A 54,636-nucleotide genomic window follows, 5' to 3' on the forward strand; every position below is an offset into this window, starting at 1 on the left:
GCCCCTGCATCCCCCCTCTCCTCCCCGGCCCCCCCCGCCCACCCCCCCCCGCCCCCCCCGCCCCCCCCCCCCCGCCCAGGCGGCCCCACCACAAACCCCCCCCCGCCGCCCCCCAAGCGCGCGCCGGGGCGCGGTGCCCCGGATTGTCGCAGTACTTGTGGCGTTCGATGCCCGGCGTTCACCCGGCTGACGTAGCGTGAAAAGCATGGCTCCGACACCCTTGCTCGGTTCCCGCACGCTCGACCGTCAGACCGCCCGGACGCTGCCGCCCGGCCCGAAGCTGCCGACGCTCGCCCAGACCGTGCTGTTCGCGAGTCACCGACGCACGTTCTTCCCACGGATGCGGGACAAGTACGGCGACGTGTTCACGATCCGCCTGGTGCCGTCGAGCCGCGTCTGCGTCGTGCTGAGCCGCCCGGAGCACATCCGGGAGGTGTTCGGCAGCCCGCCGTCAGTGATGCACGCCGGCGAGGGCAACACCGTGCTCGAACCGATCATGGGCTCGCACTCCCTGCTGCTGCTCGACGACGAGGACCACGTGCGGATGCGGAAGCAACTGATGCCGGCGTTCTCCGGCGCCGCGCTGCGCGGGTACGCCGCCATGGTGCTCGACCTGGCCCGCGCCGAGGTGGCGAAATGGCCGGTCGGTGAGCCGTTCAGGATGCACCAGCGGATGCGGAACCTGACGCTGGAGATCATCCTGCAGGTGATCTTCGGCGTCACCGACCTCGACCGGCTGAACACGCTGCGCCCGCTGCTGGACAAGATCGTGTCGGTGTCGCCAGTGATCATGCTCGGCGGCTTCTACCCGCAACTGCTCCGCGTCCGGCCGTGGAAGACGTACCTGGACACCCAGCGGCAGGTCGACGAGATCCTGTACGACGAGATCGCCGCGCGCCGCGAGACGTTCGCCGGGCGCACCGACGTCCTCTCGCGGTTGCTTGCTGCCGGCAACTGGTCGGACGTGGAGCTGCGCGACCAGCTGGTGACATTGCTGCTGGCCGGGCACGAGACGACGGCGACCGCACTGGCCTGGACGTTCCACGAGCTGGCCCGGCGGCCGGCCGAGCTGGCGTTCGGGCAGCGCGCCGCCGACGCCGGGGCCGACGACGAGCTGGAGGCAATCGTCAAGGAGGCGATGCGGCTGCACCCGGTCGTCTACCAGGTCGGCCGGCGGCTGACCGAGACCGCGGACATCGCCGGCTACCGGCTGCCGCGCGGGACGACGATCATGGCTGCGATCGGCCTGGTGCACCGCGACGGCGAGCACTTCCCGATGCCGCAGGACTTCCGCCCGCAGCGCTTCCTGTCCGACGATCCGCCCGCGCCCGGCACCTGGATCCCGTTCGGCGGCGGCGCCCGGCGCTGCATCGGCGCCGGCTTCTCGCTGATGGAAGGCACCGAGATCCTCCGCGCCGCCCTGGCCGCCTACGACTTCCACGCGCCACACCCCAGGCCGGAGCCGCCTCAGGCCAAGAACGTCACCCTCGTCCCGCGCCACGGCGCCGAGGTCTCGGTCACTCGCCGCTGACCCGCGGCGGTCAGTCCTCCAGGTCGCCGACGTCGCCCAGGTCGACGTCGCGGTAGCTGCCGCGGTCCTGGTCGTCGTCGTCCTCGAGCTCGAAGTCGTCCTCGTCGTCGACGACGTGCACGGCCGCCTCCTCCGCGCCGGCCGCGGCGCCGTCGATGCCGACGTCCTCGGCGTACAGCTCGCTGTCGTCGTCACTGTGCGCGCCCTCGTCGGAGGCGACCAGGCGGCCCGAGCGTTCCGTGCCGACCTGCGGGCCGCCGACGTCCTCGCCGTCCTCGGCGTACGGGTCGACGTCCGGGACCTCCTGCGCGATCCGCTGGTCCAGGGACTCGCCCTGCAGCGCCTCGTCCGCGGTCGTCCCGAAGCCTTCGCCCGCGGACCACTTCTCCGGCGGCGAGTAGCCCTCGTCGAGCAGATCCGCCACGCCCCGGTCGTCGAGCGTGTCCTCCGCCTGCAGCTGGTCCTCGTCGTCGACGGAATAGCTGCCGTAGTCCTCACGGTTGTTCTCGGTCATGGAGCAACACTGAACCGAGACCGGCACGGGAATCAAGCTGGCGCACCCATCGCGCAGAATGGGGCGCGTGGATCCGGTCAGGCTGACGTTGGACCAGTTGCGGGAGCTGCGCGACGACATCGCGCCCCACGCCGCGCGGCGGTCCCGCGCCTCGATCGACCGCCGGATCGAACGCTGGCGCAGCCGGGTGTTCTTCATCGCCCAGTGCGCGCTCGCGGCCGGCGTCGCGTGGACCCTCGCGCGCTATGTCATGGGTCACAAGCAACCGTTCTTCGCGCCGGTCGCCGCGATGGTCTGCCTCGGTTTCAGCTTCGGTCAGCGGCTGCGCCGGGTCGCCGAGGTGATGGTCGGCGTGGCGGTCGGCGTCGGCGTCGGCGACCTGTTCGTCAAGGTCTTCGGGACCGGCATCCTGCAACTGGTGTTCGTGATCGCGCTGGCGATGAGCGTCGCCGTCCTGCTCGGCGCCGGCAACCTGATGACCACCCAGGCGGGCGTCCAGGCCGCGATCGTCACAACGTTGCTGCCCAATCCCGGCGCCGGCTTCAGCCGCTGGCAGGACGCGGCGCTCGGCGGACTGGTCGCGCTGGCCGCGGCCACCATCGCACCCGCGGCGGCGATCCGGCGCCCGCGGCAACAGGCGTCCGGGGTGCTGAACGAGCTGGCCGAGATTCTGGTCGAGACCGCCGACGGTCTGCGGACCCGCGACGAGGAGGCGATCACCGACGCGCTCCGCCGCGCCCGGGCCAGCGAGTCACGGCTCGACGACCTGCGCAGCGCCGCCGACGAGGGGGTCGCGGTCGTACGGCTGTCCCCGTTTCGCCGCCGGCACCGCGGGCGGGTGCAGGAGATCGCCGATCTCGTCGTACCGCTGGACCGTGCGATCCGGAACACCCGGGTGCTGGTCCGCCGGTGCGCGGTGTCGGTGTGGCGCGACGAGGCCATGCCCGCGGAGTACCCGATGCTGCTCGACCGCCTCGCCGACGGCACCCGCCTGATCGGCGAGTCCCTGTTCGAACCGGCCGCCGACGTGGCCGCGCACCGCGTTCTGGGCGAGCTGGGCCGGCGGACGGCGGACCTGCCGCAGCCGGCCGGACTGTCCGCGGTCGTGGTCCTCGGTCAGCTCCGCTCGACGATCATCGACCTGCTCGAGCTGACCGGTACGTCGTACGACGAGGCCCGCAAGCTGGTCCCGCTGCGCCCGGACGGGCTCGACGAGAAGTAGTGACTCAGGTCACAGACCGGATTCCCGTCATACCTTCGGGAGCGCGGCGTCTCACCGGCATGACGATCCACCGACTGATGACCACGATGGCCACCGAGCAGGTCCGTGAGCTCGAGGACCTCCTGGCCCGGACCACCGACGACCGGACCGACGCCGCCGCCGAGCAGTAAGGCGCCAGCCGGACGAACGGACCCGGGCGGCGCACCCGGACGGTCTTGCCCACCGAGCCAGACCGCACGGAAGTCGCACGCAAACGCAGAGGCGCCCCAGTGCGAAGCGCCCCCGGATCCGTGACCGGTGCACCGCCACAGAGGTGCACCCCACCACCCGCCGACCATCCTGACGCCGTTTGCGCGAGGCTCAGGCCGGTCGGCGGGTGTTTTATTTGCCAAACAGAAGTAGCTGAGTGAAGAAGGAAGATGCTCGTCACCCGGTGCGAACCGGACAACCCAGCGGCGTGCAGCGACAACTGTCAGTCGCGCCCCGGCGACGCGACCGCGAGCGCGTTCCGGCGGCAGGCGTCGGCCAGGCGGTCGTCGTACGTGACCACCAGGTCGGCGTCGATCAGCACCGCGGTCGCGAGATGCAGTGCGTCGGGACTGCGCAGGATCAACGGCTCGATCCGCCGGGCGACGCTGACGACCTCACCCGTCATCGGGCGTTCGTCGATGCCGGACATCGCGCCCTCGATGAGGTCGCCGGCATCGGCAGGCTTTCTGACTCGGGCCAGGACGACGCGAGAGACCTCGACCCAGGCAAGTGAGGACGACGCCAGTACGTCGCCCTGCTCGTACCGGCTGTCCAGGAACTCCACCAGGTCGTCGGATTCGTCCTCGGCGACGACTCGCTTGATCAGCGCGCTGCTGTCGAAGTAGATCCGCATCAGAAGCGGTCGTCGCGGTCGAGCAGATCGAGGCTGGTGGTGCCCTTCGGCAGCCGCAGGCGTGGTGTCACCTTGCGGTACGGCACTCTGGCCGGCTGGACGGCATGCTCGGCCCGGGCACGCTCGCGCTCACCAGCCGGGTCCGCCGTATCGATCAGGTGCAGCCGCCGGCCGAGCGCGTCCCGGACGATCTCTTGCTGCGACAGGCCAGTCCGTGCCGACTCCGCCTGAAGCGCGGTCGTCACGTCAGGTGGGAGTCGCAGGTTCATGGCCATGGACGATGGTACCACGCATGGCACCATGCATGGTACCGCTCAGCTGAGGGACCCGACCGCCGAGTGACGCCGGCCCACCGAAGCCGCCACGCACCGAACAAATACTTCTTCTCTTCTTCTTTGATCCGTCAGCCGGCAACTGTGATCTCGGTGGTGACCGAGTTCGCGATGAAGCACTCGCGGTGCGCCACTTCGTGGATCCGCTTGATCGTGGCGGCGTCCGGCTCGGGGCCGTTCCAGACGATCGTCGGGTGCAGGGTCACCTGCGTGATCGCCAGCCGCCCGGCGGGTCCGGGCGCCATCACCCCGACCGCGTGATCGTCGTACGCGTCGACGACCAGCCGCTTCCGGGCCGCGATCGCCAGAAAGGTGAGCATGTGGCAGGACGAGATCGCCGCCACGAACGCCTCCTCCGGGTCGACCGGGCCCGGGTTCCCCAGGTACTTCGGGTTCGCCGAGCCCGGCACCGTGACACCGCCGTCGAAGCGCCACTCGTGGTCGCGGTCGTAGGTGTCGTAGGTGAACTCGTTCGCACCACGGCTCCAGCTGATATCGACCACGTGCTCCGACATGCTCAGGTCACCTTCCCGCGACGTCTCCGTGGCACCAGGTCGGCGCCGTCACCGGATTGCATCGTACGGCGGTGTGCCCGGGCAGCTTGGCGACGAAGTCGCTGTCGTACCGCGCGGCCATCCCGGCCACCGGCCAGTCGGTCGTCACCACTTGCGCGCCGCTGGCCAGGGCGATCCCGAGCCGGCTGTAGTCCTTGTCCCGGATCGTCGCCATCGGCTCGTCGGACCGGGTCCGGATCAGGTACCCCTTCGCGACCAGCCGCTGGATCTCGGCCTGGTTCGCGCCCCGCGGGTCGTTCACCTGCGTGATCGCCGCGTCCGGCTCACCTTCGGGGCCACGGGTGAAGACCGCACGGCCCTCGAGGTTCTGGTGACCGGTCCGGTAGAGGTCGCGGATCGCGCCCGGGCCGCCGTTGTCGAAGTAGAACAGCACCTGGCCGCGGACGTCGTCGAGCTTCGGCCAGCCCTTGGTCAGCACCGACTGCTCCAGGGTCAGGCCGGGCTTGCGGACGTCGTCCGGCGTCAGCAGGTCCTGCTCGGAGAACACCGACCGGATCTCGCGGTCGACGCCTTCCAGGGTGGCCGCGTCCCACGGCGGGGACTGCACGCCGCCGGCCGCGACCACCTTCGGGTCGGACTGCTTCAGCTCGAGGTTGATCGTGATCGGCACGTGGTTCGGGTGCTGGTCCGACCACGACTTCACCTGCTGCAGGCACAGCACGAAGGTGTCGCAGGTGGTGTTGTAGTCGAAGTCCGGGATGTGCATGACCTTGATGCCCGGCTGCACCATCGCCGGGTCGGTGAGCGGCCCCTGCCCGGTCAGTTTCCGGATCAGCGGATACGTGTACAGACCGCCGTCCGGGTCCGGCAGCAGGTCGAGCTCGAGCGTGCGGACGTTCTGGTCCTCGAGCTGCTGGGTGATCGGCGCGTGCGAGTACCAGAGGTCGACTGATCCCGGGTTCTGCGCCTGCTGGACCTTCTGCTCGGCCGGGCTGAGCTCACGGTGGTACGAGTTGTGCGAGCCGATCATCTGCACCTGGTTGAAGCGCAGACCGCCGCCGTTCCCGCCCGAGTGATCCCGGCCGAGCGCCGTACCGGCGACCCCGGACGCGGCCAATGCGACGGATGCAAGGCCCGCAACAGCTGTCTTGTTGATGCGCATACGAGTTACCCCTCCTCATGACCAACTGTCGGCAATCTGTCACAAAGAGGTGGCAACGTTGTCCCCCCGAGCGTGGACAATAAGTGAATGTTGACGTCCTCCCCATCCGGAGTGGATAGGGATTTCAACTGCTCCGCGGAGGTAGCGAGTTGAGGTTCACGCGTCGGCGAGATCCGGGGTGGCATCTCTCGGCGTGCGCTGACGGCCCGTCCGGCCGCGATGTTGACTGCCGCATTCACGTCCGCGTTCGCCTGATGTCCGCAGGCCACACATCGGAAGATCGCTTGACTCTTGCGGTTCTCCGGTGCGCGATGCCCGCAGACGCCACCTGCGCGGTCCCGGGTGATGCGGTACGACTTCGCAGCGGGTATCTGGCGCGACAGCCGGAAGCGCACCCAGCCCACCTTGGGCACGTTGACTTCTGCCCACTTCCGGTTGAGCTTGACGATCCGAGATGCTTGAGCCCCGACGATTCGGAACCCCTCGTGCAGTCCGGCCTTACGCCAACTTGGCCGTCGGTGGGTGCCGGCGAAGAAGTTCCGGACAGCCTGCTGGAGGTCTCGCAGCGCCTGCTGCTGCACGGTCTGCGACCCCGCCCGCAGCCACGGGAAGGTGGCTCGCGCCTCGGTCAGTTGCCGGCACTGCCCCGCAAAGCTGGGCACCGGACCCTTGTCCCGAGTCCACATCCGCCACTGCTCGAGCCCCAGGTTCCACATGTACCGAGCGTGCATGCATTGACCCAGCAGTGGGGCTTGCTGCGCGGGGTTCGGGTACAGCCGGAACCGGGACATGACATTCAGCCAATCACTCGGGACCGACAGTCCCCGGCTTCCGAAGGGAGGGAGTCGCGGGTCGCCGCGTGTGCGCAGCACACGCTCACTCGCGACGATCCAGGTGAGTAAGTCGGCCGATATCAACCCAGGTACGGCGTACCCGCTGCGCCGGACGCCGACCCAGGACCGGGCCAGCCGGCAGGTCGAGCGGATTCTGGACGCGGCGTGTGCCGAGGTGGTCGAGCGCGGGTACGACGCGGCGTCGACGAGCGGGATCGCGAAGCGTGCCGAGATCGCGGTCGGCAGCGTGTACCGGTACTTCCCGGACAAGCGCAGCCTGATCCAGGCCATCGAGCGGCGGAACCAGGCGCGCTACACCGACGCGGTCGGGGAGCGGCTGGCGGACGTGACGAGCTGGCGCGCGGCGGTCGACGTCACGCTGGAGACGTTCCGGGAGATGCACCGGACCGACCCGGGCTTCAAGGCGGTCGTGCTGAGCGGGCTCGGCGACCCGGAGCTGGAGGCGAAGCCGGGCGAGTTCGACGACCAGCACGCCGGCGAGTTCGCGGAACTGCTGGCGGCGCGGTTCGGCGCCCGCGACTCACAGGACTTCCGGCTGGCGGTGACGCTGAGCATCACGATGGGCGAGGCGCTCGCTCACCTGGCGGACCGGTTGTCCGCGGACGAGGCGGAGTACGTCCTGGATCAGGGCCGGCCGGTGCTGTACAACCTGCTCGCCCCCCACCTTCCTGCTTGAGCCGGAGAGGAGGCTCAAGCAGGTGTTCCGTCAGGCCGCGGACGGCAGGCCCAGGGCCGGCCAGTGGCTGACCCGGCCCGCCAGGCGCGCCCGGCGCGGGTTCCGGACGTCGTACGCGACGATCACCCGGTCACCCTTGGCGTAAGTAATCCTGCTCCCGACCGGGAACTTGCGAGCGACCTCGTACGGCCCCTCACCCCGGCGGGTGTAGTACTCGACGATGACCTCGGTGTAGACCGCCGGGGCACCGCTCTGCAGTTGGCCGCGGACCGGGCCACGCACCCGGATCACTCGTCCCGCGGTCTTCTCTTCCGTGCCGGTGGGGATCTGGGACGGCCGAAGACCGGCCAGAACTTCGGTCACGATGAAGGCCGCGACCACCAGCACCAGGCCGAACCCACCGAGTACAACGATCGTCAACATGGCACTCACCCCCGACGCGCCACCCGCGAGCGACGCGGTCGTTGTCGAAACTGCCTTGCGCGGCCCTTGCCGCACACCGGTGGGACGCCACCGGACTCCACTTGGTTCCAGGTAAGTACAAAAACTTTTCTACAGGACCATAGTAGAGTCCGGTGGAGTGGTGTTTCTAGAGGTAGAGTTGACCTGAAGTTGTCAGTTTCCGCCCATTCCGAACTGGTACTGCGGCGGTACTGGCCGGTGCGTGCCAAGTGCCTCCTCGGCGGCCAGCCAGTAGTCGGTCAGCGGGTTCGCACCCTCCCGGACCGTGGCCAGCTGGATCCCGGCAGCCAGCAGGTCGTGTGCCGTCGCCGGGTCCCCGGTCTCCAGCGCGTGCCGGACCCGCAGCAGCTGGATCCGCGGGTCGTCGGGGGCCTGCGCCAGCATCCGCTCCGCCCGCGGTACGTCGGTGTCGAGCGCGGCCGCGACCGCCTCCACGACAAGCGGCACCAGGTCGGGCCGGAAGGCGACAGCGCGCTCGTAGTACTCCAGCTCCCCCGTGACGAGCCCGAGGTTGCGGAGTGCACACACGTTGTCCCCTGACTGCCGCCACGCTTCGACCGCACCGTCGACATCACCGTCGTAGTGCCGCGCCACACCCCGGTGGTACCAGACGAGCCAGTTGTCCTCGGCCGCTTCCAGCAGGTCCCGCCACGCCACCAGAGTCCCGTCCGGTACGTCGTCCACGGCAGGCAACTGCCCGTCGAGCAGCGGCAGCCATGCCTGCTCGCGCGACGTCAACGTGTCCGCGCTGAACGGCGTACCGTCCGACACCGTCCAGCCGGTCCGCCGCAGCTCCAGCGCACCCCACCCGGACCCGACGGCAAGCCGTTCCGCCGGGGCAGCGTCAACAACCCCCAACCACGCCTCCTCACGAGCCGGCAGCTCGGCGAGCAACGGCTGCAACGCCTCGGCACCCGCGGCCCGAGCTGTCGTCCAGTCCTGGGAGTGCGCACGTCCGGCGTCCATCGACAGCCGTCCGTACGCCTCCAACCAGTGCCAGGAAGTCTCACCAGGCAGCCTCAGATGCTCCATCTGGGTCCGCGCGAGCCCTGCCTGGATCTCGGCGTACCCATCCCCTTCCAGCCCCGGCGACAACCACTCCTGCCACCGTCGCCCGCCGTCTCCTTGCCCCCACACGAAGAGCTTCCGGCCACGCAGCCGCCCGGTCGACGCCTGCACGAGCCCGTCACCGGCCCCGTCGACGGACGCGATCCACGACCGCTCCCCGGCCAGCGGCTCGAAGAAGTAGTCGATGGCGCGCGGATGCCGCATCGGATAGGTCAGGTCCGTCGTCACGTCGACGAGGTCGAGGCGGCTGCCGTAGCCGAACTGCCAGGCCTGGTCGGCCGGCACCAGCACGCGGTGGTCCGGGGACTGCGGGACCGCGATGTTCGACCACCAGTACGCGGGGACGTCGGCGTCGGACGGGTTCTGCAGCCGGACCCCGACGTACAGGAACTCCGAGTCCTCCGGCAGCCAGAAGTCGAGCTGGGTGACCAGATTCCGGGTGCGTTCGAGCTCCCACAGCCGCAGGACCGGCGTACCGTCCGGGCCCTCGATGCGGGCGGCGTGCATCGGCGCGCAGGTGCCGGTCCAGTGGCCGGTGCTGCCGACGTTCCACTCGACGCCGCCGGCGAACCAGGCGTTGCGCAGGGCGAGGTTCGCGGGCTGGAAGACCGGGTTGCGGTAGAGCAGCTCCTGCCCGTGGTGGACGAGCGAGTAGAGCCGGCCCCCGAGGCTCGGCAGGATCGTCGCGCGCACGTGGTCGTTCTCCAGCACGAGCGCCGGAAGCTCCGTCTCGACCAGGGTGCGGTCGTACCCGTCCTGGTTCAGGCACGGCAGCGGGCTGTGCAGGCGCCCGTACTCGACGTTCGCCCGCAGGTCCGCGGGAAGCTCGGCGATGTTCTCGACGAGGTGCGGCTCGCGCTGGGTGCGGAGCGGCGCCAGCGGGTTCTCCGAACCGAGCGAAGCTGCGGGAAGTACGACGTTTTGAACAGAAAAGATCGTCACTGCTACATCTTCCCAAGTGCGCTATACATGGTCGACATGGACGCTGATGTGATCGTCGTCGGGGCGGGACTGGCCGGCCTGGCCGCGACCGCCGAGCTGGCCGACGCGGGCCGGAAGGTGCTGCTGCTCGACCAGGAACCCGAGGCGTCGCTCGGCGGACAGGCGTTCTGGTCGTTCGGCGGGCTGCTGTTCGTGAACTCCCCGGAGCAGCGCCGGATGGGGATCAAGGACTCCCGCGACCTCGCGCTGCAGGACTGGCTCGGCTCGGCCGGGTTCGACCGGCTGGACGACGAGGACAAGTGGGCCCGGCAGTGGGCCGAGGCGTACGTCGATTGGGCGGCCGGCGAGAAGCGCCCGTGGCTGCACGCGCAGGGCGTGCGGTTCTTCCCGGTCGTCGGCTGGGCCGAGCGCGGCGGGTACAACGCCGACGGCCACGGGAACTCGGTGCCGCGGTTCCACATCACGTGGGGCACCGGGCCGGGGCTGGTCGCGCCGTTCGAGCGCCGGGTCCGGGAGGCACACGCGTTGGGGCTGGTCGAGTTCCGGTTCCGGCACCGGGTGGACGAGCTGACGGTGACCGGCGGCGTCGTCGACGGTGTCGCGGGCAAGGTGCTGGAGCCCAGCGACGTACAGCGGGGGATGCCGAGCTCGCGCGTCGAGGCCGGCGACTTCCAGCTGACCGCGCAGGCCGTGATCGTCACGTCCGGCGGGATCGGCGGCAACCACGACCTGGTGCGCGCGCAGTGGCCGCAGCGGATGGGGCAGCCGCCGCAGCGGATGATCAGCGGCGTACCGGCGCATGTGGACGGCCGGATGCTCGCGATCACCGAGCAGGCCGGCGGCCGGTACGTGAACCGGGACCGGATGTGGCACTACACCGAAGGCATCCAGAACTGGGACCCGATCTGGCCGATGCACGGCATCCGGATCCTGCCCGGGCCGTCGTCGCTGTGGTTCGACGCGACCGGGAAGCGGCTGCCGGTGCCGCTGTTCCCGGGGTTCGACACGCTGGGCACGCTCGAGCACATCATGCGGACCGGGTACGACTACACGTGGTTCGTGCTGACCCAGAAGATCATCGAGAAGGAGTTCGCGCTCTCCGGCCAGGAGCAGAACCCGGACCTCACCGGCAAGGACATCCGCGGCGTGCTCGGCCGAGCCCGCGGCGGCCCGACGGCGCCGGTGCAGGCGTTCATGGACAAGGGCGCGGACTTCGTTGTCCGCGGCAACCTTCCGGACCTGGTCCGGGGGATGAACGACCTGACCGGCGAGGGGCTGATCGACCTCGACGACCTCGAGCGGCAGATCGTCGCGCGGGACCGGGAGCTGACCAACACGTTCACCAAGGACCTGCAGGTGACCGCGCTGCGCGGCGCCCGCAACTACCGCGGCGACAAGCTGATCCGGGTGGCGTCGCCGCACCGGATCCTGGACCCGAAGGCCGGTCCGCTGATCGCCGTCCGGCTGAACATCCTGACCCGCAAGTCGCTCGGCGGCCTGCAGACCGACCTGGAGTCCCGCGTCCTGCGGGCCGACGGCAGCCCGCTCCCCGGTGTCTACGCGGCCGGCGAGGTGGCGGGCTTCGGCGGCGGCGGTGTCCACGGCTACCGCTCACTCGAGGGCACCTTCGTCGGCGGCTGCCTCTTCACCGGCCGTACGGCGGGACGCGCAGCGGCCAAGGCAGTGTCCTGACGGACCACCGCGGACACCGTCGTTGTGTGCCGCGATCCGATGTCCGGGCGGAAGGACGGCTTCTAGCGTGACGCCATGCGCCGCCTTCTCGCCTTGTCCTCCGCCGTTCTGCTGCTGGCCGGTGTGACCGTGCCCGCCAGCGCCCATCGACAGCTCCACGTCCCGGGTGCCGAGTATCAGGAACTCGCGCACCTGGACGATCTCACCACCGCCGGTACGGTCGCGTCCGGTCATACGAATCCCGCCGACTACGCGGGCCTCACCCACTCCGGGTTGCCGCAGCAGTCCGGCGTGCCTGGCGTGCAGATCGACGGGTACTTCCCGGACACCTCGCACACCAACACCAACCACGGCTGGAACCACGACGCGCAGTTCGTGATCCGGCTACCGCAACGCTGGAACGGCGGGCTGGTCGTCTCCGGTTCACCCGGCGTGCGAGCGCAGTACGCCAACGACAAGTCGATCTCGGACTACGTGCTGTCGCTGGGCTACGCCTACGCCGCGACCGACAAGGGCAACACCGGCGCCGCGTTCTCCACCGACGGCATCCGTCCCGGCGACGCGATCGTCGAGTGGAACGTCCGTACGACGCAACTCGCCCGCGCCGCACGCGCCACCGTCGCGCAGCACTACGGCCGCCCGGCGCGCGAGGTGATCGCGGCGGGCATCTCGAACGGCGGCTACCTGGTCCGCTGGCAACTCGAGAACCACCCCGAGCTCTACACCCGCGGCGTCGACCTGGAAGGCACGCTGTGGACGGTCGACGGACCGAACCTGTTCACGTACTTGCCCCAGGCAATCACAGGCTACGAGCAGCACGACACTGCCAAGATCGTGGCAGCCGGATTCAACCCGAAGTCCGGCTTCCTGTGGGACTACCACTACACGGTCTACTGGAAGCTGACCCAACGCATCTACGCGGCGGAGCTCGACCCCACCTACACCGGCGCCGAGGCCGACTACGACTACGCGCAGCGCCCCGAAGCTCGCAGGGCCATCGCGCGGATCGCTCTGACCGGAAACATCCGCCGGCCGCTGACCACGATCCACGGCACGTACGACAGCCTGCTCCCGATCACCCAGGATTCCGACGTGTACGCCGAACTGGCGAAGCACACCGGTCTGCACACGTACCAGCGGGTCGAGGCAGGCAACCACGTCGACGGTCTCGTCGACACCTACCCCGACCAGCTGGTACCGCTCGTCCCGTACCTGCAGCGGGCGATCAGAACACCATTGTGAGCAGATCGGCGAACAGTTCCTGATCGTCGATCTCCAGGCCGCGGTTCGTGAACCAGGTGGCCATGTTGTGGCAGTCGCGCAGCAGGAAGTCCATGCCCTTCGGGTTGCCGACGATGTCGATCACCTGCGGGAGATCGATCATCACGATCCGGTCGTGCTGCGCGAGCACGTTGTACGGCGAGAGGTCGCCGTGCGCCAGGCCCGCGCGGGCCAGCTCGCGCATCCCGTCACGGAGCTGCTCGAAGTACAGGTCGAGCAGCTCCTTCGACGGCCGGACCTGGGCGAGCCGCGGCGCGGCGCCGCCCTCGCCGTCGTCGATGAACTCCATCAGCAACTCGGTGCCGTCGACCTGGACCGGGTACGGCACCGGGACGCCGGCCTTCCACAGCCGGTTGAGGGCGTCCCATTCGGCGTACGCCCACTGCCCGGCCGCGACGGACCGGCCGTGCGAGGTCTTCTTCGCCATCGCCCGGGTGTCGCGGCTGTTGCGGGTCCGGCGCCCCTCGACGTACGCCGTGCTGCGGTGGAAGGACCGGTGCTCCTCGGTGCGGTACCGCTTCGCGGCCAGCAGCGAGGACTTCGCCGGGTTGTCGCCGATGACTTCGACGGCCCGTTCGAGCAGGAAGACGTCGGCTTCCTTACCGGTTTTGAGGACGCCGAGCTCGGTATCGATCGCGGCCTGTTCCGTCACCACCCAGTCCGGGCGGGGATCAGGCCCGCGAGAGCCGCGCTCGACGTCCAGCCAGGTGGACCACCGCTGATCCGGCCCCAGCTCCTCGTCGACCGTGTGGAACTTGAAGACGAAGGCGTCGGCCGGGTCGGTGTCTGAGTAGTTATCGGTGAGTTCGTACTCGGGAAAAGACAACGGAGATGCTCCTGAACCGTGAAGTGGGACTGATGCGGACATGCCGCAGCACAGTGATGGCCATCCGTCAGCCCTCCTTAGGTCCAGGCAGCGCGCGTCGCCGCTCGGGTCAAACCAGGATGCCGGGCGCTCCCGCCGCCCGCAACGCATTTACCGGAACTGCGATCCCGCGGTCGGCCGCAGCCGCAGCTCCTGGGCCGGTTTCGCCGACCGGCAGACCAGCTCGGGCTGCACCTGCCGCTGCCACACGGGCGACGCGGCCAGCTGCCGCCGGTGCTCGTCGTACGCCGTGTCGTCGGCGAACCGTGCGAACCAGGCGAGCACCACCTCGTCCCGCAACGGCAGCTGCGGGAAGTTGTTCTCGGCAACCAGGCTCTCGAACACCGCGACCGGCTCGGCGCCGGTCGCGGTGAGCACCGGGGCGACGTGGTCGGTGAAGAACTCGACGAACTCGTCGTCCTCGCCGGCGCGGTGGTAGACGGCACCGGCGATCACCGAACCCGTCGCCTCGCCCGTCCTGGGCGTTTCCAGGGCCGGGTAGCCGGCGCCGAGCCGGACAGGCCGCAGCAGCAGGGCGTTGTCGGAGTCGATCATCGTCACGTTGGCCGCCGCCGCGTGCGCGCGCCAGTCCGGCCCGAAGTAGAACGCGTTCAGCGCGTCCGCGCGCGCCGGCAGGTCCCGGAAACCGCGGATCCAGACGAACCGGTCGGGGTCGTCCAGATCGCGGAACTGACCGACGATGTGCATCCCGGTCCGCTCCTGGCCATCGACCAGGTGGGTGTCGAAGACGTCGATCAGATCGTCCCGCTTTCCGGGGTGCAGGGTGTACTGGCGCAGGTCGACCACGGCGCAACACTCGTTCATGAGTGCGAGCAAACCATTGAAACCTGACAGTTACTGTCAGGCTACAAGCGTTTCAAACAGCCGTAACAGGCGGGCACTTGAAAGGTCCGGCCGAGTTTGATCTGGTGGAGACAGGTGGTTCAGCCCCCAAGCCACCCGACCTGCACGACGACACGACGAGGTATCTCCCGTGACGATCGCAGCTGCCGAAGTCTCCAAGCAGAGAATTGCCGATGCCACCCACGAGCTGCTGCTCGAGGCCGACACTGTTCCCGATCCCCGCCACCAGGAGTGCCTCGACGAGGTCATCCTGCTGAACGCGCCGGTGGCCAGATCGATCGCCTCGCGCTACCGCAGCAAGGGCGTCGACGCCGACGACCTCGAACAGGTCGCGTACCTCGGGCTGGTGAAAGCCGCGAACGGGTACCGGCTGGACGCGTCGACGGCCTTCCTGTCGTACGCCGTACCGACGATCCGCGGCGAGCTGAAGCGGTACTTCCGGGACTGCGCCTGGACCATCCGGCCGCCGCGCCGGGTGCAGGAGATGCAGGGCAGCATCGCCGCGGCGGAGCCCGAACTGACCCAGCGGCTCGGTCATGTGCCGACCGACCAGGAGACCGCCGAGGCGCTCGGCACGCACCCGTCCGAGGTCGCCGAGGCCACCTCGGTCCGGGGCTGTTTCAGCACCCTCTCGCTGGACGCACCCGGCCCGACGGACGGCGCGACGAGCCTGATGGAGACGGTCGCCGACGCCGAGGACGGCTACGACCTGGTCGAGAACGTGCACACCCTCACGCCGGCGGTCGCGAATCTCGGCGACCGGGACAAGCGGATCCTCCAGCTGCGGTTCTGCAACGGCTTCACCCAGGAGGAGATCGGCAACGAGCTCGGCGTCAGCCAGATGCAGGTCTCCCGGCTGCTGCGCGGCATCCTGGAGACGCTGCGCACCGAACTGGCTGTGCAGCCACCTCCCCCGGCCGGCTGATTCGGGTACCGTCGCCTGGTGGACTTCGAGGAGGCGGCGGATGCGGTGTACGCGGCGCCGGCGGCCGACTTCATTGCTACTCGCAACGAGCTGGCCAAGCAGCTGAAGGCCGACGGCGACGCGCTCGCGTCGACCCGGCTGAAGGCGCTGCGCAAGCCGACGGTCGCGGCCTGGATCGCGAACCTGGTGGCCCGCAGGCTGCCCGACGAGCTGGACGACCTGCTCGCGCTCGGCGACGAGTTCCGGGAGGCGACGGCCGACCTGGACGGCGAGCGGCTGCGGGAGCTGACGCCGAAGCGCCACCAGCTCCTGGACAAGCTGTCCAAGGAGGCCGCCCGGCTCGCGGACGAGGAGGGCCAGAAGGTCAGCGCGGACGTCGGCCAGAAGCTCCGCGAGACCCTCGACGCGGCGCTGGTCGATCCGGCCGCGGGTGACGCCGTCCGCGAAGGACGACTGAGCAGCGCGCTGCGGCACGTCGGTTTCGGCGTCGTCGACGAGACCGGCGAACCGTCCAACGTCACCCCACTCACCGACGAGCGTCGCAAGGCGGCCCGGGACCGGCGGAAAGCACAACAGGCCGAGACCGACAAAAAGGCAACGGCCGAGCAGCAGCGCGAGGCCGCCCAGCGCGAGCAGGACGAGCGGGAGGCCGCCGAGAAGGCCAAGGCGAAACAGGCCTTCGAGGACGCCGTCGCCGCGGCGCAGCAGGCCGAGGCCGAGGTCGAGGATCTGGACACCCAGCTCGACAACGCCCGCGAGGCGCTCGCCGAGGCCCAGGCCCTGGTACACCGCTTGGGCGGTGAGCTCGACGAGGCACGTCGTACCGCCCGGGAGGCGCAGAAGGAGAGCCGCGAGGCCCGCAAGCGCTACAACCGGCTCTGAACTGGGTACCGGCCGGGGCGGCGAGAGGAGCCGACCATGGCGCGGGCGATCTGGAGCGGGTACATCAACTTCGGGCTGGTCTCGGTGCCGGTCGGCCTGTACAGCGCAACCCAGGAACACGAGATCGACTTCCACCAGTTCCAGAAGGGGACGTCGGACCGGATCCGGTACAAGCGGGTGAACGAGCGCACCGGCCGCGAAGTCCCGTACGACAAGATCGTCAAGGGCCACGACGTCGGCGGCGGCGAGTACGTGATCGTCGAGCCGGACGAGCTGGACGACATCGCGCCGGGCAAGTCCCGGTCGCTGGAGATCGACACGTTCGTCGACCTCGACGACATCGACCCGATGCACTTCCAGAAGAGCTACTACCTCGGCCCGTCGGACTCCGGGAACGCCTCGTCGTACGCGCTGCTGCGGGACGCGCTGGCGAAGACGAACCGGGCCGGGATCGCGAAGTTCGTGATGCGCGGCAAGGAGTACCTGGCGACGATCCGGGCCGACGACAAGGTGCTCGTGCTGGAGACGATGTTCTTCGCCGACGAGATCCGCGACCCGGACGAGGAGCTCGGCACGCTGCCGCGGAAGTCCGGCGCCGGCAAGCAGCTGTCGATGGCGGTCGACCTGATCGAGGCGATGAGCGGCCAGTGGAAGCCGGCCGCGTACGAGGACACCTACACCGAGCGGGTCAAGGAGCTGGTGAAGTCCAAGCACCAGGGCAAGGAGATCGTGTACTCCGAGGAAGAGCCGCAGGCCACGAACCCGACCGACCTGGTCGCCGCCCTCCGCGCCAGCGTCGAGGAGGCTCGCAAGTCCCGCGGCGCCCGCAAGAAGACCGGTCCGGCGAAGAAGACCACCGCGAAAAAGACCACCGCGAAAAAGACTGCAGCCAAGAAGAGCACGGCCAAGAAGTCGGCCCAGGGCAAGAAGAAGGCGGCCTGACAGCACCCGCTAAAGTCGGCGGGCGTGGGTGGGCTTGTGCTGGGTGGCGTCGTACTGCTGGGAGCGTCGGTCCAGTGGATGACCGGGATGGGGTTCGCGCTGGTGGCGGTCCCGGCGCTGGTCCTGGTTCTCGGACCGCACGACGGGGTGTCGCTGGCCAACTGCGGTGCCGGGCTGATCTGCCTGGCGGGACTGGCCGAGGGCTGGCGGCAGGTCCGGCTGCGTTCGATGGTGCCGCTGATCGTCGCGGCGGCCTGCACGGTCCCGCTCGGTGCCTGGTTTGCCCGCCGCCTGCCCGAGCCCGTCCTTCTCGTCACCATGGGCGCCCTGGTGACGATCGCCGTACTCCTGCTGCTCCGCGGTTTCCGCCTGCGCGCTCTGACCGGTCTCGGCGGGGCGGTCGGCGCCGGCGCGGTCGGCGGTTTCATGAACGCGTCGGCCGGCCTCGGCGGACCGCCGATGTCGCTGTACGCCGTCAACGCGGGCTGGACGATCCGCGAATTCGTCCCGAACGCGCTCTTCTACGGCGCCGTCGTCAACGTGTTCTCGGTCGCGACGAGCGGACTCCCCGACCTCGACGCGGGTCGTTGGGCCACCGCCGGCGCGGGGCTGGTGGCCGGAGCGGTCGTCGGGCGGACGCTCGCCGGGCGGGTGTCCGAGCCGCGGGCCCGGCTGCTCGTGCTCATGCTGGCGCTGATCGGCGGCGCGACGACACTCCTCAAAGGGGCGTGGGGCCTTCTCCCGGCGTAGGGAGCAGGTAGCGGCTCGGGTTCGCCGGAGCGCCGGCGTCCAGCCAGCGGTGGAAACCGTCGGGGTTGCGGCGCTCGAACTCGTCGAGGCAGATCCGGCGCACCTCGGCGACGGCCTGGCGATCGCGCAGACCGGCGCCGTGCGCGAGCTGCGTCGCGGTCTCGGACCACACCCCGCACAGCTCCTGGATGCTGAGCGGGCACTGCAGCGACGCGATCAGCCGCTCGTCCTCCGCGAACTGCGTCTCGGACAGACGCTTCAGCTTGCGCTGTCGGCGGGAGGGTCGCGGGCCGCGGTCAGGGACGGCGAGATCGATCAGCACGAACACCGCGGCGAGGATCAGCGCCGCCGTCACCCCGAGGGCGCCCCACGCCAGCAGCCGGACCATGCCCGGCAGGCACAAAACGCCGGCCGCCGCCGTCGCGGCGACCAGGACCGCCGAACCGTACGGCGCGTCGTCGGTCACGTGCCGGACCACCGCCGCCAGCGGCCAGACGAGCACGAACACCACGACCAGGAGGAGCGACGCCGCGAGCGGACCGAGCAACAGGACACCGGCCAGCGCGCCGGCTGTCCCGACCCCGAGACCGGCCGCGAATCCCGCCCGCCGGACGACGCCTGGAAGGTGCATCACCACAGCTCACTCACCGTCACCACACCCCACAGAGTTCCCCTCGCTGCCCCAACGAACAAGCCCTTCGTACCGTTCCCCGGCCGGCGCGGCGGCAACCAGGTGACCTGTTCAACCCGTGGTCGGAGCTGTGCTCGGCCGGGCGATCCCGGATCATGGATGAAATGAGGACCTTCGCCGACCGCGTCCGCGGCCTCGCCCCGGCCCCGTGGGAGCACGACGCGGAACTGCTCCGCGGCCTGTTCGACGCTCAGCTCGGCAGCCGGCATGCGGACCTCGCGGCCCGCTGGATGCAGTCCCAGGGCACCGGCTTCTACACGATCGGATCCGCCGGGCACGAGGGCAACGCCGCCGTCGCCGCCGCGCTCCAGCCGACCGACCCGGCCCTGCTGCACTACCGCTCCGGCGCCTTCTACCTGACCCGGGCCGCCCAGTGCGGCTCCAAGGAGGGCCTGCGCGACATCCTGCTCGGCGTCGCCGCGGCCACCAGCGAGCCGATCGCGGGCGGCCGGCACAAGGTGTTCGGGCGGCACGAACTGTCGGTCATCCCGCAGACCTCGACGATCGCCTCGCACCTGCCGCGCGCGATGGGCGTCGCGTTCTCGATGAACCGGTCGGCCAAGCTCGGCGTACCGTCCCCGTGGCCGGCCGACGCGATCGTGGTGACCAGTTTCGGCGATGCGTCCGCGAACCACTCGACCGCGACCGGCGCGATCAACGCGGCGCTGCACGCGTCGTACCAGGGGCTGCCGATGCCGTTGCTGCTGGTCTGCGAGGACAACGGCATCGGGATCAGCGTGCGCACCCCGGACGGCTGGATCCGGCAGGCGTACGGCTCCCGCCCCGGTCTGCGGTACTTCGACGCGGACGGCACCGACCTCGACGCGGCGCTGTCGATGGCTCGTGAAGCGGCGACCTTCGTACGGCGGAACCGCCGGCCCGCGTTCCTGCGACTGCGTACCGTCCGCCTGCTCGGCCACGCGGGCTCCGACGTGGAGACGGCGTACCGGTCCCCCGCGGAGCTGGCCGCGGACGAGGAGCTCGACCCGCTGCTCGGTACGGCGCGCTACCTGCTCGGCGCCGGCTGCACCGCCGACGAGATCATCGAGCTGTACGAGGAGAAGCAGGCCGAGGCGCTCCGGATCGCGGCCGAGGTCGCCGGCCTCCCGCAGCTCACCTCGCCCGAGGCCGTCGCCGCGCCGTTGCGCTTCCCCGAGCCGGCCGCGGTGGCCGACGCGTTGCCGCGTCCGGTCACGACCACGGAGCCGCTGACGCTCAGCCAGTCCATCAACCGGGCGCTGAGCGACGTGCTGGCGTCGTACCCGGAGGCGATGGTCTTCGGCGAGGACGTCGGCCGCAAGGGCGGCGTGTACGGCGTGACGCGCGGACTGCAGAAGGTCTTCGGACCGGCCCGTGTGTTCGACACGCTGCTCGACGAGCAGTCGATCCTCGGCCTCGCGCTCGGCGCCGGCATCTCGGGTCTGCTGCCGATCCCCGAGATCCAGTACCTCGCCTATCTGCACAACGCCGAGGACCAGTTGCGCGGCGAGGCGGCGTCGCTGAAGTTCTTCTCGCAGGAGCAGTACGCGAACCCGATGGTGCTGCGGATCGCCGGCTACGGCTACCAGAAGGGCTTCGGCGGCCACTTCCACAACGACGACGCGATCGGCGTCCTGCGGGACATCCCGGGCGTCGTGATCGCGTCCCCGTCCCGGCCGGACGACGCGGCGTCCATGCTGCACGCGTGTGCGGCGGCGGCCCGGTCGTCGGGCAGCGTCAGCGTGTACCTCGAGCCGATCGCCCTCTACCACCGGCGTGACCTGTACGCCGACGGCGACGAGCAGTGGCTGGCGCCGTACGGCGGCGAACCCGTGGAGATCGGGCGCGGCCGGACGTACGGCGACGGCACCTGGCTGACCATCGTCACGTTCGGCAACGGCGTCCCGATGAGCCTGCGGGTGGCGGCGCGAGTGCCGGGAATCCGGGTGCTCGACCTGCGCTGGCTGGCGCCGCTGCCGGTCGAGGATCTGTTGCGCGAGGCAAACATCACCGGGCGGGTGCTGGTCGCCGACGAGACCCGGCGCTCCGGCGGGGTGTCCGAGGGCGTGCTGGCCACGCTGATCGACCACGGGTACGCCGGGCGGCTGGCCCGGGTGACGAGCTACGACTCCTACGTCCCGCTCGGCGCGGCCGCGCACGAAGTCCTGCTCAGCGAACAGACGATCGAGGACGCCGCCCGCGAACTGCTCAGCTGAACAGGCGCTGCCAGAAGGACTTCTTCCGGGGCGTCGACGCCTCGGCGGGTTGCGGGACCGGCGTGCGGGACGGGCGATCCATCCGCCACTGGGCGACCACCGCGTCCTCGTTCACCGGGCCCGTCGGCACGACCGGTCCGGTGGTGTCGCGGATGGCGAGCCGGATCCGCTTGTTCAGGTCGGCGAGATACTCGCGGACCTCGGACTCGCGCCGCATCCCGCGAACCTTCTCGTGGACCTGCTGCTTCTCCTTGCGGAGTTGCATCGCGGACGGCAGCAACGCCTCGGTCTCGACGTCCTCGCGGCGGAGGAAGTCCTTGACCCACCAGTCGGGGTCGTGCTGCTCGGCGAGCTTCAGCGGTTTGCCGGCGCCGGGGAGGTCGTCGAACTCGCCCTGGTTCTGGGCCAGCTTGATCTGGGACTCGACCCATTCCTGGTTGCTCATGCCCGGCGGTCTGCGCTTCGTCATGGCCCCACCTCGTCTGTCGTCGTCGACAGTTGCTCCGAGACCTCACCCTACCGGCTTGTGATTGCATTCACAAGGCATACTCGATACGTGCAGCTGACCGACGAAGAGATCGCGGCGATGACGCCGCAGGAGCGGCGGGCGCTGATCCTGCGGCTCGCACCGCGGCCTGCCGGGCTGCCGTCGCGGCGGACGATCGACCGGATCCGCAAATGGCGGACGGTCCTGATGCTGGTCTGCGCGGCCGCCCTGATCCCGTGGACCGTGTACCTGGCCATCACCCTGCCCAGCCACTACGTCGCGCGGAACTGGGTCGCGACCTGGGTCGGGTTCGACATCCTGCTGCTGACGACGCTGGTGCTGACCGCGCTGGCCGGCTGGAAGCGCAAGCAGTTCGTGTTCCCGACCGCGTTCGCGTCCGGCGTGCTGCTGATCTGCGACGCCTGGTTCGACGTGATGACCAGCCAGCGCGGCGGCGACCTCACCCAGGCCCTGCTCAGCGCGTTCCTGGTCGAGCTCCCGCTGGCCGTCGTCCTGATCGCCGGCCCACTTCGCCTGCTCCGGTACGTCGCGATCCGGCACGGCATGATCCATCCCGACTCCCACCTGTGGCGGATGCCGATCCCGATCCCGGACCTCTACCCCGGCCAGAAGGTGCCGCCGGCGTCATAAGGTGGTGGCCCAGCGTCGGGAGAGGGGTGGCGGATGTCCGAGGTGCTGTCCGTTGTCGGTGGCGAACGCGTGGCGGAAGCGGTACGGCGTACTCCGTCGACCAACCCCGCGCGGCTGAGTGAGGTCGTCGGGACTGTCGGCAGTGCGGGGCCGGAGGTGTTCGTGCGGGCGGCTTCCGCGGCGCGGGCCGCGCAGCCGGGGTGGGCCGGGACGCCGGCGCCGCAGCGGGGTCAGGTGATCTCGAACGTGGGCCGGCTGATGACTCTGAACAAGGATCGGCTGGCCGCGCTCGTCACCCGGGAGATCGGGAAACCGCTGGCCGAGGCGCTCGGCGAGGTGCAGGAGATCATCGACACCTGCGACTTCTTCCTCGGGGAGGGTCGCCGGCTCTACGGGCAGACGGTGCCGTCGGAGATGCCGGACAAGCAGCTGTTCACGTTCCGGCGGCCGGTCGGAACAGTTGCCGTGATCACAGCCGGAAACTTTCCGGTCGCCGTTCCGTCCTGGTACATCGTCCCGGCACTGCTCTGCGGAAACACCGTGCTGTGGAAACCGGCGGAATATTCCGCGGTCGTTTCCGACGCGTTCTACGAGATCTTCGCGCACTCCGGCGTACCGGCCGGGGTGTTCAACGTCGTCTACGCCGACGGCCCGGACACGTTTTCCGGTCTCGAGCAGGCGTTGCAGGCGGGGCTGATCAACAAGGTCGGGTTCACCGGGTCGAGCGCGGTCGGCACGCAGATCGGCGAGCTGTGCGGGCGCCACCTGCAGACACCGTGCCTGGAGCTCGGCGGGAAGAACCCGATGGTGATCACCGAGGACGCGGACCTCGACCTGGCCGTCGAGGGCGCACTGTTCTCCGGTTTCGGCACGGCGGGACAGCGGTGCACCTCCTTGGGCACGGCGATCGTGCAGCGGTCCGTGTACGACGAGTTCCTGGACCGCTTCGCCCGGGCGACCGCCGAGGCGGCGATGGGCGATCCGACGCAGGACGTGCTGTTCGGGCCGTTGCTGGACGCGAAGTTCGCGGCCGGGTTCGAGAAGTCGCTGGGCTGGATCGCGGCGCACCATCGGGTGATCGGCCGGGTCGGCCGGGTGACCGCGGAGAACCCGCGGGCCGGGTTCGTCGGCGATCCCGGCGCCGGGTTGTTCTACCACCCGACGATCGTGGCCGGGGTGCGGGCGGACGACGAGCTGTTCCTGAACGAGACGTTCGGCCCGGTGGTCGGCGTCACGCCGTACGGCACGCTCGACGAGGCGATTGCGTTGGGCAACAAGTCCGGGTACGGATTGTCCAGCTCGATCTACACGACCGACCCGAACAAGGCGTTCCGGTTCGCGCAGGGCATCTCGGCGGGCATGGTGAGCGTCAACAACTCGACGTCCGGCGCCGAGGCGCATCTGCCGTTCGGCGGGAACGGGAAGTCGGGCAACGGGTCGCGGCAGAGCGGCGTGTGGGTGCTCGACCAGTTCACCCGGTGGCAGTCGATGAACTGGGACTACTCGGGCAAGCTCCAGAAGGCCCAGATGGACACCGAGACGGTCGAGGCCGACCTCACCTTCCAGCTCCCGTGATCGACTTGGGCCTGCCGGAGTCCGCCGAGGTGGTGATCGTCGGCGGCGGCGTGATGGGCACGAGTATCGCGTTCCACCTGGCCGAGGCCGGCGTGCGGAACGTGTTGTTGCTCGAGAAGGACCAGCTCGGCTCGGGCTCCACCTGCAAGGCGGCCGGCGGCGTCCGGGCGAACTTCTCCGACGAGGTGAACATCGCGCTCGGCGCGCGCAGCCTGGAGGCGTTCGCGCGGTTCGGCGACCGCCCCGGGCAGGAGATCGACCTGCACCGGGTCGGCTACCTCTTCCTCCTGGAAACCGCCGAGCAGGTCGAGCATTTCCGCGAGAGCACCGACCTGCAGAACAGGCTGCCGGAAACCGCTGGATTACCGACCCGAATGGTGTCGGTGGACGAGGCGGTTTCCTTGGCGCCGATCGTCGCGCCGGACGGGCTCGTCGGCGCCTGCTTCTCGCCCACTGCCGGACACTGCACGCCGGAGTCCGTCGTGCTCGGGTACGCCTCGGCCGCCCGGCGGCTGGGCGCACGACTGGTGACCGGCTGCGAAGTGCTGGGAATCGATGCTGTGGGCAACCACATCTCCGTGGTGCGGACGAGCGGCGGCGCGGTCCGGACCGGGACGGTGATCTGCGCCGCGGGCGCCTGGTCGGCGCGGATCGGCGAGATGGCCGGCGTCGGACTGCCGGTGGTCCCGCTGCGGCGCCAGATCGTCGTCACGGAGGCGATCCCGGGCCTGCCGGACGGCTTGCCGATGACGATCGACTTCGGCACGACGTTCTACTTCCACCGCGAAGGCCCCGGTCTGCTGGTCGGGATGTCCGATCCCGACGAGGAGCCCGGATTCCACCTGAACCGGACCGACACCTGGATTCCCCGCCTGACCGAGGCGATGGCCCGGCGGGCGCCTTCGCTGCTGGACGTCGGGCTGAGCGGTGGATGGGCAGGCCTGTACGAGGTGACGCCCGATCACAACGCGCTGATCGGCGAGGCCGGCACGGTGTCCCGTTTCCTCTATGCCACAGGCTTTTCCGGCCACGGATTCCTGCAGGGCCCTGCTGTCGGCGAGGTGATCCGGGATCTCTACCTCGGCCGCGAACCGATCGTCGACGTCGGCCCGCTGAACGCGCAGCGGTTCGAGCGGTCCGGGGCGCGCGCCGAGCGGAACGTCGTCTGATGACGCTGCTGTTCACCCACTCGGACATCCTGCGATCACTCGAGATCCCTGCCGTTCTCGAAGCGTTGCGAGCCGGCTTCCGCGCGCCCGCCGACATCGAGCCGCTGCGCATCCGCACAGACCTCCCCGGTCCCGGTACGGCGACCGCTTTGCTGCCAGGGCTCATCCCGGGGATCCCGGCGTACACGGTGAAGGTCAACGCCAAGTTCCCGGATGCCACGCCGGCGCTGCGCGGGGTCGTCTGCCTCCACGATCTGACGGACGGCTCGCTCCTCGCCCTCCTCGACAGCTCGACCGTCACCGCCTGGCGTACGGGCCTCGCGGCCGCTCTCGCCACGGATGTCCTGGCCTCAGCAGGAACGCCCGAGGGCACGGGCGCTGTGGGTCGAGGCGATCGCACGGCAGTACGCGCTGAGCAGCCCGATCAACGCCGTACGCGTGGTGTCGCCGTCGGGGTGGTCGGGGCCGGGGCGCAGGCCACCATGGTGCTTGCCGGTCTGACCGCCCTCCGGCGGGTCGATCGCCTCGTCGTGCAGGACGTCGCACCAGCGCGGGCGGCAGAATTCCTCGTCGGCCAAGGGATCCCAGGTGTTGTGGTGAATGACCCGAGAGCGGTCGCCGCGGCGGCGGATGTCGTTGTCCTCGCCACCTGGTCGCGCGAGCCGCTGCTCACGGCGGCCGACGCTCGGCCCGGCCTTCACCTCACCACGTTGGGCGCCGACGAGCCCGGCAAGGTCGAGCTCGGCGCCGACCTGTTGTCGACCGCACGCGTGGTGGTCGACGACCGCGCACTCGCCGTACGAATGGGTGCCCTGGGCAACGTCGACCTCGGCGCCGAAGCCGCCGTGACGCTGACTGAAGTGCTGACCGGCGCGGCCGTGGGACGGCAATCGGCAGCGGAGATCACCGTCTACGCACCGGTGGGCCTCCCCTGGCAGGACCTCGCGATCGCATGGCCTGTATACCAAGCCGCATCCGGCCACGGCCGCACCATCGACTTCCTCAGCTGAGCCTCGCCAAGGCAGGTTCGGGTCCCAACTCGCCCGGCCCAGCGCTCGAGCTGAGCCAGCCATCTGAGGGGTTGACCCCTGAGCTTGCCGGTTGTCCCTGCGGCAGGCGAGCGGTCAACCGGCCAACTGAGGGGTCAACCCCTCAGCCGTTCAACCCCGATGCCGTGCAGTGGCGGGGTCGCCGCGCCGTCGGCTCGCCGGCTCGTTCTGGTCGCGGTGCGGGTCAGGCGCGGCGCGACGGGACACACCAAACCCGGCCTGAGACAGGCAACGGTGACCCGAGATTAGCAATATCAGGTCCCCAGACACCACGGCTTGTCTCAGCCCACCGCGACGTGGCGACACCGTCCCGCGCGCGTCAGCGAAACGGGCAGTGGGAGCGGCTCCCCAGTTGACTCGCGCCACGAGCTCGGCGCCGCGTAACAACCTGAACCTCTCTGGCGACGGCACTAGTTGACCACCGCGCCGGCGGTGATGTTCAAGGCGGTGCCGGTGATGGAGCGGGCGAGGTCGGAGGCCGCGAACACGGCGGCGGCACCGACGTCGGAAAGGGTGGCGGCGCGCTTCAGCATCGTTTGGGCGGCGGTGTGCTCCGCGACCTCGCGCCGGAAGTCCTCCGGGTAGGTGTCCGGGTTCGACTCCGGGATGCCGTTGGTCTGCAGCGTGAGCACCCGGATGCCGTGCGGGCCGAGCTCGGCGGCCAGCGTCCGCCGCAGCGCCTCGACGGCGCCGAATCCGGCCTGGAAGGCACCGAGGTTCGGCGCCGGGTCGCCGTACCCGCCGAAGGTCAGGATCACGCCGGAGCCCTGCTCGATCATCCGCCGGGCGGCCGCGCGGGACGTGAGGTAGTACGTGCGCAGCATGTTCCGGACCGGTTCCTCGACCTCGGCGAGCGACAGGTCGATCAGCGGCTTCCCGAAGTACTGCCGGTGGCCGATCAGGTTGAACGAGATGTCGATCCGGTCGAGGGTGGCGGCGTGTTCGTCGACGGAGGCTTCGTCGAGGGCGTCGACGACCGCGATCTCGGCCTTGCCGTCGTTCGCGCGGATCTCGGCGGCGACCCGTTCCAGGCGATCCGCCGTCCGTCCGGCGAGGTGGACGGTCGCGCCCGCGGCGGCGAACGCCTTCGCGACCGCGCCGCCGATCGGTCCGGCCGCGCCGTACACGACCGCGGACTTGTTCTCGAGCATCATGAGTGGGCCTCCTCGGCCAGTTCGGTGACGAGGGCGTCGAGGTTCCGCATCGAGGCGCGGAGACCGCGCTCCATCCCGCCGTCGACGTACAGGTCCCGGTCCTCGACGGCGAAGAACACGGTGTTCTGCGTCAAGGTGGTGACCCCGTCGGCCTCGTCGAAGGTGATCAGATTCAGGTAGACGATGCCGGGCGCCTGATCGAACTCGTACGTCTGCACGATCCGCTCCGGCGTCGGCGACCCGTGGTACAGCCCGTGGAAGGCGTAGCCCTTGCCGTCGCTGTCGTAGTGCGTCCACCGCCAGCGCCCGCCGTGCCGCGGGTCGAGCTGGTTCACGACCAGCTCGAGCCCGGCCGGCCCGAGCCAGCGCTTCACCAGATCGGGCTCGGTGTACGCGCGGAACAACAGGTCCCGCGGCGCACGGAACTCCCGGACGACGACGACCTGCGGCACGCCCGGCTCGACGACGATCTTCACGACTCCCCCTGCAGGTCGTCGAGCAGGTCGTCCAGACGGTCGAAGCTCTCCGTCCAGTAGCCGCGGTAGTCCATCAACCAGCCGACGGCCGCCCGGAGCGGCTCCGCCTCGAGGTGGCTGAGCCGGGCAGTCGCGCGTTGCGAACGGCTGATCAGACCGGCCTGCTCGAGCACCTTCAGGTGCTTGGAGACGGCCGGCTGCGACATGCTGAACGGCGCCGCGAGCTCCGCGACCGTCGCGTCGCCGCCCTTCAGCCGGGTCAGGATCGCCCGGCGGGTCGGGTCGGCGAGCGCCGCGAAGACACCGGTCAACCCATCTTCATAACCAACTGGTTTCAGAACCATGTGGTTAAGAATGCGCACCGACCCCGGCCGGCGTCAAGGGCGCCGGTGCTCCCAGTTGGCCGGCTCGCACCAGGACGGGTCGATGCCACGGTCGATGCAGTACTGCCGGAGGATCTGCTCCCGGGTCGACGGGCGGCTGGTCGGACGCGACGGCGTGACCGGCGTACTGACGGTCGCGCGGGTCGGCGTCGGCGCGCTCCGCTCGGGAGTCATGGTGGTCGACGTCCGGGTCGGGCGCGGGGTCGGCCGCTTGGCCGGCCGGGACGTCGCGGCCTTCTCCGGCACCACGATCGTCCGCGGTGGCGTTTGCTGTACGACGGGAGGCGTCGAACTGGCCGGCGGACCGGCGGACGGGCTTTCCGCCACGAACGTGACGGCCGCCGGGTCGTCCGATCCGCCGCCGAACAGGCCGATCACGGACACCGCCCAGATGTTCACCGCGAGGAAGACGAGCAGCGCCGCGGCCCCGGCGTACGCGGCCCGGCGGGACGGAGCGCCGTACCGGCCGATCGGGCCGAGCACCGCCCTGCCGTTGCCGTCACGCCAGAAGTGCCAGCCCGGCGGCGCCGGCGGCCAGGACGGATCCGGACGCCAGCTTTCCGGCGGGATCCAGTGGCGCCGGGGCGGAATCGGCCAGTGCGGCGGTGCCACGAACCGCTTCAAGAGAACTCCTCCACTCCACCGACACGACCCTCGCACCATGCCAACGACACAGACCCCACGCGAGCTACTTGCAGCTTCACCACGAAGTGCGTGTCGACTGGCTTTTCCGATCAACCCGCACCGAGCGGAGCGAGGAGGGGCCTGTCACGCGGACTGGCAGATGCAGAGCTGAAGCGACGCACCGGCGGCGAACGGACTGCCGGACCAGTCGCCGAGGCGGTCGACGAGTTGGAGGCCGCCACCCGGAAACATCAGGTCGTACAACCGCGCGTGAGAGTAGAACTCTCGACTCACCAGGCACCCCTCCTCAGTTGAAGTGAATGACGTTGGTCAGCAGGCTGGTCAGGTCTTCGCCGAAGGGGCGGTCGGTGGTGATTGGGCGGATGGCGGCGTCGACCGAGTGCATCAGGTTCTGGAGGCCTGGCGGGATTTGGCGGGTGGACAGGGCGAAGGCTTGGCGTACGGCGAGGAGTTCGCAGGCGAGGGTGGTGCGGGTCAGGCGGACTGCTTCGAGGAGGTTGCCGGCGGCTTCCCAGGAGAAGGTCTGGACGTCCTCTTGGCCGTTGGACGTCTCCGCCGTACTGATTGCCGTCGGCAACGTCAGGCGGCGGAGCTGGTGGGTGGTGGCGACGGCGCGTTTGTGGACGGCGACCAGGCCCGCCTGCGGACCGGGATCGTGGGCGAGCTGCGCGGGCAGGCCTGTGACCGCCGGGTCGAGCAGCCGGTGCAGCCGCGCGGCCGAGACCTCCGCGGCGTGCGCCAACGCAGCAGTCAGGTGATCGCAGTACGCCGCCAGCTCGATCCCGTGGAAACCGGCGGTGCTCACGAACTCGCCGTCGAGGTACGCCGGGGAGTCCGTCACGCCGCTGAACGCTCGCTCGATCGCGCCGTCCAACTGCTCCACCGTGCGCCGCGCATGCGCCACCACGTGTCCCGCCACGCGGAACGAGACCGGCGCCTGGAGACTCCGCGGCTCCGCCTCGGGACCCGCGAGCTCCCGCAGCCGCGCCAACTCCGCCGCCAGTATGTCGTCCCCACGCCCCGCGGCCCGGCGGTACGGATCCCGGCCGGCCCCGACCACCGCGATCGCCCCCGCCCCCACGGCCGTGAGCTGATCAGCAAGCTTCCGCGCACGATCCGCGGCCAGAGCCGCGCGCCCGGTCGCACCGGGGATACCCGCCAGCAAGGCGATCCCCTCCTTCGCCCCCAGCTCGAGCCCCGGCAACACCCCGGCCGCGGACCGCACGCCCGGGCCGTCGTGAACCCATCCGAGGCCGACCAAGGGGCCCGCGGCGTGGGCCAGCGGGATGATCTCGCCGGCGGACCCGGCGCCCTCGGCGGGGATCGCCGGCGTGAAGCCGCTGTTGATCAGGGCCACCAACTGATGGATCAGGTCGACAGAGACCGCAGCGTCGCCGGTGAGGAAGGTGCGGAGGCGGGCGATCAGGACAGCGCGGGCCTCGTCGGGCGGGAGCCAGGGCGGGCCGCCGACCGCACGGCCGAGCAGCAGGTTGTGTTGGTGGACGCGCTGTTCGGTCTCGGTCAGGCGGATCTTGCTGAGGTTCCCCATGCCGGTGTTCACGCCGTACACAGGCTCGCCGGACCGGAGCGTTTCCAGCGCGGCGCCGCGGATCGCGGCCAGGCGCTCGAGGAGGGCCGGCGCCAACTCGATCGGTTCCGGGCTCGCCGGGTCCAGGTCGGCGGGATCGTCGACGATCATCAGTGGAACCGCAGCATCGTGCCGGCGTCGGCGGCTTCGGCGCGGCGCAGGATCAGGTGGGCGATCGCGACGTCCAGCAAGGACAGGCCGCGATGCCAGAAGAGGTTGCGCTCGGCATCGTTCTCGCGACCGGGTCTGCGGCCCGCCACGATCTCCCCGATCTCGGCGTACAGCGTCTCCGGCGACAGCCGCCCGCTGTCCACGTGCCGGCGCAGCGACCCGAACCGCCCGGACTGCGCCTCGCGCCAGTCGTCCACCACGACCTTGTCGATGACGTCGAGCAGGTCGAGCTCAACGGCCGACACGGTCCCGTACGGTACGACGAACGCGCCCGGCCGCACCGCCGCCGTACGCAGCAGCGGCTCGGGCTCGGTGAGCCGCGTCGCCTCGACCAGGACGTCGGCGCCGTCGAAAGCCTCCGCCGCGGTCGCACACACCCGTACCGGCGTGGTCAGCTCCGCGGACAGGTCCGCCGCGAACTTCTCCCGCGACTCCGGCCGCCGCGACGTCACCCGGATCTCGTCGAGATCGAAGAGGTCGTCGAGCATGGTCACGTTCCACCAGGCCGTGCCGCGGGCGCCGGCGTGCGCGAGGATCTTGCTGTCCCGCCGGGCCAGGTGGCGGGCGCCGACGGTCGTCATCGCACCGGTCCGGGCCGCGGTGATCATGGTCGCGTCGAGAACGGCCAGCGGTACGCCGGTGGTCGGGTCGAACAGGGTCGCCATCGCGAGCTCGCTCGGCAGGCCCTTGCGGTAGTTCGGCACGAAGTCGCCGACCACCTTCACGCCGGAGATCCCGTGCTCGCCGAGGCCGTCGAGGTGCCCGCGGAGGATGTTGAAGTGCCCGATCCCGCCGTTGTCCGGGGTGAGGTGCACGCGCGGCTCGAAACTGGTCCGCCCCTCGCCGTGCTCGCGGACCGCGTCCTCCACGGCGTCGACGATCTCCCGCCGAGTCAGCCCCAGCCCGTCGATGTCCGGACCGCTGAGGAACCGCAGCCAGATCCCGTTCGTCACGTGGCTCCTTCGGTTGCCGTCGGTCGATACTTTAGTTTCACGCCGTCACGTTACGTTCGTGCCATGGGGTCGACGACTGCGGATCGCACGGTGATCGGGCACTCCGCCGGGGACAAGGCATTGCTGTTCGGCGGGCTGCCGCTGGCAGGGCTGGCGCTCGGGTTGTTCCTGCCGCGGATCGCCGAGTGGGCGGAGGGTCGCGAGTGGGTGCCGTTCCAGGGACCGTTGCGGTTGATCGCGGCCTGGGACGGCTGGTGGGTCGTGGTGATCTGCGTGGCCGTCGGGCTCGTGGGCGGTGTCCTGCTCGCCGGGATGGCGCTGGACGACACGTTGAAGGTCACGATCACCGGCCAGTCGGTGGAGTTCCTGAAGAACCAGACCACCGTCACCGTGCCGCGGGTGAAGGTCGCGGTGGCGTTCCTGGACGGCAAGGAGATCGTCCTGCAGGACGCGTCGTCGAAGGAACTGGCCCGCGAGAAGCACGACCAGTTCACGTCCGAGAGTCCGAAGATCGCCGCCGCGTTCCGCGCGCACGGCTACCCGTGGTCGGAGGCCGGCGACCCGCACGCGTCCGAGTTCCGCCGCTGGGTCGAGGCAGACCCGGATCTCTCCCCAGCGGCCAACGCGCTGCTCAGGGCCCGTTCCAAGGCGTTCGACCAGGGCGACAAGGGCAAGGCCGACCTGCGAGAGCTCCGCGGAGAGCTCGCGGGCCTCGGCTACAGCGTCAAGGACAAGGACAAGAAGCAGTACTGGCGCGCCACCGGCTAGGCATCCAGCAGCTCGAGGACCGCTTCGGCGTAGGCCTGCTCGGCGTCGTCCGCAGTGCAGGAACCGCTGGTCAGATTGACCCGGTAGCCGTCAGGCGTGGCTTCGAGGGACCGGAAGTGCGGGCCGAGGAGGGCGCGCAGCTGCTCCTCGCGCGGAAGCCAGATGACTTCGCGCTGCTCGATGCTGTCCAGGGCCCACTCGGTGGTGCCGTTGAAGCCGATCACCTTGCTGCCCTGGTAGTCGTGCACCTCGACGGTCATGTCGCTCACCACGAACACGTCCTCGTCCATGTCGCGGTCCGGTACGACGAAACGATCCCCGGCCGAGGGCGTCCACAGCACCCCGGCCTTGCGCAGTCGTCCGGCCTGCTCGATCGTGATCACCCCTCCATCCTCCCCACAGCGGGCAAACCGCGCAGGTCCACGCGAGCCGCCACCACCGAGACGCGGCTCGCGCGGAGGACGCGGGTCAGCGCTCGAGGGCGGTGCGGAGCTCCTCGGCACGGTGGGCGATGCGGTCGCGGCACTCGGTGGTGAGCGGCAGGTCGATCAGCGCGGTCGCCTGCAGATGGCTGAGCCCGAACTCGTCACGCAGGCGACGTACGGCGGTCGCGCGGTCGGCGGCGGCCCGCAGCACAGCGGCCACCTCGTCGCGACGCTCGAACGCGGCCAGGATGCCGTCGTAGATCTCCAGCTGGGTGTACGCGGAACGATCCGGCTCCGGCATCGTGTGCTCCGTCTTGTCACCGGTCCGGATCACCTGGCGCCACAGGGCGGGTACGGCGAGCCGGGCGCGCGTGTAGCGCCGGGTCAAGGGCTGGGCGTAGGTCATGGTCATTCGAAGTTCCCCCTAGTAATCAATCTGCCTTGGCCACCGCGTGCGGTTCGCGCGGCGGGCACTTCGTGCCGGGCGTTGTGAGCGCCTCGAAGTGCCAGGGTTCGTTGTCGTACCGGCGGCACACGCCGTACCGCCAGCCGTTCTTGTTCAGCCAGGTCATGGCGGCCGTCGGACCGATGTCCACGGCCTTGCCCTGCACATGGGCGGAGTACTTCGGCGGCAGCACCCAGCGCGTCGCCGCCTTGTACGAGCCGTACTTCTCGATCGCCTCGTTCAGCAGCCGCTGCTGTTTCGCCGCGCTGCGCCGGCCGGAGGTGATCCGGATCGTGACGCCGTCGGCCTTCGCGGCCGCGATCGCCTTCGTCAGCCGCTTCTTCAGCGTCGGCGAGAGGCCGTCGATGCTTTCCTCACGGGAGATCTTCGCGGGCTTCTTGGTGGGCTTCTGTGTCGGCTTCTTGGTGGGAGTCGTCGCGGTCCTGGGCGGAGTCGTCGGGGTCGCCGGCGTCTCCGTCGTACGGCGCGACGGCGTCGGAGTGACGAGCGTCGTCGGCGGTTCACCGATCGCGGGTGCGCCGACTGTCGACACCACGGGCGTCTTGTCCGCACCGAGGCCCAGCACGTCGGTGACCTGCCCGTGCCACAGCAGCAACGATCCGGCGACCGCACCGACCCCGACCACACCGATCACGGACAGCAACCGGGTCCGCGCCGCACCGTCCCGGCGCGGCGGCAGGTCGTCACTCATGGGGTACAGCCTTTCGGATCGGGGCGGCGGGCACATCGGTCCCAGGGACCGTTCTGATGCCCCATCTGTAGCCCCTGAGTATCAGTTCGGACGCCGAGCCTCCTCCAAAAGTTGGAGCGCGCGCCCGTCCGGGCAGATGAAGCTTTGGCGAACACAGGCTGACTACCCTGGGCGACGTGAAGAGTATCTGGCGCCGATTGTCGCAGGGGCAGCAGGATGTGCTGCTCGCTGCGGTCATCGGGCTGGTCTGGTTCGTCACGCTGAACCTCGTCAACGGCACCGGTCTGCGCCCGCACAACCCGGCGGTGTCGGTGGTGACGGGCGTGTTCCTGGTCGCCACCGTCGCGTTCGTCCGCCGGGTCCCGCGCACGATGCTCGTCACGGTCTCGTTCCTCTACCCGTTCCTGTATGCCGCGGTCGGCACCGGCCTGGCGGCGCAGCTCGGCCTGGCGATGTTCGGCCAGCCCGAGATCAGCGACGCGGCGCTGCAGTCCGAGATCCACCTGGTGCCGCTGCTCGTCGTCGGGTACCTGGCGGCGTCGGCGGGCGTCCGGCGGTTCACGTGTCTGTTCTTCACGATGGGCAGCCTGGCCGGCTTGATGATCGGGCTGCCGACCGTGGTCGCGATCGTCCTCAGCCGCGTCAACCGGGCGATCCTGTACGGCGACCGGTACCGGAGCCTCCCGCGGGACGTGCCGAGCCTGTACTCGTACATCGACGTGTCATTGTTCGTGTTCGCTGAGGCACTGATCTGCGGGATGGTGCTGCTGGGTGCGGACGCGCGCCGGCGCCGCAAGTCCGTCGCACTGCTCGAGCAGCGCAACGCCGAGCTGGTCCGGCTGCGCGCGGTCGAGGCGGAGCGGGCCGCGGTGGCCGAGCGGACCCGGATCGCCCGCGACCTGCACGACGTGATCTCGCACCACGTGAGCGCGGTCGTGATCCGGGCGCAGGCCGCGGACCGGGTGGCCGACGAGCGACCCGAGGTCCTGCGGGAGGCGATCCGCTGGATCATTGCCAGCGGCAAGGAGGCGCTGACCGCGATGCGCGAGACCGTCCGGGTGCTGAACACGGCCTCGCCGCAGATCGCCGGCGACACCGGCTCGGGCGGCGGGACCGCGCCGGTGCCGGACCTGGCCGATGTGGCGCGGATGGGTGAACGGCTGAAGGCGGTCGGGATCGACGTCACGATGGACCTTCCGCCGCGGCAGCGGCAGCTGACGTCGGCCACCGACCTGACCGCGGTGCGGATCATCCAGGAAGCACTGACCAACGTGATGGTGCACGCCAAGGCGACCGCGGCGAAGGTGACCTGGCAGAGTGGTCCGCAGGGCGAGCTGCTGACCATCGACGACAACGGGAACGGCGGGCCGCCGCCGGTGAACGTGCTGGAGACCGCGCGCCGCAACGAGAGCGGCCGCGGCAACGGACTGATCGGGATGCGGGAACGGGCCACAGCGGTCGGCGGCACGCTCGCCGTCGCGGCCGGCCCCCTGGGTGGATGGAGAGTGCAGGCATGGCTGCCGCCGCAGAAGTGAGCGAGCCGATCCGGATCCTGGTGGCCGACGACCAGGGCGTGATCCGGATGGGCCTGGCGATGATCCTGGACCACGAGCCGGACCTGACCACGGTCGCGCAGGCCGAGAACGGCGAGGAGGCGCTCCGGCTGATCGAGCAGCACGACCCGGACGTTGTCCTGATGGACATCCGGATGCCGGTGATGGACGGTCTGGTCGCCACCGAGCAGATCACCAGCGCCAACCGGGAGACCGGGCGCGCGCGGCCCGCCGTCCTGGTGCTGACGACGTTCGACGACGAGGCGTACGTGCTGGCCGCGGTCCGCGCGGGAGCGTCCGGGTTCCTGCTGAAGGACACCGACCCGGATCTTCTGGTGTCTGCCGTCCGGGCGGTGCACCGCGGCGACTCGCTCGTCGACCCGGCTTCGACCCGGGTGCTGCTGGAGCGCTGCATGGAGCTGGAGCGCCAAGTCGACGGCGGTACGGCGGTCAGCGCGCCATCGCGACCGGACGCCCGCTGGGCCGGACTGCTGTCCCAGCTGAGCGAACGGGAACGCGAGATCCTGGTCTGGATGGCCCGCGGTCTGTCGAACCGCGACCTCGCGACCAAGCTGTTCGTCAGCGAGACCACGGTCAAGACCCACGTGAGCTCGGTGCTGTCGAAGCTCGGCCTGTCCAGCCGGGTCCAGGCCGTCGTCGTCGCCTATGAAGCGGGCGTGGTCCGGCCCGGCGAGGCCGACGTGCGCTGGGACACCTAGGCGAACAGCCAGAGGCCGACCGCGGCGGCGGCGAGCAGGATCACGACGGTCACGGCTTGGCTGAGCACCGACGCCTTGCGGCGTTGCGGCAGGAAGTCCCCGGTCATGATTCCAGGGTGCGTCGCGCAGACGCCGTACCCATCGGCCGTCAGGATGGTTCCGGACTACTACCAGAGGATGACCGGTCGTTGCCAGGGGCACCCGAAAGAGCCGCCCGGCGAAGACGATCGGACAGCGCGAGGAGCGCGGCCGAGAGCTCGGGCGCGTCGAGGACCTCGAAGTCGACGTCCAGCAGCCCCAGATAGAGCGTCAGCATCTGCGGAGTGTCGGAGCCGAGCCGGATCAGACAACGGTCCGGGCCGAGCTCCTCGATCTCCACCGGCAACGGCAGCTTGGCGCGGATCTCGGCGGCCGGCCCGTGCAGCAGCACGCGGGCGACGTACCGCCAGGTCGCCGTGCCGACGCCGCGCTGCAACCTCGCGGTGACCTCGGCCTCCGGCAGCTCCCGGGGCGTGAACCGCGGACCGCCGGGGATCTTCGGCGTGATCCGGTCGGCGCGGAACGTCCGCCAGTCGTCGCGGTCCGGGTCCCAGGCGATCAGGTACCAACGGCGTCCCATGACGACCAGCCGGTGCGGCTCGACCTCGCGGCTGCTCGCGCTCCCGTCGTGGCTCGCGTAGTCGAAGCGCAGCCGGTGCTCGGAGCGGATCGCGGCCGCGATCGCGATCATCACGTCGGCGTCCACCTTCGGCCCGGTCGCCGGTACGGCGAGCGTCGCCGACTGCATCGCGCTCACCCGATGGCGCAGCCGTGGCGGCAGCACCTGCTCCAGTTTGGCCAGGGCCCGGATCGAGGTCTCGCCGATGCCCTCCACGCCTCCGTTGGCGGCCGTCCGCAGCCCGATCGCGACCGCCACCGCTTCGTCGTCGTCCAGCAGCAGCGGTGGCAGCGCGCCGCCGGCGCCCAGCCGATAGCCACCGGTGAGACCGGGCGCGGCCTCCACCGGATAGCCGAGCTGCCGCAGCCGGTCGATGTCGGTGCGGATCGTCCTGGTGCTGACGTCCAGCCGCTCGGCCAGCTCGGGACCGGTCCACAGCGCGCGGGTCTGGAGCAGGGACAGCAACCGGAGCAGACGAGCGGACGTGTTCAGCATTTCTCCAGAATGACGCACATTGCGGAAGGAAGTCTTCCGCAGTGGCTTCTACGGTCGAATCATGACGAACACACCGGAGATCCACCCGTTCCTGATCGACATCGACGACGCCGAGCTGGCCGACCTGACGTTCCGGCTCGAGCACACCCGCCGGCCGCGTCCGGTCCCGGGCGACAGCGACGACTGGAGCCGCGGTATCCCCGGCGGCTACCTGTACGACCTGGCCGAGTACTGGCGGACGTCGTACGACTGGCGGAAGGCGGAGCAGGAGCTCAACAGCTATCCGCAGTACACGACCGAGATCGACGGTCAGGTGATCCACTTCTTCCACGTCCGCTCCCCCGAGGTGGATGCGACGCCGTTGCTGATCACCCACGGCTACCCGGGGTCGGCGGTCGAGTTCCTGCGGCTGCTCGGGCCGCTGTCGGATCCGGTCGCGTACGGCGGCGACGCTGCCGACGCCTTCCACGTGGTCGTGCCGTCGCTGCCGGGGTTCGGGTTCTCGACCCCGTTGTCCGGCGGCGGCTGGGAGCTGGGGCGGACCACGGCCGCGTTCGCCGAGCTGATGACCCGGCTCGGGTACGAGCGGTTCGGCGCTCAGGGCGGCGACATCGGCGCCGGCATCACCGGGCATCTGGGCGCCACCGTGCCCGACCGGGTGATCGGCACGCACGTGAACAGCGACCGGGGGACACTCAGCCTGGCCGGCGAGTTCGTCCCGCTGCCGGACGATCTCGACGAGCAGGACCTGGCGGTCGTCCAGGAGGCCAAGGCAGTCTGGCAGGCGGGACGTGGCTACCTGGATCTGCAGAACCACACGCCGGACACGATCGCTGCCGGGCTGACCGATTCACCCGTCGCCCAGCTGGCGTGGATCGCGGAGAAGTTCCAGCTGTGGACGGATCCGGCGAAGTCGCCCGAGGAGTCGGTGGATCGGGACCAGCTGCTGACGCTGGTGAGCATCTACTGGTTCTGCCGTGCGGGTGCGAGCGCTGCCCGGTTCCTCTACGAGGCGGCGCACTCCGATCTCGGCTGGGGTGCGCAGTCGACGGTGCCGTCCGGCTGGGCGGTCTTCAACAGCAGCCCGGTGGTTCGCCGGATCGCCGATCCGGAGCGTCGCGTCGCACACTGGTCGGACTTCACCGTCGGCGGGCATTTCCCGGCGATGGAGTGCGGCGACTTGCTCGTCGAGGACGTGCGCGCCTTCTTCCGTACGCTTGCCCGATGAACGCATCGATCCGCGTGCTGAGCCGGCGGGACCTGAACCGCGCGACCCTCGAGCGTCAGCAGCTGCTGCGCCGCGAGAGCGGACCGGTCGCCGAACTGATCGAGCGGCTGGTGGGGATGCAGGCGCAGGCCCCGCTGGCCGCGTACGTCGCGCTGTGGTCGAGGCTCGAGGGCTTCGACCCGGCCGAGCTGTCCACGCTGATGACCTCACGGCAGGCCGTTCGTGCCTCGCTGTTGCGGTCCACGATCCACCTCGTCACCGCCGAGGACTGCCTGATGATGTGGCGCCTCGTGCATCCGGTCGCGGACCGCGGCCTGCGCGGCGCGTTCGGCAAGCAGCTGGCCGGCGCCGACATCGACGCGGTCGTTGCGTTCGGCACGGATCTGATGAGCCGGGAGCCGTACAGCCGCAGCCAGCTCCGGGAGGTGCTCGGCGAGCGCTGGCCGGACTGGGACGCGAACGCGATGGCGTACGCCGTCAGCTATCTGGCCGGCACCGTCCAGGTGACACCCCGCGGTGTCTGGGGTGAGACCGGTCCGGCGGCGCTGCAGACGATCGAGAGCTGGCTCGGCCGGGCGCCGATCACGAATCCGTCGATCGACGACCTGGTGCTGCGGTACCTGGCGGCGTTCGGTCCGGCGAGTGTCGCCGACGTCCAGATGTGGTCGGGGCTGACGAAGTTGCGTGAGGTCGTGGACCGGCTCCGGCCCGGGTTGCGCCTGTACGCCGACGAGGACGGGCGGGAACTGTTCGACGTACCCGACGGGCCGCTGCCGGCGGCGGACACGCCCGCGCCGATCCGGTTCCTGCCGGAGTTCGACAACCTGCTGCTGTCGCACGCGGACCGGCGGCGGGTGAATCCGTTCAAGCGGGCGGTGCCACTGCCGCCCGGCAACGGCGCCGCGATGGGCACGGTCCTGATCGACGGCGACTACGCGGCCGACTGGCGTCACCACCGCGGCGCCGACGCGACCCTGCGGGTCACCACGCACGCGCCGGTCACCCCCGCCGTACGAGACGCGATCGAGGCCGAAGCCATCGCGCTGCTCGGCCTGATCGGCAGCAAGGACACGCCGGTGGTGGTGACGTCCTAGGTCTACGTGGTGCCGAAGAACTCGGCGCGGACCTTCTTCGGGACGCACAGCGCCCAGGCGTCGATGATCAGCTCGCGGAGCTCCTCGCGGTCGAGTGCCGCGAGGCGGACCTGGATCCACTGGTAGCGCTCGTCGGAGGGGCGCGGCGGGAAGAACTTGTCGGGCTCGGCGGCGAGCGCGGCGGCCCGCTCCTCGCGGGGGAAGCCGATGCCGATCGTCTGCTCGTCGCGAGAGACCGCGAGATAGACGATCTGGCCGACGCGGAACTTGATCTGGTCGCGGACCAGCACCTCGTAGCTGCGCGGGAGGTCGGCGGTGATGTCGCGGATATCGGTGAGATCGACCACCTTCCTACGATAGAACCTCATTGCTGACAGCTGTTGTCAGTGTTTCCGTGGGTACGGTGGTCGGATGGTCGTGAGCGCAGTCGAAGGTGCCGAGGTGGTTTTCCGCCTCGGCGACACCGCGCATGCGTTCACGGGCGTCCGTCTGTGGCAGGAGCTGGGGCTCGCGGCGGAGTTGCTCGAGTTCAAACCCGTCGACTACGGCTGGGAGTTGCGGCTGCCGCGCCCCTCGGTGCACCGGATGGAGTACCTGTTCGACATCGCCGACCTCGGCATGCGGACGGACCCGACCAACCCGCGGGTGGTCGGCGGCGCGTTCGGCGACCACTCGTGGCTGCCGCTGCCCGGATACGTCGAGCCGGCCTGGATCGCCGTACCGCCGCTTCCGTCGACGCTGACGCCGCTCGCCGTCGACTCGCCGGTCGGCCCGGTCGATGTCCAGGTGTGGGCGCCGGACGGGATCGCGCCGACGTTCGAGCTGCCGCTGCTGCTGTCCCACGACGGGCCCGAGTTCGCGTCGTACGCCGGTCTGACGCACTACGCCGGCGCGATGGTCGCCTCCGGTGCGCTGCCGCCGTTCCGGCTGGCGTTGCTCCGGCCGACGTCCCGCAACCTCTGGTACGCCGCGAACCCGCAGTACGCGGAGGCGCTGACTCAGCACGTCGTACCGGCCGTGCGGGAGCAGTACGAGAGCCGGCGGCCCGTGATGATGGGCGCGAGCCTCGGGGCGCTCGCGGCGCTGCACGCGGAATGGCAGTTTCCGAACACGTTTTCCGCGTTGTTCCTGCAGTCGGGGTCGTTCTTCACGCCGCAGACCGACCCGCAGGAGTCCGGGTTCGAGTTCTACGCCGAGGTGACCGGGTTCGTCGAGCAGGTGCTGACGGCAACCACGGCGCCGAGCACCCCCAGGATCGCGATGACCGCGGGGACCACCGAGGAGAACGTGCACAACAACCGGGTGATGGCCGCCCGGCTGGCCGGACTCGGACTGGACGCGACGCTCGACGAAACTCCCGACATGCACAACTTCACAGCGTGGCGGGATGTGCTGGATCCTGATCTGACGGAGCTACTGCGACAGACCTGGGGTGGGGCTGATGGAACGGGAACAGGTCGAGCTGGAGGCGCCGGGGCTTGACCGCCGCGGCACCGTGATCCGGTACGGCCACTACGGCCGGCCGGTCCTGGTCTTCCCGAGCGAGCAGGGACGCGCCTGGGACTACGAGAACAACGGCATGGTCGACGCGGTCGCCCCGCTGATCGAGGCGGGCCGGGTGAAGCTGTACTGCGTCGACTCCTACGACCACGTGAGCTGGTCGGACCGCAGCATCCAGCTCGAGGACCGGGCCCGCCGGCACGAGCTGTACGAGTCCTGGATCGTCGACCAGGTGGTGCCGACGATCGGATCGGACTCACCGGGCGTCAGCGACATCATCACCACCGGCTGCAGCCTGGGCGCGTTCCACGCCCTGAACTTCGCGTTCAAGCGCGCCGACCTGTTCCCGATCGCGATCTGCCAGTCGGGCAACTACGACGCGGCCAGTTGGCACGCGTGGGGCGAGCGCGGCGACGCGACGTACTTCAACAACCCGGCCGACTACCTGCCCAACCTGTCCGGCGACCACCTGGAGTGGCTGCGGAGCCGGCTGTTCATCCTGCTCACCGTCGGCCAGGGCGACTGGGAGACGCACCCGACCGGCTCCCTGCCGTCGGCCCGCGCCACGGCCGCCGTACTGAAGGACAAAGGCATCCCGCATGAGCTGGACCTGTGGGGGTACGACGTAGCACACGACTGGCCCTGGTGGCGGCAGCAGATCGCCCACCATCTGCCCCGATTCTGCTGAGGAGACTCACGTGAGTGATCGTTCGCGTCATCTGATCGGGTTGTTGCTCGGGGCCGAGGAGGACTGGCCGCAGGCGTTCGAGGCGCTGCTGCAGCGGGTCGGGCCGGTGACGATCGACGGGCGCGAGCACGAGTTCGGGTCCCGCCGGCTGACCATCGAGCCGTTCGACCTGAACGACCCGGTCCGGGTCGGGCTGGTGATCGACCGGCTCGCGTACTGGTACTACCACCCGCGCGAGTGGCTGAAGAAGGCCGCGCTGATGAACGGCACCTACCTGCTGAACTCGCCGTTCACGTTCCAGTCGATGGAGAAGCACTCGGCGTACTGCGCGATGCTCCGGCTCGGGCTGAAGATCCCGCGGACCGTGCTGGTGCCGTACAAGAACCCGGTCGACAACGTGCGCTGGGCGTACACGTCGGCGACGTACAACCGGCCCTTCGACCTGGACGCGATCGCCGAGGACCTCGGGTACCCGCTGTACATGAAGCCGTTCGACGGCGGCGGCTGGCGCGGCGTGTCCCGGATCAACAACAAGGTCGACCTGCACCAGGCCTACGACCAGTCCGGCGAGATGCTGATGCACCTGCAGGCCACCATCGAGTACGACAAGTTCGCGCGGGCGCTGTCGATCGGCGCCGAGACGATGGTGATGGACTTCCGGCCGGACGAGCCGATGCACAACCGGTACGCCGTCTCGCACGACTTCCTCAGCCCGTCCGCCGGCCACGAGGCGGTCGCGATCAGCCGGATCGTGAACGCGTTCTTCGGCTGGGAGTTCAACTCCTGCGAGATGCTCGTCAAGGGCGACGCCGTGCACCCGATCGACTATGCCAACGCCTGCCCCGACGTCGCGGTCACGTCCCTGCATTACTACTTCCCGTGGGCGCTGAGCGCGCTGGTGAAGTGGTCGGTCTTCTGCCTGGCGACCGGTCGCCGCTCGTCGGTGGACCTGCACACCGAGCGGTACTTCGAGATCGCGGACGACGAGTCGCTCGACTACGAGGCCAAGCTGAACGGGTACCTCGCACTCGCCGACGAGCACTTCGAAACCGCGAAGTACCACGAATGGTGCGCCTCGCACCTGGGCGACTTCGACCTGCGGGTCCGGGACTGGGTGGCCGGCCCGGACTTCGACCGCCTGCTCCGCGAGACCGTCACCGCGACCTACCCGACCCACGAACACGAGAAGTTCTTCGCCCACTTCAAGGGCCTCACCAACCTCTGGCTGGCCGACCAGAACGGCTGACGGCAACTCTCCTGAGGGCCGCTGATCACCCCGCGGTCCTCCAGCCGCTTCACCCGGCGCAGGCTCAGCGTCGGCAAACACAGAGCGCCGCTGAAGGCGGTGAGCTGGAAGAGCATCCAGGTCGGCCCGGTCGCGATCACCGCGTCGTTCCTGCTCGCCGCCATGGGCTGTTCAGTTGCGGAGCCGACTCAGGTGCCGGAGCCGACGATCGCGGTGACTCGGATCTCCACGCGCATCTCGGCGAGGCCCAGGACGGTGACGCCGGTCTCGGTCCAGATCGGTGCGCGTCCGCCGAGACGCCGGCGGAACTGTTCGGCCATCACCTTGTTGTGGTCGTCACCGATGACGTCCTCTCCGGGCGCCACCTTGTGGTACGAGTTGACGTGGATGACGTCCTTCCAGGTCGCGCCGACCGTCGCGAGCGTGCGCTCCACGTTGTCGAACGCCTGGACGATCTCGTCCTCCAGAGAATCCGGGACGACCAGGTCGTCGTTGACCCCGGCCTGACCGGAGATCTCGACGCGGTCGCCGACGCGGACGGCGCTGCTGTAGCCGAGGGCCTGGTTGAGCTTCTCGCCGTACCCCGGGGTGACACCGAATGTGACAGTGCTCATGCTGCTTCTGCTTCCTGTTCAGAGGGCCGTGTTGTGCGCTTGAATGAGTTCACGCCTGAACTTCGATAACTTCACACTTGAAGCGATCCTAGCGTTGGTTACTTCAAGCATGAAGTGATCGATGGTATTCCCGGAGGTGGCAACAGGTCATGAGCAGTACGGCAGCATCCGTGAAGGGCACCTGCGGACACGATGACGACCGGGAGCTGCGGTGGCTCGACGTGCAGGAGAAGGCGGCCTGGACAGGGCTGATCTCCATCGTCCTGCTGCTGCCCGGCAAGCTGGAGTCACCGCTGCGGCAGGAGCACGGACTCACGCTCTTCGAGTACCTCGTACTCAGCCACCTCTCGGAGGCCTCGGATCGCAAACTGCGGATGGGCGAGCTCGCCTTCCTCGCCAGCGGGTCACTCTCCCGCCTGTCCAACGTCGTTAAACGCTGTGAACAGCGCGGCTGGATCATCCGCACCCCCGACCCCACCGACGGTCGCTACACCCTCGCCGAAGTCACCGACGCCGGCTTCGCACTCGTCCAGGCAGCAGCGCCGACGCATCTGCGGTCGGTACGGCGTACTGTCCTCGACTCGCTGAGCGCGACCGACCAGAAGGCGCTCACCCGGATCGCGGAGAAGCTCCGGATCGTCCCGGCCGACTTCGGGTGATCCGGTGCGCGGGGCGCGCCGTACGGGATGTCTAGGCTGGGCTCGTGCGAGATGCGGAGGTACCGGCGTGGTGGCGGCGGCTCGGGCTGGACGGGCTGGTGGACGTGCATGTGCACTTCCTGCCGGACCGGGTGCTGAACGCGGTCTGGGCGTACTTCGACCAGGCGTCGTCGCACTACGGGTCGGAGTGGCCGATCACCTACCGGACCTCGGTGGAGGAGCGGCTGAAAACACTGGATTCGCTGGGGGTGCGCGCGTTTCCGGCGCTCGTCTATCCGCACAAGCCCGGAATGGCGGCCTCGTTGAACGCGTGGGCGCGGGACTTCGCGGCCGTGACACCTGGCTGTGTGCCGAGCGGGACGTTCTTCCCTGAGCCCTCCGCGGCCGACTATGTGCGCACGGCTCTGGAGTCGGGGACGCGGATCTTCAAGGTCCACGTCCAGGTCGGCGACTACGACCCGCGCTCCGGCGAACTCGACGACGTGTGGGGCCAACTGGCCGAGGCCGGCGTACCCGTCGTCGTCCACTGCGGCTCCGGTCCGATCCCGGGCCGGCACACCGGCCCGGGGCCGATGGGCGAGGTCCTGCGGCGGCACCCAAGGCTGACCGCGGTCATCGCCCACCTCGGCATGCCGGAGTACGCCGAGCACCTGGCGCTCACGTCGTACCCGAACGTCCACCTGGACACCACCATGGCCCTGACCCCCTTCACCGAAGCGATGATGCCCTTCCCCCGCGACCTGATCCCCCGCCTGGCCGACCTCCAGGACCGCATCGTCCTCGGCTCCGACTTCCCCAACATCCCCTACGAGTACGCCGTCCAACTCGCCTCACTCGAGGCTCTCGCATTGGGCGACGACTGGCTGCGCGCGGTTTGCTACGAGAACGGGGCCCGCCTCCTGGGTTGCCAATAGGAACTGGGTCATCAGGGGCAGTGGCCGTGGGTCCACGGACAGATCTCCGGCTGAAAGTCGCGGCCGGCGAGACGTTCCTTTGCCCAGCCGATGGTGGTGGCCTGCCATCCCAGAGCGAGCCATCTGGCGAGCACCAGCACGGACACGTGGCTGGCGCGGCCAGCCTGCAGCGCCAGAGCCGCGGATGTGACGTGCCCCCCACTTGTCCATGTGTCGTCGATGAGGAGCACATGGTGGCCTTCGGCAGAGTTGTCGGAGACGGCGAAATGGTCGGCGTCGATCGCGCGGGGGCTGGTCGCGAGCGGATTCGCAGTCAACACGACCTCCTGGGCTCCCACGCGGGTCAATTGACTCACCATCTCGTTGAGCGGGTGAACAGCCGGGTGGCGTTTCGGGGGAAGGGAGGGAACAGTCGCCCAGGCCGAGATGGGAACACCGAGTAGTCGGCCCGGGCACGCAACGTGTCCGACGAGGCCGAGCGCGGCGAGAAGCGCTACGGTCTGCCAGTGGCTTCCCTTCGGGATCGCGGGGTTCTTGTACCCGCGCATCACGTGGCCGGACTGCGTGATCGGGTCGAGATACCCGGCATACGTCATGAACCCGAGCAGATCCGGCCCACCGTGGACAGTCGCCGCGTACCGACAGTCGGGGCAGAGAGGTCCTGGGATCGTCGGGTCAGGCAGCGTGAACAAGTCCCTGCTCCACCAGGATTCCGGAGAAATCCACCGGCGGTTGCTACGAGCGCACGCTGAACCTGCTTGACACGCGGGTCGGTCACAGACCGGCGCCTGCCAGGTCGTCCAAGAGTCTGTCGACCTTGTCCTCGCGATCGAGTGCGCGGCGTACGTGGTCCATAACTTCAACCATGCCGCCCGCGACGAGAACCCCCGGCCGCCCGACCAAGTTCCTCGCCCATTCGTTCGCCGCAACCACCTGATCGGTCAGGACCACAGGGCGCCCGTGCTCGACCGCCATGCGTGCCTGAGCGCGAGCGCCGCTCTGTTCACCGGCCTCCACGACCACCGTGGCGCGACCGTATCCGGACATGACGGCGTTCCGCATCAGGAAGTTGTGCTTCTGCGGTGGCGCCTCAGGCCAAAACTGCGAGAGAACCAGGCCGCGCTGCTCGATCTCGAGTTGGAGGGCACGATTGGCAGCCGGGTATTGCTGGGCGATACCGGTGCCGATGATCGCCACTGTCCGGCCGCCGGCCTCCAGCGCAGCGGTGTGCGCGGCCGCATCGATCCCTGCAGCAAGGCCGGAGAGTACGGTGATGCCCTCACCGGCGAGAGCGGATGCGATCGAGCCGGCGATGTCGAGACCGCGCGCAGTTGCCCTGCGGGATCCCACGACCGCGATCGCGGGATCATCCGGCAGAAGTGTCCCAGCAGCGAACAGGAACGGGGGCGCCTGATGGATCTCGCGCAGCCGAGTCGGGTACGAGTCATCGAGGATGCCGACCATCTGGCGTCCTGCCGCGATCCATGCGTTCACGTCCCGTGTCGCCAACTCGAACTCCGCGGCCAGCGAAGGGTCGGGGACCAGAGCATCCGCAGTCTCTTCGTGCCACATCGCGCGGGCACTTCCACGCTCCAGAACCCGCTCGGTCACGGTCGCCCACCGCTCACCCTTGGCAAGGGTGCGGAGCAACGCGACAAGTGCGATGTGCTCCTCAGCTGCCCCTGTCATACGGCCAGCGTAGGCCAGCCGCCACTGTGGAGTCTGCACTCCCCACCTCCCTGCCTGTCGTGTACAAGGAATCTCCCACCGTCCACCGACAGTTCAGGGTGATCGTCGCTGGGTCGTGAATCGCGTACGGCTGGTTCTTGATCGACGGGTCCGGGTGAGGACGTAGGCGGTCGGGGCGGCGCCGTTGTACCTGAGCAGGCGGTCCCGGACGAGCTTCAACGCTTTCTGTTGCTCGATCGCGGCGCGGAGCAGACGCTTGTCCTCAGTGAGTACTACCGCGCGGCCGTCAGTCGTAAGCACTCGGGCGATCTCCTCGAGTGCGGCTGGATAGAGGATGCGGTTGGCTCGATGACTGCCGACCTGCTTGCCGAACGGGAGGTTCGCGACGACGCGGTCGACGGTGCGGGGGGCAAGCGGGAGCGCTGTCGCGGCCGCGAGCGCCAGGGAGCCGTGTGCACCGTTGCGGGCCGCGATCACGAGTGCCCGCGGGTCGTGGTCTGTCCCGACGACACTCGCGCACGGCTCACGACGCCGTACGGCCCGCAGCATCGTCCCGGTGCCGCAGAACGGGTCCAGGACGCGATCGCCGGGCCGAATCTTGGCCAGGCGAACGAGGACCTCGGCGACGATCAAATTGGTTGACCAGGGCAACCGCTCCGGCCGCCCGAGCCGTTGCCCGATCCCCGCCACCACCTGCCCGCGGTCGGCAGCAGCCGTCGAGAACAGGCCGCAGTCGGCGAGTTCGTCGAACGGTCCGTCGACCGCGCACTCCACGGTGGTGACCGACGTCTGACGGATCGATCGGATCATACGCATGGCCCGGAGTTCCTCGACGAGGAGGTCGGCTGCGCCGTCGATGGTGTGCAGGACAAGGTGCTCGGTGCTGCAGGACAACGTGTCTCCTGAAGGCTCGCGATCGACAGAACGGTCGAAGCGCGGCGCAGGCACGTCACAGCAGGCCGACTCCCGCAGAGCCCGCCGACGTACCTACACCTTCAGGAACGCTGCATCGCTCGGCACTGTAATCCACGCGCCGGGCGAGTTCATCCGCTTTTAGGATGCTGGCGTGAGGGTTGAGGAGCGGGTAGCGGACGACGTCGAGCTGGGGGTGCTCCTGGCGGGGGCGTTTGCTGAGCTTGTTGGGCGGTATGGGGCCGAGGGGCGGTCGCAGGTCAAGGGTGGGGCGCGGTACTTCGTGGTGCTCGACGACGAGCGCCGTGCCGTCGGATGCGGCGCCGTGCAGGTTTTCGGCGCGGACACCGAGCACCCCGGCGACGCCGAGGTGAAGCGGATGTACGTCGCCCCGGGAGCCCGTGGACGCGGATACGCCCGCGCCCTCCTGGCCGGTCTGGAGGAGGCGGCGCGCGCGGCCGGGCACCCCACTCTCCGTCTCACCACCGGCCACCTCCAGCCGGAGGCGATTGCGCTGTACGAATCGAGCGGCTACACCCCCACCGAGCCTTGGGGAAAGTACGTAAGCCAGCCCGGAACCCACTGCTACGCAAAGGAAATCCGGTAGAACCGGGCGGTGACGGGACGCCCGTTGGTCGACCGGAACGAGCGAGGACTTCTGGGGAACTCGCCGGCGCGCGTGTTCCGGACGTCGGCCGCGGCGCGGGACGCAACTCCAGGTGGTTCGCCGAGCAGGGCGTGACGGTCGACGCGCATCGACCTGGCCACCGGCCTCCTCAAACGCCGCGCTCTGCATCGCGCCCTGACCAACGCCCGAGCAGGATGCAACTGACCGTTGCCCGACTCATTCCAACGTTGTAAAGTGCTGCCGTCCCGCCATCGACCAGCATCACGGGAGAGCACATGTCACAGCCTCGTGCGGAGTACCCGCGTCCGCAGTTCGTCCGGCCCGAGTGGGTGAATCTGAACGGCGAGTGGCAGTTCGAGATCGACCGGTCGGACTCCGGACTGGAGCGCGGCCTGCGCGATCGCGAACTCCCGCAGCGGATCGTCGTGCCGTTCGCGCCGGAGACCGAGTTGTCCGGGATCGAGGACGTCGACTTCATGGAGGCGGTCTGGTACCGCACGACCGTGACGATCCCGGCGGACTGGGCCGGCAAGGACGCCGTCCTGCACTTCCAGGCCGTCGACCACGACGCCACCGTCTGGGTGAACGGCGAGGAGGTGGTCCGGCACCGCGGCGGGTTCACCCCGTTCAGCGCGAACCTGCGTCACGTCGCCCGGCCCGGCGAGCAGGCGACGATCGTGGTCCGCGCCCGCGACAGCCACCGCGGCCCGCAGGCCCGCGGCAAGCAGAGCCAGCTGTACTTCAACCACAGCTGCCTCTACACCCGCACCACCGGCATCTGGCAGACCGTCTGGCTCGAAGCGGTCCCGACGGTGCACCTGAAGCGGCCGCGGATCACCCCGGACGTCGCCGGCTCCAGCTTCCACCTCGAAGTCCCGGTCTCGGCGAACAAGACCGGGTACAAGATCAAGGCCACCCTGAAGGATGCCGACGGCGAGATCACCGCCGCCGAGGTCCGCGCCGACCTCGACCTCGCCCCGCGCCTCACCCTCCAGGTCCTGGCCGACCGCGTCCGCCTCTGGGACACCACGGACCCGCACCTGTACGACGTCCGCCTCGAGCTGATCGATGCCGACGGCAACGTCGTCGACGGCGCCGACTCGTACGCCGGCCTGCGGTCGGTGAGCATCAACGGCAAGGCGATCCTGATCAACGGCAAGCACGTGTTCCAGCGGCTCGTGCTCGACCAGGGGTACTGGCCGGAGAGCCTGATGACGGCCCCGTCGGAGGAGGCCATCGTCCGCGACATCGAGCTCAGCCTGGCGGCCGGGTTCAACGGCGCGCGGCTGCACCAGAAGGTGTTCGAGGAGCGGTTCCTGTACCACGCGGACCGGCTCGGCTACCTGGTCTGGGGCGAGTTCGGCGACTGGGGCTCGGGCGGCGACACCAGCGAGAACAACCAGCAGCCGACGGCGTCGTACGTCGGGCAGTGGCTCGAGGCGGTCGAGCGCGACTACAGCCACCCGAGCATCGTCGGCTGGTGCCCGCTGAACGAGACGCACCAGCTGCTGCACGACCGGATCACGCAGCTCGACGACGTCACCCGGGCGATGTTCCTGGCCACGAAGGCCGCCGACACCAGCCGCCCGGTGCTGGACGCGTCCGGCTACAGCCACCGCGTGCCGGAGACCGACGTCTGGGACTCGCACAACTACGAGCAGGACCCGGCCGAGTTCGCGAAGCAGATGGCGGACCTGGTGAACGACAAGCCGTACGGCAACACCGGCGGCCCCGAAGGCAAGCCGATCTCGCTGGCCTACGACGGGCAGCCGTACTTCTGCAGCGAGTTCGGCGGCATCTGGTGGAACGCCGAGAAGGCTGCCGCCGGGAAGAGCGGGAACTCGGCGGACTCGTGGGGCTACGGCCAGCGAGTCGCGAACGAGGAGGACTTCTACGTCCGCTTCGCCGGCCTGGTCGACGCGCTCCTCGACAACGAGTTGATGTTCGGCTACTGCTACACGCAGCTGACCGACGTCTTCCAGGAGGAGAACGGCATCTACAACTTCGACCGCAGCAACAAGCTCGACGTGCCGCGCATCAAGGCGGTCCAGGACCGCCAGGCGGCCTACGAGAAGGAGTCAGCTTGACCCGGCCGTTGAAAGGCCGAGCCTGGAGGTAGCGCCCAGCTGGCTGCTGGGTTGGTCCCTCCGTCCGGACCACCTACACGGTGGCTGGGACGCGTGACTCACGCCCCGCGATCCACGCAGCCTCGCCGCGTGCGGCGATGTTGCGTGAAGCGTTCCAGTCAGCGTGGGCAGCGACCCCGCACGACCGGCAGACGAATCGGACCTGGTCGACCCGATTCTGTTTGTTGATGTGATGGCACTCGGCACATTCCTGACTGGTGTACGCCGGATCGACGTACACCAGCGGGACGCCTGCGCGGCGTGCCTTGTACTCGACAAACTGACCGAGCTGACGAAACGCCCAGGAATGGACCATGACCCGCTGGGGCTTGCGGAGCCGTACCCTCTGACGGATGCCGCCCAGATCTTCCAGGGCGATCCCATGTGAGGTGCGTTCAGCCTCGGTCACGATCTTCTTCGCAATGATGTGGTTGACGTTCGCGGTGTGCCGGCGTTCCTTGCTGCGCCGATTCCTCAAGCGACGCTTCGCAGATTTGGTGTTCTTGACCTGCAATTTGCGGCGGAGCTCAACCTGACGCTTCCGGTACCTGTTCAGGCTGCGGCCGGCAACCCGGAAGCCTGTGGATGTTGTCGCGATGTTGGCGATGCCCAGGTCCACGCCGATGAACCCGTCGGGTTCGTACTGCGTGGCTTCGGTGATCTCACAGACAGCGATCAGGTAGAAGATGCCGTCGCGTTCGATCAGATCGGACTCGCCCTTGCGATGCTTGCGCAGCATCTTGAGCGCACCAGCCGAGCAGAGGAAGCGGACCGCCTTCAGTCGGCCCCCTGTGCTCCAGATGCTGATGGTCTGCGCGTCGTACTGCCATGACAGGCACCGATCGTCGAACGGGTGCGCGGCATCGTGCCGGAAGACGATCGGCTTGGATTCCGCGTTCGACCTGCGCCTCGAGCCTGGTTTGCCGAGATTCCCCGCGCGGATGTTTGCCTTCAGAGCCGCGTAGGCGTGGCTGACCTTCTTGATGGTGTGCTGTGCCGCCTGGGCCCCGAGTCCACCAGCTTTGAGCTTGGTGTAGCTGTGCTTGCGAAGCTCATATTCGCGCGGAACGCCCCGCTCGAACGCGACAGACGACACCCAATTCGCCGATTCGTTGACCGTCCGCAGAGTTGCGGCAAGAGCCTGTGCCTGGGCGGCATCCGGCATCAGTTTCACCTGGACGACGATCCTCACGCCAGCGATCGTACCAATACCCTCTGTTACCGCAGTCGGTGGCGCTCGCCTACGGCCCACGTCACAGATGATGTTAGATCCATTGAAATCCAAGGGATCCGACAGCGACCAGGGCCCAGAGGATCGCTCCGAGCAGGAGCGGCCTGGGCCCTGCGTCGCGTAGCTCACGCGGGCGGAGCGACAGGCCGATCGCTGCCAGGGCGGCGGTGATCAGGAGGCTGCCGGTGAAGCTGAGGCCCGGCAGCCAGTGCTCGGGGATGAGCCCGGCGGAGCGGAGGCCCGCGGCGGCGACGAAGCCGATCAGGAACAGCGGCACGAGTTTGCGCCACGGCAGCGGCTGACGGATCGAGGCCGTGGCGCCCTTGTACGACCCTCCGCCGACGGCGTCGAGGGCCCGCGCCGCGCGGTTCTCGCGGCGGATCTTCAGCGCGGCCAGCGTCAGCACGATCGGGATCAGGGTCAGCGACCGGGTGAGCTTGACGACGATCGCCTGGTCGCCGGCCGCCTGGCTGTACGCGTACCCGGCCGCGACGACGGACGACGTGTCGTTGACCGCCGTACCGGCCCACAGGCCGAAGGCCTCGGAGCTCAGGCCGAGCAGGTGCCCGAGCGGTGGGAACGTCAGCACGGCGACGATGTTGAAGGTGAAGATCGTCGCCAGCGCGTAGGCGACCGACGAGCGCTTGGCGCCGATCGCGGCGGTCGCGGCCGCGATCGCGGAGCCGCCGCAGATCGCCGTACCGACGCCGATCAGCGTCTGGGTGTCACCGCGGACGCCGAGCAGCCGGCCGAACACCCACGCACCGCCGAGGGCGAGGGCCAGCGTGCCGAGCATGACCGGCAGCGACGAGACGCCCACCCGGGCGACCTGCTGCAGCGACAGCCCGGTCCCGAGGACCACGATCGACAGCTGGAGCAGTGTCTTCGAGGCGAAGTCGTACCCGGGACGCCAGACGTCGGAGCGCAACACCGGGATCACACTGCCCGCGATCACGCCGAGCAGGATCCCGAAGACCGGCCCGCCGACGAGCGGTACGAGGCGCCCGAGCGGCACCGCCACGGCGGTCACCAGCAGCACGATCCCGAGGCCGCGCAGGCGCCGTACGACCGGATCCAGGCGGCGGTGGGCGGTAGCGACGGCGGGGTGGCTGTCAGGTGTCCTAACCTCGAACTGCACCACCAGCCGGTCCCCTCCTGCGAGAAATGTACGTACATTGAAGGTAGGAGATGACCGGACATTTGGCAACTCTGGAGGGAACCCGCGTGCGCAAGCTCGAACGTGGCGGCGGCGAGCCGCTCTGGAAGCAGTTGCAGGCGGACCTGGTCCGGCGGCTGCGGTCCGGGGAGTTCGACGACGCGTTCCCGGGTGAGCTCGCGCTGGTCGAGGAGTACGCGGTCAGCCGGCACACCGTCCGCCAGGCGCTCGCGCAACTGCGCACCGACGGCCTGATCCTCGCCGAGCGCGGCCGGCAGCCGCGGGTCGCGACAGCGCCCGAGATCCGGCAGCCGATGGGCGCGCTCTACAGCCTGTTCTCCTCGGTCGAGGAGTCCGGCCTGCCGCAGCACAGCGTCGTGCGGGCGCTCGACGTCCGCGCCGACGGGGTGATCGCGGCCCGTCTCGACCTCGAGGCGTCGATCCCGCTGCTCTACCTCGAGCGCCTCCGGTACGCCGGCGACGAGCCGCTCGCGCTCGACCGCGTCTGGCTGCCCGCCACCCTCGCGGAGCCGCTCCTGGACGCGGACTTCACGCACACCAGCCTCTACAACGAGCTGGCCGAACGGGCCGGCATCACTCTCGACCACGGCCGCGAGGACATCCGCGCCGTCGTCCCCACGACGGCCGAACGCGCGCTCCTGCACTGTCCGCCCGAGGCCGCGGCGTTCTCGATCATCCGTCAAGGCACGTCACAGAACCGCCCTGTCGAGTGGCGCCACACCCTCGTCCGCGGCGACCGCTTCGGCCTGTCCGCCGAGTTCTCGGCCCACACCGGCTACCGCCTGACCCCGTCCACCGCCACCGCGCTGACCCAGGCTTGGTGATCAGCGGAACGGGTCGTCGGCCGGCAGCCAGGCGTCCGGGTCGAACTCCACCTTCACGTCCCGCGTCAGCGCCTCGACCGCCGCGAGTACGGCGGGGCGCTCCTCGTCGCGGCGTGCCACCAGAGCCCAGGTCCAGACCGGGATCGGGTCGACGACCTGCCGCCGGGCGAAGTCGCGCGGCAGCGGCGTCGCGTCCCGTTTGGGTGAGCTGACGACCGGACGGCGCAGACGGCGTACGTGCTCGTAGAACGCCGGCCCGGTGATGCCGTGGTCGTCGATCCGCTCCACTGACGCACCGGTGGCGCGGGCGAACTCGATCGCGTAGATGTTCCAGGAGGCCCAGGCCTCGGTGTCCGCGTCCACCAGCACGACGGTGTCGCCCGCTCGCACCGGCGAGTCGTCGCCGACCGAGACCGCGAACAGGCGATCCGCCCCCAGCAACGAGCCGGACAACTCCTGTTCCGCGAGGTCGGTCGCGCGCACCCAGCAGATCGCCAGGTCGATGCTCCCCTCCGAGACCCGGCCTGCCTGCGTGTGCGACGGCATCACCCAGGTATCGACGAGCAGTTGCGCAACCCCGGACACCCGCTCGGCCAGATCGGGCGGCCGCCAGCTGACGTACCCCAGCCGCACCGGCTCGCTGGCCGCGAACCCCCGGGCCGTACGCCGGAGCGCGTCGGCCTGCTCGAGCAACGCTCGCGTCTGCGGCAGCAGCGTCTCCCCGAACGCGGTCAGCCGCACGGTCCGGCGATCGCGTTCGAACAGCGGTACGCCGAGGTCCC

Annotated in this window: 58 protein-coding genes (1 of these 58 only partly in view); 27 read left to right on the forward strand and 31 right to left on the reverse strand. The window is 69.6% G+C overall.

Going from position 1 to position 54,636, the window contains the following annotated elements:
* Window positions 1–205: 205 nt before the first annotated feature.
* On the forward strand, window positions 206–1,531 hold the full coding sequence (locus tag ACWEOO_RS06140; RefSeq protein ID WP_452142050.1) for a cytochrome P450: 1,326 nt from the start codon (window positions 206–208) through the stop codon (window positions 1,529–1,531).
* A 10-nt stretch (window positions 1,532–1,541) separates the two neighbouring features.
* Here ACWEOO_RS06140 and ACWEOO_RS06145 read toward each other — a convergent pair whose 3' ends face one another.
* Window positions 1,542–2,045: a DUF5709 domain-containing protein gene (locus tag ACWEOO_RS06145; RefSeq protein WP_452142051.1), complete on the reverse strand. Its 504-nt coding sequence runs from the start codon at window positions 2,043–2,045 to the stop codon at window positions 1,542–1,544.
* Between the two features lie 58 nt (window positions 2,046–2,103).
* On the opposite strand from ACWEOO_RS06145, the gene ACWEOO_RS06150 reads away from it, so the two are divergent.
* Complete coding sequence (locus tag ACWEOO_RS06150) at window positions 2,104–3,267, forward strand: FUSC family protein (protein ID WP_452142052.1); 1,164 nt, start codon at window positions 2,104–2,106, stop codon at window positions 3,265–3,267.
* Between the two features lie 472 nt (window positions 3,268–3,739).
* On the opposite strand, the gene ACWEOO_RS06155 is transcribed toward ACWEOO_RS06150, so the two are convergent.
* The 5 genes from ACWEOO_RS06155 to ACWEOO_RS06175 form a co-directional block, all read right to left on the reverse strand.
* Complete coding sequence (locus ACWEOO_RS06155) at window positions 3,740–4,150, reverse strand: type II toxin-antitoxin system VapC family toxin (RefSeq protein WP_452142053.1); 411 nt, start codon at window positions 4,148–4,150, stop codon at window positions 3,740–3,742.
* Complete coding sequence (locus tag ACWEOO_RS06160) at window positions 4,150–4,419, reverse strand: hypothetical protein (RefSeq protein ID WP_452142054.1); 270 nt, start codon at window positions 4,417–4,419, stop codon at window positions 4,150–4,152. Before ACWEOO_RS06160 ends, ACWEOO_RS06155 begins: the two co-directional genes overlap by 1 nt.
* Before the next feature lie 134 nt (window positions 4,420–4,553).
* Entirely contained in the window at window positions 4,554–4,997 is a 444-nt protein-coding gene (locus tag ACWEOO_RS06165) for an OsmC family protein (protein WP_452142055.1), read from the reverse strand.
* Window positions 4,998–5,004: 7 nt separating this feature from the next.
* Window positions 5,005–6,159 (reverse strand): phosphatidylinositol-specific phospholipase C1-like protein, encoded by a 1,155-nt coding sequence (locus ACWEOO_RS06170; protein WP_452142056.1) that lies wholly within the window; start codon window positions 6,157–6,159, stop codon window positions 5,005–5,007.
* Between the two features lie 5 nt (window positions 6,160–6,164).
* Window positions 6,165–6,950 (reverse strand): zinc ribbon domain-containing protein, encoded by a 786-nt coding sequence (locus tag ACWEOO_RS06175; protein WP_452142057.1) that lies wholly within the window; start codon window positions 6,948–6,950, stop codon window positions 6,165–6,167.
* 70 nt (window positions 6,951–7,020) lie between these two features.
* Here ACWEOO_RS06175 and ACWEOO_RS06180 point away from each other — a divergent pair, with 70 nt between their 5' ends.
* Window positions 7,021–7,689, forward strand: a complete 669-nt coding sequence (locus ACWEOO_RS06180; protein WP_452142058.1) for a TetR/AcrR family transcriptional regulator — start codon at window positions 7,021–7,023, stop codon at window positions 7,687–7,689.
* Window positions 7,690–7,719: 30 nt separating this feature from the next.
* On the opposite strand, the gene ACWEOO_RS06185 is transcribed toward ACWEOO_RS06180, so the two are convergent.
* On the reverse strand, window positions 7,720–8,112 hold the full coding sequence (locus ACWEOO_RS06185; protein ID WP_359940415.1) for a DUF3592 domain-containing protein: 393 nt from the start codon (window positions 8,110–8,112) through the stop codon (window positions 7,720–7,722).
* Between the two features lie 192 nt (window positions 8,113–8,304).
* The gene (locus tag ACWEOO_RS06190; protein WP_452142059.1) at window positions 8,305–10,161 is read right to left on the reverse strand and encodes a DUF5107 domain-containing protein; all 1,857 of its coding nucleotides are present in this window, start codon (window positions 10,159–10,161) and stop codon (window positions 8,305–8,307) included.
* Between the two features lie 36 nt (window positions 10,162–10,197).
* On the opposite strand from ACWEOO_RS06190, the gene ACWEOO_RS06195 reads away from it, so the two are divergent.
* Window positions 10,198–11,853: an FAD-binding dehydrogenase gene (locus ACWEOO_RS06195; RefSeq protein ID WP_452142060.1), complete on the forward strand. Its 1,656-nt coding sequence runs from the start codon at window positions 10,198–10,200 to the stop codon at window positions 11,851–11,853.
* 75 nt (window positions 11,854–11,928) lie between these two features.
* Complete coding sequence (locus tag ACWEOO_RS06200) at window positions 11,929–13,095, forward strand: tannase/feruloyl esterase family alpha/beta hydrolase (RefSeq protein WP_452142061.1); 1,167 nt, start codon at window positions 11,929–11,931, stop codon at window positions 13,093–13,095.
* Here ACWEOO_RS06200 and ACWEOO_RS06205 read toward each other — a convergent pair.
* Together ACWEOO_RS06205 and ACWEOO_RS06210 are read right to left on the reverse strand one after the other, a co-directional pair.
* Window positions 13,079–13,960 carry a serine protein kinase RIO gene (locus ACWEOO_RS06205; protein WP_452142062.1) on the reverse strand — a complete coding sequence of 294 codons (882 nt, stop codon included), beginning with the start codon at window positions 13,958–13,960 and terminating at the stop codon, window positions 13,079–13,081. The two genes, ACWEOO_RS06200 and ACWEOO_RS06205, sit on opposite strands and share 17 nt — an antisense overlap.
* A gap of 150 nt (window positions 13,961–14,110) precedes the next feature.
* A complete protein-coding gene (locus ACWEOO_RS06210; RefSeq protein ID WP_452142063.1) occupies window positions 14,111–14,824 on the reverse strand; it encodes an NIPSNAP family protein in 714 nt (237 codons plus the stop codon).
* Window positions 14,825–14,993: 169 nt separating this feature from the next.
* Between ACWEOO_RS06210 and ACWEOO_RS06215 the strand changes: the two genes are divergently transcribed.
* The 4 genes from ACWEOO_RS06215 to ACWEOO_RS06230 are packed head-to-tail and all read left to right on the forward strand — an operon-like array spanning window position 14,994 to window position 18,362.
* Window positions 14,994–15,788 carry a sigma-70 family RNA polymerase sigma factor gene (locus ACWEOO_RS06215; RefSeq protein ID WP_359940433.1) on the forward strand — a complete coding sequence of 265 codons (795 nt, stop codon included), beginning with the start codon at window positions 14,994–14,996 and terminating at the stop codon, window positions 15,786–15,788.
* Between the two features lie 18 nt (window positions 15,789–15,806).
* Window positions 15,807–16,670, forward strand: a complete 864-nt coding sequence (locus tag ACWEOO_RS06220) for a hypothetical protein (RefSeq protein WP_452142064.1) — start codon at window positions 15,807–15,809, stop codon at window positions 16,668–16,670.
* Window positions 16,671–16,706: 36 nt separating this feature from the next.
* The gene (ku, locus tag ACWEOO_RS06225; RefSeq protein ID WP_452142065.1) at window positions 16,707–17,612 is read left to right on the forward strand and encodes a non-homologous end joining protein Ku; all 906 of its coding nucleotides are present in this window, start codon (window positions 16,707–16,709) and stop codon (window positions 17,610–17,612) included.
* A gap of 24 nt (window positions 17,613–17,636) precedes the next feature.
* The gene (locus tag ACWEOO_RS06230) at window positions 17,637–18,362 is read left to right on the forward strand and encodes a TSUP family transporter (protein ID WP_452142066.1); all 726 of its coding nucleotides are present in this window, start codon (window positions 17,637–17,639) and stop codon (window positions 18,360–18,362) included.
* Here ACWEOO_RS06230 and ACWEOO_RS06235 read toward each other — a convergent pair.
* Complete coding sequence (locus ACWEOO_RS06235) at window positions 18,331–18,993, reverse strand: hypothetical protein (RefSeq protein WP_452142067.1); 663 nt, start codon at window positions 18,991–18,993, stop codon at window positions 18,331–18,333. The two genes, ACWEOO_RS06230 and ACWEOO_RS06235, sit on opposite strands and share 32 nt — an antisense overlap.
* Before the next feature lie 164 nt (window positions 18,994–19,157).
* Between ACWEOO_RS06235 and ACWEOO_RS06240 the strand changes: the two genes are divergently transcribed.
* Window positions 19,158–21,248 (forward strand): thiamine pyrophosphate-dependent enzyme, encoded by a 2,091-nt coding sequence (locus tag ACWEOO_RS06240; RefSeq protein ID WP_452142068.1) that lies wholly within the window; start codon window positions 19,158–19,160, stop codon window positions 21,246–21,248.
* Here ACWEOO_RS06240 and ACWEOO_RS06245 read toward each other — a convergent pair.
* Window positions 21,241–21,717 (reverse strand): DnaJ family domain-containing protein, encoded by a 477-nt coding sequence (locus ACWEOO_RS06245; protein WP_359940447.1) that lies wholly within the window; start codon window positions 21,715–21,717, stop codon window positions 21,241–21,243. The two genes, ACWEOO_RS06240 and ACWEOO_RS06245, sit on opposite strands and share 8 nt — an antisense overlap.
* Before the next feature lie 87 nt (window positions 21,718–21,804).
* On the opposite strand from ACWEOO_RS06245, the gene ACWEOO_RS06250 reads away from it, so the two are divergent.
* Genes ACWEOO_RS06250 through ACWEOO_RS06265 form a run of 4 tightly spaced genes read left to right on the forward strand, consistent with a single transcriptional unit; the run spans window position 21,805 to window position 26,140 of the window.
* Window positions 21,805–22,386 (forward strand): hypothetical protein, encoded by a 582-nt coding sequence (locus ACWEOO_RS06250; protein ID WP_452142069.1) that lies wholly within the window; start codon window positions 21,805–21,807, stop codon window positions 22,384–22,386.
* Between the two features lie 33 nt (window positions 22,387–22,419).
* Window positions 22,420–23,961 (forward strand): aldehyde dehydrogenase family protein, encoded by a 1,542-nt coding sequence (locus ACWEOO_RS06255; protein WP_452142070.1) that lies wholly within the window; start codon window positions 22,420–22,422, stop codon window positions 23,959–23,961.
* The gene (locus tag ACWEOO_RS06260) at window positions 23,958–25,130 is read left to right on the forward strand and encodes an NAD(P)/FAD-dependent oxidoreductase (protein ID WP_452142071.1); all 1,173 of its coding nucleotides are present in this window, start codon (window positions 23,958–23,960) and stop codon (window positions 25,128–25,130) included. The genes ACWEOO_RS06255 and ACWEOO_RS06260 overlap by 4 nt, the downstream gene beginning before the upstream one ends.
* Window positions 25,130–26,140, forward strand: a complete 1,011-nt coding sequence (locus ACWEOO_RS06265) for an ornithine cyclodeaminase family protein (RefSeq protein ID WP_452142072.1) — start codon at window positions 25,130–25,132, stop codon at window positions 26,138–26,140. The genes ACWEOO_RS06260 and ACWEOO_RS06265 overlap by 1 nt, the downstream gene beginning before the upstream one ends.
* 449 nt (window positions 26,141–26,589) lie before the next feature.
* Here the strand turns inward: ACWEOO_RS06265 and ACWEOO_RS06270 are convergent, their stop codons facing one another.
* From ACWEOO_RS06270 to ACWEOO_RS06300, 7 genes are all read right to left on the reverse strand, one after another.
* Window positions 26,590–27,333, reverse strand: coding sequence for an SDR family NAD(P)-dependent oxidoreductase (locus ACWEOO_RS06270; RefSeq protein ID WP_452142073.1), 744 nt, complete (start codon window positions 27,331–27,333; stop codon window positions 26,590–26,592).
* Window positions 27,330–27,809 (reverse strand): SRPBCC family protein, encoded by a 480-nt coding sequence (locus tag ACWEOO_RS06275; protein ID WP_452142074.1) that lies wholly within the window; start codon window positions 27,807–27,809, stop codon window positions 27,330–27,332. The genes ACWEOO_RS06270 and ACWEOO_RS06275 overlap by 4 nt, the downstream gene beginning before the upstream one ends.
* Window positions 27,806–28,120, reverse strand: coding sequence for an ArsR/SmtB family transcription factor (locus ACWEOO_RS06280; RefSeq protein ID WP_452142075.1), 315 nt, complete (start codon window positions 28,118–28,120; stop codon window positions 27,806–27,808). The genes ACWEOO_RS06275 and ACWEOO_RS06280 overlap by 4 nt, the downstream gene beginning before the upstream one ends.
* A gap of 66 nt (window positions 28,121–28,186) precedes the next feature.
* Window positions 28,187–28,816 (reverse strand): hypothetical protein, encoded by a 630-nt coding sequence (locus tag ACWEOO_RS06285; protein ID WP_452142076.1) that lies wholly within the window; start codon window positions 28,814–28,816, stop codon window positions 28,187–28,189.
* Window positions 28,817–28,960: 144 nt separating this feature from the next.
* Window positions 28,961–29,110: a hypothetical protein gene (locus tag ACWEOO_RS06290; RefSeq protein ID WP_452142077.1), complete on the reverse strand. Its 150-nt coding sequence runs from the start codon at window positions 29,108–29,110 to the stop codon at window positions 28,961–28,963.
* Window positions 29,111–29,123: 13 nt separating this feature from the next.
* Window positions 29,124–30,536: an aromatic amino acid lyase gene (locus tag ACWEOO_RS06295; protein WP_452142078.1), complete on the reverse strand. Its 1,413-nt coding sequence runs from the start codon at window positions 30,534–30,536 to the stop codon at window positions 29,124–29,126.
* Entirely contained in the window at window positions 30,536–31,549 is a 1,014-nt protein-coding gene (locus ACWEOO_RS06300) for an ornithine cyclodeaminase family protein (protein WP_452142079.1), read from the reverse strand. The genes ACWEOO_RS06295 and ACWEOO_RS06300 overlap by 1 nt, the downstream gene beginning before the upstream one ends.
* 63 nt (window positions 31,550–31,612) lie before the next feature.
* Between ACWEOO_RS06300 and ACWEOO_RS06305 the strand changes: the two genes are divergently transcribed.
* Complete coding sequence (locus tag ACWEOO_RS06305; protein WP_452142080.1) at window positions 31,613–32,317, forward strand: YqeB family protein; 705 nt, start codon at window positions 31,613–31,615, stop codon at window positions 32,315–32,317.
* Here the strand turns inward: ACWEOO_RS06305 and ACWEOO_RS06310 are convergent.
* The 3 genes from ACWEOO_RS06310 to ACWEOO_RS06320 all read right to left on the reverse strand — a co-directional run bounded on the left by ACWEOO_RS06310 (window position 32,314) and on the right by ACWEOO_RS06320 (window position 33,899).
* Window positions 32,314–32,700: a pilus assembly protein CpaE gene (locus tag ACWEOO_RS06310; RefSeq protein WP_452142081.1), complete on the reverse strand. Its 387-nt coding sequence runs from the start codon at window positions 32,698–32,700 to the stop codon at window positions 32,314–32,316. The genes ACWEOO_RS06305 and ACWEOO_RS06310 overlap by 4 nt on opposite strands.
* An 85-nt stretch (window positions 32,701–32,785) precedes the next feature.
* Complete coding sequence (locus ACWEOO_RS06315; RefSeq protein ID WP_452142082.1) at window positions 32,786–33,154, reverse strand: hypothetical protein; 369 nt, start codon at window positions 33,152–33,154, stop codon at window positions 32,786–32,788.
* Window positions 33,155–33,173: 19 nt separating this feature from the next.
* Entirely contained in the window at window positions 33,174–33,899 is a 726-nt protein-coding gene (locus ACWEOO_RS06320; RefSeq protein ID WP_452142083.1) for a M15 family metallopeptidase, read from the reverse strand.
* A gap of 176 nt (window positions 33,900–34,075) precedes the next feature.
* Between ACWEOO_RS06320 and ACWEOO_RS06325 the strand changes: the two genes are divergently transcribed.
* Together ACWEOO_RS06325 and ACWEOO_RS06330 are read left to right on the forward strand one after the other, a co-directional pair.
* Entirely contained in the window at window positions 34,076–35,434 is a 1,359-nt protein-coding gene (locus ACWEOO_RS06325; protein ID WP_452142084.1) for a sensor histidine kinase, read from the forward strand.
* Window positions 35,431–36,171, forward strand: a complete 741-nt coding sequence (locus ACWEOO_RS06330; protein WP_452142338.1) for a response regulator — start codon at window positions 35,431–35,433, stop codon at window positions 36,169–36,171. The genes ACWEOO_RS06325 and ACWEOO_RS06330 overlap by 4 nt, the downstream gene beginning before the upstream one ends.
* Before the next feature lie 148 nt (window positions 36,172–36,319).
* Here ACWEOO_RS06330 and ACWEOO_RS06335 read toward each other — a convergent pair whose 3' ends face one another.
* Window positions 36,320–37,324, reverse strand: a complete 1,005-nt coding sequence (locus tag ACWEOO_RS06335; RefSeq protein WP_452142085.1) for a helix-turn-helix transcriptional regulator — start codon at window positions 37,322–37,324, stop codon at window positions 36,320–36,322.
* A gap of 61 nt (window positions 37,325–37,385) precedes the next feature.
* Between ACWEOO_RS06335 and ACWEOO_RS06340 the strand changes: the two genes are divergently transcribed.
* Both ACWEOO_RS06340 and ACWEOO_RS06345 read left to right on the forward strand, forming a co-directional pair.
* Window positions 37,386–38,552, forward strand: a complete 1,167-nt coding sequence (locus ACWEOO_RS06340; protein ID WP_452142086.1) for an epoxide hydrolase family protein — start codon at window positions 37,386–37,388, stop codon at window positions 38,550–38,552.
* Window positions 38,549–39,646 carry a winged helix DNA-binding domain-containing protein gene (locus ACWEOO_RS06345; RefSeq protein ID WP_452142087.1) on the forward strand — a complete coding sequence of 366 codons (1,098 nt, stop codon included), beginning with the start codon at window positions 38,549–38,551 and terminating at the stop codon, window positions 39,644–39,646. Before ACWEOO_RS06340 ends, ACWEOO_RS06345 begins: the two co-directional genes overlap by 4 nt.
* Before the next feature lie 2 nt (window positions 39,647–39,648).
* Here the strand turns inward: ACWEOO_RS06345 and ACWEOO_RS06350 are convergent, their stop codons facing one another.
* Entirely contained in the window at window positions 39,649–39,993 is a 345-nt protein-coding gene (locus ACWEOO_RS06350; RefSeq protein WP_452142088.1) for an MmcQ/YjbR family DNA-binding protein, read from the reverse strand.
* 64 nt (window positions 39,994–40,057) lie between these two features.
* Between ACWEOO_RS06350 and ACWEOO_RS06355 the strand changes: the two genes are divergently transcribed.
* The 3 genes from ACWEOO_RS06355 to ACWEOO_RS06365 are packed head-to-tail and all read left to right on the forward strand — an operon-like array spanning window position 40,058 to window position 43,080.
* Complete coding sequence (locus tag ACWEOO_RS06355; protein WP_452142089.1) at window positions 40,058–41,128, forward strand: alpha/beta hydrolase; 1,071 nt, start codon at window positions 40,058–40,060, stop codon at window positions 41,126–41,128.
* Complete coding sequence (locus ACWEOO_RS06360) at window positions 41,088–41,834, forward strand: esterase family protein (protein ID WP_452142090.1); 747 nt, start codon at window positions 41,088–41,090, stop codon at window positions 41,832–41,834. Before ACWEOO_RS06355 ends, ACWEOO_RS06360 begins: the two co-directional genes overlap by 41 nt.
* A gap of 10 nt (window positions 41,835–41,844) precedes the next feature.
* Window positions 41,845–43,080: an ATP-grasp domain-containing protein gene (locus ACWEOO_RS06365; RefSeq protein ID WP_452142091.1), complete on the forward strand. Its 1,236-nt coding sequence runs from the start codon at window positions 41,845–41,847 to the stop codon at window positions 43,078–43,080.
* Between the two features lie 188 nt (window positions 43,081–43,268).
* Here ACWEOO_RS06365 and ACWEOO_RS06370 read toward each other — a convergent pair whose 3' ends face one another.
* Window positions 43,269–43,694, reverse strand: a complete 426-nt coding sequence (locus ACWEOO_RS06370) for a Rid family hydrolase (protein WP_452142092.1) — start codon at window positions 43,692–43,694, stop codon at window positions 43,269–43,271.
* A gap of 149 nt (window positions 43,695–43,843) precedes the next feature.
* Between ACWEOO_RS06370 and ACWEOO_RS06375 the strand changes: the two genes are divergently transcribed.
* Together ACWEOO_RS06375 and ACWEOO_RS06380 are read left to right on the forward strand one after the other, a co-directional pair.
* The gene (locus ACWEOO_RS06375) at window positions 43,844–44,353 is read left to right on the forward strand and encodes a MarR family winged helix-turn-helix transcriptional regulator (protein ID WP_452142093.1); all 510 of its coding nucleotides are present in this window, start codon (window positions 43,844–43,846) and stop codon (window positions 44,351–44,353) included.
* A gap of 44 nt (window positions 44,354–44,397) precedes the next feature.
* Complete coding sequence (locus tag ACWEOO_RS06380; protein ID WP_452142094.1) at window positions 44,398–45,267, forward strand: amidohydrolase family protein; 870 nt, start codon at window positions 44,398–44,400, stop codon at window positions 45,265–45,267.
* Between the two features lie 11 nt (window positions 45,268–45,278).
* Here the strand turns inward: ACWEOO_RS06380 and ACWEOO_RS06385 are convergent, their stop codons facing one another.
* From ACWEOO_RS06385 to ACWEOO_RS06395, 3 genes are all read right to left on the reverse strand, one after another.
* On the reverse strand, window positions 45,279–45,863 hold the full coding sequence (locus ACWEOO_RS06385; protein WP_452142095.1) for a hypothetical protein: 585 nt from the start codon (window positions 45,861–45,863) through the stop codon (window positions 45,279–45,281).
* 178 nt (window positions 45,864–46,041) lie between these two features.
* Window positions 46,042–46,878, reverse strand: a complete 837-nt coding sequence (locus ACWEOO_RS06390; protein ID WP_452142096.1) for a DNA-processing protein DprA — start codon at window positions 46,876–46,878, stop codon at window positions 46,042–46,044.
* Window positions 46,879–47,049: 171 nt separating this feature from the next.
* A complete protein-coding gene (locus ACWEOO_RS06395) occupies window positions 47,050–47,772 on the reverse strand; it encodes a TRM11 family SAM-dependent methyltransferase (RefSeq protein ID WP_452142097.1) in 723 nt (240 codons plus the stop codon).
* A 250-nt stretch (window positions 47,773–48,022) separates the two neighbouring features.
* Here ACWEOO_RS06395 and ACWEOO_RS06400 point away from each other — a divergent pair, with 250 nt between their 5' ends.
* Together ACWEOO_RS06400 and ACWEOO_RS06405 are read left to right on the forward strand one after the other, a co-directional pair.
* Window positions 48,023–48,475: a GNAT family N-acetyltransferase gene (locus tag ACWEOO_RS06400; protein ID WP_452142098.1), complete on the forward strand. Its 453-nt coding sequence runs from the start codon at window positions 48,023–48,025 to the stop codon at window positions 48,473–48,475.
* Window positions 48,476–48,771: 296 nt separating this feature from the next.
* On the forward strand, window positions 48,772–50,583 hold the full coding sequence (locus ACWEOO_RS06405; protein WP_452142099.1) for a glycoside hydrolase family 2 protein: 1,812 nt from the start codon (window positions 48,772–48,774) through the stop codon (window positions 50,581–50,583).
* Window positions 50,584–50,656: 73 nt separating this feature from the next.
* Here the strand turns inward: ACWEOO_RS06405 and ACWEOO_RS06410 are convergent, their stop codons facing one another.
* Window positions 50,657–51,814: an RNA-guided endonuclease InsQ/TnpB family protein gene (locus ACWEOO_RS06410; RefSeq protein ID WP_452142100.1), complete on the reverse strand. Its 1,158-nt coding sequence runs from the start codon at window positions 51,812–51,814 to the stop codon at window positions 50,657–50,659.
* Between the two features lie 73 nt (window positions 51,815–51,887).
* Window positions 51,888–52,994, reverse strand: a complete 1,107-nt coding sequence (locus ACWEOO_RS06415; protein WP_452142101.1) for a YeiH family protein — start codon at window positions 52,992–52,994, stop codon at window positions 51,888–51,890.
* An 83-nt stretch (window positions 52,995–53,077) separates the two neighbouring features.
* Between ACWEOO_RS06415 and ACWEOO_RS06420 the strand changes: the two genes are divergently transcribed.
* On the forward strand, window positions 53,078–53,854 hold the full coding sequence (locus ACWEOO_RS06420) for a GntR family transcriptional regulator (RefSeq protein WP_452142102.1): 777 nt from the start codon (window positions 53,078–53,080) through the stop codon (window positions 53,852–53,854).
* Here ACWEOO_RS06420 and ACWEOO_RS06425 read toward each other — a convergent pair whose 3' ends face one another.
* Window positions 53,855–54,636, reverse strand: partial view of a LysR family transcriptional regulator gene (locus tag ACWEOO_RS06425; protein WP_452142103.1) — the 3' portion only. 121 nt of this gene lie beyond the right edge of the window; the window shows 782 of its 903 coding nt (coding positions 122–903); its start codon lies off the right edge, out of view; the stop codon is at window positions 53,855–53,857.

It is taken from the genome of Kribbella sp. NPDC004138 (genome assembly GCF_053603655.1).

Excerpts from the sequence above, each read along its gene's own strand:
- ku (WP_452142065.1), top strand. The coding sequence starts at position 16,707 with ATGGCGCGGGCGATCTGGAGCGGGTACATCAACTTCGGGCTGGTCTCG.
- ACWEOO_RS06150 (WP_452142052.1), top strand. The coding sequence starts at position 2,104 with ATGGGGCGCGTGGATCCGGTCAGGCTGACGTTGGACCAGTTGCGGGAG.
- ACWEOO_RS06340 (WP_452142086.1), top strand. The coding sequence starts at position 37,386 with ATGACGAACACACCGGAGATCCACCCGTTCCTGATCGACATCGACGAC.
- ACWEOO_RS06145 (WP_452142051.1), bottom strand. The coding sequence starts at position 2,045 with ATGACCGAGAACAACCGTGAGGACTACGGCAGCTATTCCGTCGACGAC.
- ACWEOO_RS06140 (WP_452142050.1), top strand. The coding sequence starts at position 206 with ATGGCTCCGACACCCTTGCTCGGTTCCCGCACGCTCGACCGTCAGACC.
- ACWEOO_RS06265 (WP_452142072.1), top strand. The coding sequence starts at position 25,130 with ATGACGCTGCTGTTCACCCACTCGGACATCCTGCGATCACTCGAGATC.
- ACWEOO_RS06200 (WP_452142061.1), top strand. The coding sequence starts at position 11,929 with ATGCGCCGCCTTCTCGCCTTGTCCTCCGCCGTTCTGCTGCTGGCCGGT.
- ACWEOO_RS06170 (WP_452142056.1), bottom strand. The coding sequence starts at position 6,159 with ATGCGCATCAACAAGACAGCTGTTGCGGGCCTTGCATCCGTCGCATTG.
- ACWEOO_RS06245 (WP_359940447.1), bottom strand. The coding sequence starts at position 21,717 with ATGACGAAGCGCAGACCGCCGGGCATGAGCAACCAGGAATGGGTCGAG.
- ACWEOO_RS06345 (WP_452142087.1), top strand. The coding sequence starts at position 38,549 with ATGAACGCATCGATCCGCGTGCTGAGCCGGCGGGACCTGAACCGCGCG.
- ACWEOO_RS06160 (WP_452142054.1), bottom strand. The coding sequence starts at position 4,419 with ATGAACCTGCGACTCCCACCTGACGTGACGACCGCGCTTCAGGCGGAG.
- ACWEOO_RS06255 (WP_452142070.1), top strand. The coding sequence starts at position 22,420 with ATGTCCGAGGTGCTGTCCGTTGTCGGTGGCGAACGCGTGGCGGAAGCG.
- ACWEOO_RS06210 (WP_452142063.1), bottom strand. The coding sequence starts at position 14,824 with ATGAACGAGTGTTGCGCCGTGGTCGACCTGCGCCAGTACACCCTGCAC.
- ACWEOO_RS06295 (WP_452142078.1), bottom strand. The coding sequence starts at position 30,536 with ATGATCGTCGACGATCCCGCCGACCTGGACCCGGCGAGCCCGGAACCG.
- ACWEOO_RS06185 (WP_359940415.1), bottom strand. The coding sequence starts at position 8,112 with ATGTTGACGATCGTTGTACTCGGTGGGTTCGGCCTGGTGCTGGTGGTC.
- ACWEOO_RS06175 (WP_452142057.1), bottom strand. The coding sequence starts at position 6,950 with ATGTCCCGGTTCCGGCTGTACCCGAACCCCGCGCAGCAAGCCCCACTG.
- ACWEOO_RS06270 (WP_452142073.1), bottom strand. The coding sequence starts at position 27,333 with ATGATGCTCGAGAACAAGTCCGCGGTCGTGTACGGCGCGGCCGGACCG.
- ACWEOO_RS06405 (WP_452142099.1), top strand. The coding sequence starts at position 48,772 with ATGTCACAGCCTCGTGCGGAGTACCCGCGTCCGCAGTTCGTCCGGCCC.
- ACWEOO_RS06355 (WP_452142089.1), top strand. The coding sequence starts at position 40,058 with ATGGTCGTGAGCGCAGTCGAAGGTGCCGAGGTGGTTTTCCGCCTCGGC.
- ACWEOO_RS06375 (WP_452142093.1), top strand. The coding sequence starts at position 43,844 with ATGAGCAGTACGGCAGCATCCGTGAAGGGCACCTGCGGACACGATGAC.
- ACWEOO_RS06395 (WP_452142097.1), bottom strand. The coding sequence starts at position 47,772 with ATGCGTATGATCCGATCGATCCGTCAGACGTCGGTCACCACCGTGGAG.
- ACWEOO_RS06195 (WP_452142060.1), top strand. The coding sequence starts at position 10,198 with ATGGACGCTGATGTGATCGTCGTCGGGGCGGGACTGGCCGGCCTGGCC.
- ACWEOO_RS06335 (WP_452142085.1), bottom strand. The coding sequence starts at position 37,324 with ATGCTGAACACGTCCGCTCGTCTGCTCCGGTTGCTGTCCCTGCTCCAG.
- ACWEOO_RS06385 (WP_452142095.1), bottom strand. The coding sequence starts at position 45,863 with ATGACGTATGCCGGGTATCTCGACCCGATCACGCAGTCCGGCCACGTG.
- ACWEOO_RS06320 (WP_452142083.1), bottom strand. The coding sequence starts at position 33,899 with ATGAGTGACGACCTGCCGCCGCGCCGGGACGGTGCGGCGCGGACCCGG.
- ACWEOO_RS06315 (WP_452142082.1), bottom strand. The coding sequence starts at position 33,154 with ATGACCATGACCTACGCCCAGCCCTTGACCCGGCGCTACACGCGCGCC.
- ACWEOO_RS06240 (WP_452142068.1), top strand. The coding sequence starts at position 19,158 with ATGAGGACCTTCGCCGACCGCGTCCGCGGCCTCGCCCCGGCCCCGTGG.
- ACWEOO_RS06155 (WP_452142053.1), bottom strand. The coding sequence starts at position 4,150 with ATGCGGATCTACTTCGACAGCAGCGCGCTGATCAAGCGAGTCGTCGCC.
- ACWEOO_RS06370 (WP_452142092.1), bottom strand. The coding sequence starts at position 43,694 with ATGAGCACTGTCACATTCGGTGTCACCCCGGGGTACGGCGAGAAGCTC.
- ACWEOO_RS06305 (WP_452142080.1), top strand. The coding sequence starts at position 31,613 with ATGGGGTCGACGACTGCGGATCGCACGGTGATCGGGCACTCCGCCGGG.
- ACWEOO_RS06165 (WP_452142055.1), bottom strand. The coding sequence starts at position 4,997 with ATGTCGGAGCACGTGGTCGATATCAGCTGGAGCCGTGGTGCGAACGAG.
- ACWEOO_RS06360 (WP_452142090.1), top strand. The coding sequence starts at position 41,088 with ATGGAACGGGAACAGGTCGAGCTGGAGGCGCCGGGGCTTGACCGCCGC.
- ACWEOO_RS06235 (WP_452142067.1), bottom strand. The coding sequence starts at position 18,993 with ATGCACCTTCCAGGCGTCGTCCGGCGGGCGGGATTCGCGGCCGGTCTC.